General features: G+C 61.5%; 40 protein-coding genes and 2 tRNA genes. 38 read left to right on the top strand and 4 right to left on the bottom strand.

The features are described from left to right. Nucleotides 1-218: 218 nt before the first annotated feature. The 5 genes from Q0I65_RS04995 to Q0I65_RS04975 all read left to right on the top strand — a co-directional run bounded on the left by Q0I65_RS04995 (nt 219) and on the right by Q0I65_RS04975 (nt 5,598). Nucleotides 219-1,478, top strand: coding sequence for a sensor histidine kinase (locus tag Q0I65_RS04995; protein WP_296060635.1), 1,260 nt, complete (start codon nt 219-221; stop codon nt 1,476-1,478). Continuing rightward, a complete protein-coding gene (locus Q0I65_RS04990) occupies nt 1,465-2,253 on the top strand; it encodes a response regulator transcription factor (RefSeq protein WP_296060632.1) in 789 nt (262 codons plus the stop codon). The genes Q0I65_RS04995 and Q0I65_RS04990 overlap by 14 nt, the downstream gene beginning before the upstream one ends. 196 nt (nt 2,254-2,449) lie before the next feature. After that, complete coding sequence (locus tag Q0I65_RS04985) at nt 2,450-2,737, top strand: co-chaperone GroES (protein WP_158048796.1); 288 nt, start codon at nt 2,450-2,452, stop codon at nt 2,735-2,737. Nucleotides 2,738-2,901: 164 nt separating this feature from the next. After that, complete coding sequence (gene groL, locus Q0I65_RS04980) at nt 2,902-4,536, top strand: chaperonin GroEL (protein WP_158048636.1); 1,635 nt, start codon at nt 2,902-2,904, stop codon at nt 4,534-4,536. A 408-nt stretch (nt 4,537-4,944) separates the two neighbouring features. After that, complete coding sequence (locus tag Q0I65_RS04975; RefSeq protein WP_296060628.1) at nt 4,945-5,598, top strand: DUF1847 domain-containing protein; 654 nt, start codon at nt 4,945-4,947, stop codon at nt 5,596-5,598. Between the two features lie 55 nt (nt 5,599-5,653). On the opposite strand, the gene Q0I65_RS04970 is transcribed toward Q0I65_RS04975, so the two are convergent. Beyond that, complete coding sequence (locus Q0I65_RS04970; RefSeq protein WP_296060626.1) at nt 5,654-6,364, bottom strand: DUF554 domain-containing protein; 711 nt, start codon at nt 6,362-6,364, stop codon at nt 5,654-5,656. Nucleotides 6,365-6,458: 94 nt separating this feature from the next. Between Q0I65_RS04970 and Q0I65_RS04965 the strand changes: the two genes are divergently transcribed. The 21 genes from Q0I65_RS04965 (at nt 6,459) to Q0I65_RS04865 (ending at nt 22,997) form a co-directional block, all read left to right on the top strand. Beyond that, entirely contained in the window at nt 6,459-7,415 is a 957-nt protein-coding gene (locus Q0I65_RS04965; RefSeq protein WP_296060623.1) for a putative manganese transporter, read from the top strand. 59 nt (nt 7,416-7,474) lie between these two features. Beyond that, a complete protein-coding gene (locus Q0I65_RS04960) occupies nt 7,475-8,062 on the top strand; it encodes a xanthine phosphoribosyltransferase (protein ID WP_296060620.1) in 588 nt (195 codons plus the stop codon). A 105-nt stretch (nt 8,063-8,167) separates the two neighbouring features. Beyond that, nucleotides 8,168-8,243: transfer RNA gene (locus Q0I65_RS04955), tRNA-Lys, on the top strand. 44 nt (nt 8,244-8,287) lie between these two features. Continuing rightward, nucleotides 8,288-8,361: transfer RNA gene (locus tag Q0I65_RS04950), tRNA-Gln, on the top strand. A 292-nt stretch (nt 8,362-8,653) separates the two neighbouring features. After that, on the top strand, nt 8,654-8,872 hold the full coding sequence (gene infA, locus Q0I65_RS04945; RefSeq protein ID WP_158048641.1) for a translation initiation factor IF-1: 219 nt from the start codon (nt 8,654-8,656) through the stop codon (nt 8,870-8,872). A gap of 96 nt (nt 8,873-8,968) precedes the next feature. After that, nucleotides 8,969-9,082, top strand: a complete 114-nt coding sequence (gene rpmJ, locus Q0I65_RS04940; protein ID WP_006363204.1) for a 50S ribosomal protein L36 — start codon at nt 8,969-8,971, stop codon at nt 9,080-9,082. A 23-nt stretch (nt 9,083-9,105) separates the two neighbouring features. Further along, the gene (rpsM, locus tag Q0I65_RS04935; RefSeq protein ID WP_296060609.1) at nt 9,106-9,474 is read left to right on the top strand and encodes a 30S ribosomal protein S13; all 369 of its coding nucleotides are present in this window, start codon (nt 9,106-9,108) and stop codon (nt 9,472-9,474) included. Nucleotides 9,475-9,486: 12 nt separating this feature from the next. Beyond that, complete coding sequence (rpsK, locus tag Q0I65_RS04930; RefSeq protein WP_158048643.1) at nt 9,487-9,885, top strand: 30S ribosomal protein S11; 399 nt, start codon at nt 9,487-9,489, stop codon at nt 9,883-9,885. Between the two features lie 19 nt (nt 9,886-9,904). Continuing rightward, on the top strand, nt 9,905-10,501 hold the full coding sequence (gene rpsD, locus Q0I65_RS04925; protein WP_158048644.1) for a 30S ribosomal protein S4: 597 nt from the start codon (nt 9,905-9,907) through the stop codon (nt 10,499-10,501). A 29-nt stretch (nt 10,502-10,530) separates the two neighbouring features. Beyond that, the gene (locus tag Q0I65_RS04920; RefSeq protein WP_158048645.1) at nt 10,531-11,481 is read left to right on the top strand and encodes a DNA-directed RNA polymerase subunit alpha; all 951 of its coding nucleotides are present in this window, start codon (nt 10,531-10,533) and stop codon (nt 11,479-11,481) included. 12 nt (nt 11,482-11,493) lie between these two features. Continuing rightward, nucleotides 11,494-12,039, top strand: coding sequence for a 50S ribosomal protein L17 (rplQ, locus tag Q0I65_RS04915; RefSeq protein WP_158048646.1), 546 nt, complete (start codon nt 11,494-11,496; stop codon nt 12,037-12,039). 109 nt (nt 12,040-12,148) lie between these two features. Then, a complete protein-coding gene (locus Q0I65_RS04910; RefSeq protein WP_296060601.1) occupies nt 12,149-13,003 on the top strand; it encodes an energy-coupling factor transporter transmembrane component T in 855 nt (284 codons plus the stop codon). A 159-nt stretch (nt 13,004-13,162) separates the two neighbouring features. Next, on the top strand, nt 13,163-14,464 hold the full coding sequence (gene eno, locus Q0I65_RS04905) for a phosphopyruvate hydratase (protein WP_276997933.1): 1,302 nt from the start codon (nt 13,163-13,165) through the stop codon (nt 14,462-14,464). A gap of 109 nt (nt 14,465-14,573) precedes the next feature. Continuing rightward, the gene (gene glp, locus Q0I65_RS04900; RefSeq protein WP_296060598.1) at nt 14,574-15,827 is read left to right on the top strand and encodes a gephyrin-like molybdotransferase Glp; all 1,254 of its coding nucleotides are present in this window, start codon (nt 14,574-14,576) and stop codon (nt 15,825-15,827) included. 57 nt (nt 15,828-15,884) lie between these two features. Beyond that, on the top strand, nt 15,885-16,367 hold the full coding sequence (locus Q0I65_RS04895) for a MogA/MoaB family molybdenum cofactor biosynthesis protein (protein ID WP_296060595.1): 483 nt from the start codon (nt 15,885-15,887) through the stop codon (nt 16,365-16,367). Nucleotides 16,368-16,576: 209 nt separating this feature from the next. Beyond that, complete coding sequence (gene alr / locus Q0I65_RS04890) at nt 16,577-17,806, top strand: alanine racemase (RefSeq protein ID WP_296060639.1); 1,230 nt, start codon at nt 16,577-16,579, stop codon at nt 17,804-17,806. Beyond that, nucleotides 17,807-18,529, top strand: coding sequence for a uracil-DNA glycosylase (locus tag Q0I65_RS04885; RefSeq protein WP_296060592.1), 723 nt, complete (start codon nt 17,807-17,809; stop codon nt 18,527-18,529). 12 nt (nt 18,530-18,541) lie between these two features. Continuing rightward, complete coding sequence (locus Q0I65_RS04880) at nt 18,542-20,146, top strand: folylpolyglutamate synthase/dihydrofolate synthase family protein (RefSeq protein WP_296060589.1); 1,605 nt, start codon at nt 18,542-18,544, stop codon at nt 20,144-20,146. Nucleotides 20,147-20,351: 205 nt separating this feature from the next. Beyond that, nucleotides 20,352-21,791: a cytochrome ubiquinol oxidase subunit I gene (locus Q0I65_RS04875; RefSeq protein WP_296060587.1), complete on the top strand. Its 1,440-nt coding sequence runs from the start codon at nt 20,352-20,354 to the stop codon at nt 21,789-21,791. After that, complete coding sequence (cydB, locus tag Q0I65_RS04870; protein ID WP_296060585.1) at nt 21,791-22,816, top strand: cytochrome d ubiquinol oxidase subunit II; 1,026 nt, start codon at nt 21,791-21,793, stop codon at nt 22,814-22,816. Before Q0I65_RS04875 ends, cydB begins: the two co-directional genes overlap by 1 nt. Before the next feature lies 1 nt (nt 22,817). Further along, the gene (locus Q0I65_RS04865; protein WP_296060582.1) at nt 22,818-22,997 is read left to right on the top strand and encodes a preprotein translocase subunit SecE; all 180 of its coding nucleotides are present in this window, start codon (nt 22,818-22,820) and stop codon (nt 22,995-22,997) included. 192 nt (nt 22,998-23,189) lie between these two features. Here Q0I65_RS04865 and Q0I65_RS04860 read toward each other — a convergent pair whose 3' ends face one another. Beyond that, on the bottom strand, nt 23,190-23,408 hold the full coding sequence (locus Q0I65_RS04860) for an acyl carrier protein (protein ID WP_296060580.1): 219 nt from the start codon (nt 23,406-23,408) through the stop codon (nt 23,190-23,192). 50 nt (nt 23,409-23,458) lie between these two features. Next, on the bottom strand, nt 23,459-24,037 hold the full coding sequence (gene raiA, locus Q0I65_RS04855; protein ID WP_296060577.1) for a ribosome-associated translation inhibitor RaiA: 579 nt from the start codon (nt 24,035-24,037) through the stop codon (nt 23,459-23,461). A gap of 308 nt (nt 24,038-24,345) precedes the next feature. On the opposite strand from raiA, the gene nhaA reads away from it, so the two are divergent. From nhaA to Q0I65_RS04810, 9 genes are all read left to right on the top strand, one after another. Further along, complete coding sequence (nhaA, locus tag Q0I65_RS04850; protein WP_296060574.1) at nt 24,346-25,986, top strand: Na+/H+ antiporter NhaA; 1,641 nt, start codon at nt 24,346-24,348, stop codon at nt 25,984-25,986. A 487-nt stretch (nt 25,987-26,473) separates the two neighbouring features. After that, nucleotides 26,474-27,841, top strand: a complete 1,368-nt coding sequence (glmU, locus tag Q0I65_RS04845) for a bifunctional UDP-N-acetylglucosamine diphosphorylase/glucosamine-1-phosphate N-acetyltransferase GlmU (RefSeq protein ID WP_296060571.1) — start codon at nt 26,474-26,476, stop codon at nt 27,839-27,841. A gap of 214 nt (nt 27,842-28,055) precedes the next feature. Continuing rightward, on the top strand, nt 28,056-30,005 hold the full coding sequence (locus Q0I65_RS04840) for an FAD-dependent oxidoreductase (protein WP_296060568.1): 1,950 nt from the start codon (nt 28,056-28,058) through the stop codon (nt 30,003-30,005). Nucleotides 30,006-30,705: 700 nt separating this feature from the next. Beyond that, nucleotides 30,706-31,545 carry a TipAS antibiotic-recognition domain-containing protein gene (locus tag Q0I65_RS04835; protein ID WP_296060565.1) on the top strand — a complete coding sequence of 280 codons (840 nt, stop codon included), beginning with the start codon at nt 30,706-30,708 and terminating at the stop codon, nt 31,543-31,545. A gap of 339 nt (nt 31,546-31,884) precedes the next feature. Next, complete coding sequence (locus Q0I65_RS04830; RefSeq protein ID WP_158048661.1) at nt 31,885-32,856, top strand: ribose-phosphate pyrophosphokinase; 972 nt, start codon at nt 31,885-31,887, stop codon at nt 32,854-32,856. A 12-nt stretch (nt 32,857-32,868) separates the two neighbouring features. Next, a complete protein-coding gene (gene pth, locus Q0I65_RS04825; RefSeq protein ID WP_296060561.1) occupies nt 32,869-33,426 on the top strand; it encodes an aminoacyl-tRNA hydrolase in 558 nt (185 codons plus the stop codon). 306 nt (nt 33,427-33,732) lie between these two features. Then, on the top strand, nt 33,733-35,106 hold the full coding sequence (locus Q0I65_RS04820) for a DHA2 family efflux MFS transporter permease subunit (protein WP_296060558.1): 1,374 nt from the start codon (nt 33,733-33,735) through the stop codon (nt 35,104-35,106). 270 nt (nt 35,107-35,376) lie between these two features. Beyond that, nucleotides 35,377-36,129: a hypothetical protein gene (locus Q0I65_RS04815; protein ID WP_296060555.1), complete on the top strand. Its 753-nt coding sequence runs from the start codon at nt 35,377-35,379 to the stop codon at nt 36,127-36,129. A gap of 191 nt (nt 36,130-36,320) precedes the next feature. Further along, nucleotides 36,321-38,156, top strand: a complete 1,836-nt coding sequence (locus Q0I65_RS04810; RefSeq protein WP_296060552.1) for an ABC-F family ATP-binding cassette domain-containing protein — start codon at nt 36,321-36,323, stop codon at nt 38,154-38,156. A 9-nt stretch (nt 38,157-38,165) separates the two neighbouring features. Here the strand turns inward: Q0I65_RS04810 and Q0I65_RS04805 are convergent, their stop codons facing one another. Continuing rightward, nucleotides 38,166-39,059, bottom strand: a complete 894-nt coding sequence (locus Q0I65_RS04805) for a ChbG/HpnK family deacetylase (protein ID WP_296060550.1) — start codon at nt 39,057-39,059, stop codon at nt 38,166-38,168. Nucleotides 39,060-39,190: 131 nt separating this feature from the next. Between Q0I65_RS04805 and Q0I65_RS04800 the strand changes: the two genes are divergently transcribed. The 3 genes from Q0I65_RS04800 to Q0I65_RS04790 all read left to right on the top strand — a co-directional run bounded on the left by Q0I65_RS04800 (nt 39,191) and on the right by Q0I65_RS04790 (nt 43,842). Continuing rightward, complete coding sequence (locus tag Q0I65_RS04800; RefSeq protein WP_296060548.1) at nt 39,191-41,083, top strand: hypothetical protein; 1,893 nt, start codon at nt 39,191-39,193, stop codon at nt 41,081-41,083. 323 nt (nt 41,084-41,406) lie between these two features. Further along, nucleotides 41,407-42,726: an NCS2 family permease gene (locus Q0I65_RS04795; RefSeq protein ID WP_296060547.1), complete on the top strand. Its 1,320-nt coding sequence runs from the start codon at nt 41,407-41,409 to the stop codon at nt 42,724-42,726. A 321-nt stretch (nt 42,727-43,047) separates the two neighbouring features. Then, on the top strand, nt 43,048-43,842 hold the full coding sequence (locus Q0I65_RS04790; RefSeq protein WP_296060545.1) for an SDR family oxidoreductase: 795 nt from the start codon (nt 43,048-43,050) through the stop codon (nt 43,840-43,842). Nucleotides 43,843-43,911: the final 69 nt, after the last annotated feature.

Below are 43,911 nucleotides of genomic sequence, written 5' to 3'. Positions count from 1 at the left end.
ACCCGGTCCCGCCGTTCGCCGCGCAGCAGGCGCAGTAGAATGGGCTCGGGCAGGTACAAGATTCCTGCCGCAGTCCCCAGCTCGCTCAAGTGACCACGAACCCATGGTTCTGCTCGTTTCGCCTCCTGATTCCAACTCTGATTTTGCTCAGATACCCCGTATGGCGTATGGCGCGCCGTGCGGGGTTTGCGCATAATGGGGACATGGACAGCGTACTCATGCATAATAAGGAAATGACCCCGCGCGATTGGGCGATCGATGTCGCGGTGGCGGTGGTCGCCTTCGCTTTCGGCGCCGTGCAGCTCATGGTCTCCGCGAGCCTCATCCTCCCTGATGAGACCTTGCGCCGCATGCTCGGTATCGAGGCGGTCGTTCCCGCAATCTCGTCCTTCATCGCGCTTGCGCTCACGACGTTTCCCCTCGTGGCGCGCAGGAAATCCCCTTGGCTCGTCTTCGTGTTCACTCTCGTGGTGTTCGTCGGGCTGCAAAACACCTTCCATGGCTCCACGCTCGCCGTTTTCGGGCCGATGGTCGCTCTGTTCACTATCGTCGTGGAATGTTCGCGCGTCGAGATGGCCATCGCCTGCGTCGCGAGTGCCTTAGGGCTCGCCGCGGCGACGTACGGCGGAACTTCGGCTGCGCTGTGGTTCTGGGCGTACGTGCAAAACCTCGTGCTCATGGCCGCCTCGGCGCTCGGTGGGTTGGCCGTGTGCGCCCATCGCGATTCCGTGCGGGCCACCGAGCAGCGAGCCGAGGAGGCTGAGCGCACGCGCGAGGAAGTGGCTGCCCGCCGCGTCGAGGAGGAACGCGTTCGCATCGCCCGTGAGGTCCACGACATCACGGCCCACTCGCTTTCGGCGGTCAGCATTCAAACTGCGGCGGCCGAGCGCCTGATCGAGCGCGATCCCGCCGCCGCGAAGGAAGCGGTGTCGCTCGCTCACAAGACCGCGAAAGAGGCGCTCGAGGAAATCCGCGCGATGATCGGCGTGCTCAGGACGGGGGATTCATCTGCCGAGACCACGCCGACCGAGGGCACGGCGCGCCTTGTGGATTTGGCGGACTACCTTCGAGAAGCAGGGGTTGCCGCAACGCTCGACGTGTCGGGCTACGACCGGGAAGCGACGCCGGCGTTCATCGATATCGCGCTGTTCGGCATTGCCCGCGAGGCCACGACCAACATCGTCCGCCACGCCCACGCGAGAAACGCGTCGATCGTCCTCGAAAGCGACGGCGTGAAGGCGACGCTTACCGTGCAAGATGACGGCGACGGCTCGCTAGGTGCTGCGAAAGGGGCGCCTTCGACGGGCGGTCACGGCATCGACGGCATGAAGGAGCGCGCGAAGCTGCTCGGCGGCACCCTCGACGCGGGTCCGCTTCCCGGCGGCGGCTTTCGCATTCGCGCGTCCATCCCCGTCGGCGACGCACCCTCGGGCTTCGGTACCTCGCGCGGGGAAGGGGAGTCCCATGAACGAAGATAGGCGGAAGACGGCGGGCTTTCCCGTGGATTCCAGGTTCGGTGCTCGCGATGCCAGCAGCGCCCGTGCTGCAAGTGACCAGGCCTCATCTAGGGAGGCGCTGCGCATCCTCGTCGCCGATGACCAGGACCTCGTGAGAAGCGGATTCCGCATGATCCTCAACTCCTACGACGGACTTTCGGTTGCGGGCGAAGCGCGCAACGGCGAAGAGGCGGTCTACCTCGCCCAGAAGATCCGCCCCGACGTGGTGCTCATGGACATCCGCATGCCAGTGCGAAACGGCATCGACGCCACGCGCGACATCACATCAAACCCGCTGCTCACGGGGACGCACGTCCTTGTTCTCACCACGTTCGACATCGACGAGTACGTCTACGACGCGCTCGCCGCGGGGGCGAGCGGCTTTCTGCTGAAAGACGCCGAGCCCGACGACATCGTCGAGGCCATCCACATCGTCGCACGCGGCGATGCCCTCATCCAGCCCTCGGTCATGCGCCGTCTGGTGGAGACGTTTGTGGCGTCGCGCCCACGAGCGGGCATGCCGCAGGGCTCGCACGCGCGGGAGGCCATACGGTTGCTCACCGAGCGCGAGCGAGAGATTCTCATGCTCGTCGCGCGGGGGCTTACCAATGAGGAAATCGCAGGTGAATTAATAATTTCTCCTGCAACGGTGAAAACGCACGTCGCCCGCATCATGGGAAAGCTCGATGCGCACGATCGGGCGCAGCTCGTGGTATGCGCCTATGAGAGCGGGCTCGTCTCCCCGCGTGCGAAGTGAATTATGAACGCAGTGTGGCGATTCGATAAAACCTAAGTCCCTATCGCTCAAGTTTTCTGCAAAATGCTTGCATTCGCCTTCCCAAATGCTATAGTAACCCAATGTTGTTAGCACTCACGTTCGAAGAGTGCTAGCACTCGAAAGCTCGGTATTAACAACCATCGATTCAAGGTTGATGAGAGGAAGGCAAGCAATGATGAACCTGAAGCCGCTCGGCGATCGCGTCATCGTGAAGCAGGACGAAGCAGAGGAAACCACCGCAGGTGGCCTCATCCTCGCGCACGACGCAAAGGAAAAGCCCCAGACGGGCGTCGTCCTCAAGGTGGGCGAGGGCAAGCTCGACAAGGACGGCAACCTCGTTCCGGTGCCCGTGAAGGAAGGCGACCGCGTGCTCTATGGCAAGTACGGCGGAACCGAAGTCAAGGTCAACGGCGAAGAGGTCATGATCCTTCGCTCCGAGGACATCTACGCGGTCTTCGAATAGCTTTCCCGACGGCTTTCCGCGGCAGCCCCGAAAGCGCTCTGCGTCGCTTTCTCGCCTGGCCACAAGGCCATACGGCACGAGCGCGCAGCGATTCCGCTTCCAGGATCTACCCCAAAGCCCGTCCTTTACGTTGTTGAGTTCTTTCTAGGAAAGGAAGCCTAAAAATGGCTAAGGATATCAAGTTCGAATCTGACGCCCGCTCCGCTCTCGCGGCCGGCGTTTCCAAGCTCGCCGATGCCGTGAAGGTCACGCTTGGCCCCAAGGGTCGCTACGTCGCCCTCGAGAAGTCCTACGGCGCGCCGGTCGTCACCAACGACGGCGTCACCGTTGCGAAGGAAGTCGAGCTGGAAGATCCCGTTGAGAACATGGGCGCCCAGCTCATCCGCGAGGCTGCCGTGAAGACCAACGACGACGCGGGCGATGGCACCACGACTGCAACCCTGCTCGCCGACGTCATCGTCAACGAGGGCCTGCGCAACGTCACCGCTGGCGCTGACGCGCTCGGCATCCGCCGCGGCATCCAGAAGGCGACCAACGCCGTCGTCGAGGCCATCAAGGCGAACGCCCAGACCATCGACACCAAGGAGCAGATCGCCAACGTCGGTACCATCTCCGCGGGCGACCCCGAGATCGGCGAGAAGATCGCCGAGGCTATGGAAGCTGTCGGCAAGGACGGCGCCATCTCCGTCGAGGATTCCCAGACGTTCGGCATGGACGTGAACATCGTCGAGGGAATGCAGTACGATCGCGGCTACATCTCTCCGTACATGGCGACCGACGCCGAGAAGATGGAAGCGAACCTGAAGGATCCGTTCATCCTGCTCACCGACCAGAAGGTCACCAACATCCAGGACATGGTCTCGCTGCTCGAGTCGATTATCAAGACTGGCCGTCCGCTGTTCCTCGTCGCTGAGGATGTCGAAGGCGAAGCGCTTGCCACCATCCTGCTCAACAAGCTGCGCGGCACCTTCAACTGCGTTGCCATCAAGGCCCCCGGCTTCGGCGATCGCCGCAAGCGCATCCTCGAGGACATGGCCGCCGTCACCGGCGCGACTGTCGTCTCGAAGGATCTCGGCATGACGCTCGCCGACGTCACCATCGACATGCTCGGCACCGCGAAGACCGTCAAGGTCACCAAGGAGAACTCGCTTATCGTCGACGGTGCGGGCGATAAGAAGGACATCGAGGACCGCATCGCCCAGATCAAGGCCGAGCTCGATCGCACCGAGTCCGACTTCGACCGCGAGAAGCTCCAGGAGCGCCTCGCCAAGCTCTCCGGCGGCGTGGCCGTGCTCAAGGTCGGTGCTGCAACCGAGTCCGAGCTCAAGGAGAAGAAGTCTCGCATCGAGGACGCGCTGCAGGCTACGCGCGCAGCTGTCGAAGAGGGCATCGTTCCTGGTGGCGGCGTCGCTCTGCTCGACGTTGTCTCCGAGCTCGACAAGATCGAGACCACCGATAAGGACGAACTCGTCGGCATTGACATCATCCGCAAGGCACTCGAGGCCCCGATTCGCGCAATCGCCCAGAACGCTGGCTTCGAAGGCTCCGTTGTGGTCGAGAAGATCAAGGGCCTGCCCACCGGTGAAGGCCTGAACTGCGCAACCGGCGAGTACGGCAACATGATCGAGATGGGCGTGAACGATCCGGTCAAGGTTACCCGCACGGCGCTGCAGTCCGCAGCCTCCGTCGCCGGTCTCATCCTCATCACCGAGGCCACGATCAACGAGATTCCCAAGGACGGCCCCGACCTCTCCGCTCTCGCTGCAGCAGGCCAGGGCGGCGGCATGGGCATGATGTAATAGGTTTCGCTGGCTTTACAGCCAGCGAAACTGCTCGACGCTGCGAAGGCCCCTGGCGGCGCGGATGCGTGCTCCAAGGATTTCTCGCGTACCGAAGTACGCGTCGAAATCCTTTCGCACGCCCCGCATCCGCCAGGGGCCTTCTCGCTGTCTTCGGGGCGAAAGTGCGTCAATCCCTCGCGTACCGAAGTTCGCGTCCTCAACCTTTCGCGCCATCTGAACTCGCCAGGCGGGCCCTCGCTGTCTTTGGTGGCGAAAGCGCGTTTCGCGGTTGCTCTTTGCGCAAGGTGCCCTGGTCGGAGCGCTTGTCAAGAATTGTCTTTCCTTTTGCCGGGTGTTATTTTGTGCTGTATTGCGACACTGGACGGAGCCTCATCACGCTCTACGAATTGAAAGGCGTTGAAGACGATGAGCGGTATTGCTTGCGAGAGTTGCCGGGTAGCAGCTTGCGAACATCTGGACAAGACGGCGCCTGATTTCTGCGTTCAGGCATCAATCACCAAAGAGATGCATGATGAAGCGCTGCGTCTCTACAACGAGCCCGAGAACCATCTCATAATGGAATCCGCCGCGATAGTCAGCGCTGAGACGGTTAACTCGACACGCGTTCAGGACACGATCAAGTTTGCGTCCTGCATGGGGGCATCGCTTGTCGGCATAGCAACATGCACGGCCATGCTAAGGGAAACGCGCATTCTCGCAGACCTTCTTCGGAAGGTCGGATTTGAAGTGCGGGCAGTTGGCTGCAAGCTGGAAAGCAACATGAAAGCCGATCTGAACATCGACGCACCTTCTTTGGCTGAGGATTGCGTTATCTGCAATCCGATTATGCAGGCTTTGCTGCTCAACGATGCCAAGACGGATCTGAATATCCTGATGGGAATTTGCGTCGGGCACGATGCGCTTTTCTGCAAATATTCAGATGCGCCCGCAGTGACTTTGGTCGCAAAGGATTTCGTAACGGTTCATAACCCCTGCTCAGTGCTCTATTCCGCCGATTCGGTTTACAGGGGCAAGCTGGAAAAAACCATTGGGAAAATCGCGTCTGACAAAGGGGAATGAGACGCCTGAGGCCCCCGCAGGACGCGAGCGATATATGCTAGAGGGCGAATATCGCTCACCCAAGGGGCAAAAGCGGCAGGATGGCAAACCAAACGGGTGGCACCAAAAGCGCGGGCAGGAGATTCATGACCGAAATCTCCTTGATCTTCAAGATGGACAGGCCCGATGCGAGAATCAGAAATCCGCCGACGATGGTGATCTCGCACATCAGGTTCGCGGTCATAAGCGGCTCGAGCCACTGCGCCAAAAGGAAGATCGAACCCTGCCAGCAAAAGAGCACCACGCCCGCGAGCGCCATGCCGACGCCGAATGACGACGCTAAGACCATCGAGGTCACGAAGTCGAGTGTCGCGTTGGTAAGCAGGAAGGTCTCGTCGCCGTAAAGCGCGCTGTTGATCGGCCCCAAGATGGAAAGCGTGCCGAAGCAGAAGAGCACGATGCCAGTCGAAAGACCACGTGAGAGGTTGGCTTTGCCGCTTTCGTCCACCTTCGATTTCGACAGGCGCTCGGTCAGGCGGTCGAAGCGTCCCTCGATGTCGATCGCTGTGCCCACGACGCCTCCGATGGCGAGGCTCGCGATGAACAGCACGGGATAGACGCTTCCGCTCATGCCCTCGACCACGGAATGAAGACCAAGGCCCGTCGCCGCAAGACCCATCGCGCAGAATAGGATGTTCTGGTATTTCTCGCCAAGTCCGCGTTTCGCAAGGCTTCCGATGGCGCTCCCTACGACGATTGCGGCGGTGTTGACTACGGTTCCGATCATGGCCGTGTTTGCTCCTTCTGTTTTTCTTGTCACTTGGCGAAACTGCGCGCACGTTGCTGCCCGCGCGAAAGTCACTGCGCTAGAATACCTCGCTATGGAAGAAATCATGCATATCGCGGGGCATGTCCTCGAACACTCAATCGAAGATACACTCTACCTTATCCCGTTTCTGTTCGTCACCTATCTGGCGATGGAATGGCTCGAGCACAAGGCGGGCGACAAGGCGCAAAACGCCATCAAGCGCGCGGGGAAGGCGGGCCCCGTCATTGGCGCGGTGCTCGGTGTTGTGCCCCAATGCGGCTTCTCTGCCGCGGCCTCGACGCTCTACGCGGGCCGCGTCATCACGGTCGGCACGCTCATCGCCGTGCTCCTGTCCACCTCCGATGAGATGATCCCCATCTTTCTCGCGGCTCAGGTGCCCCTTTCCATCATGGGCGCTATCCTGGGTGCGAAGGTGGTCGTGGGTATCGTCGCGGGCCTTGCGCTCGACGGTGTGCTCCGCTTGCTCCATCGTCCCGAAGAGCATCTACGCATCCACGAGCTCTGCCAGCGCGATCACTGCCACTGCAACGGTGAGTGTCACGCCTGCGAGGAGAATCCCGAGCTTGCCTACGAGGCTGAAAAAGACGAGGAACACCATCACGATCATGCGGGTGCTTCCATCGTGAAGAGCGCGCTCAAACACACTGCCCAGGTCACAGTCTTCATTTTCATCGTCACGCTGCTTTTGAACGTGATGCTCGAAACGGTGGGCGAGGACGCACTGGCGCAGATTCTCGGCTCGAACAGCGCGCTTTCGGTCGTTGTGGCGGCCATCGTGGGCCTCATCCCGAACTGCGCGGCGAGCGTCGTTATCGCCGACTTGTATGTGGAAGGCGTGCTCGGCGCGGGAGCCATGTTCGCGGGCCTGCTCGTCTCGGCGGGCGTCGGTCTGCTTGTTCTTTTCCGCGCGAACCGTCGTCCGAAGCAAAACCTCATCATCGTGGCGATACTCCTCGTCGTCGGCATTGTGGCAGGAGCGATTGTCTCTGCTGCGGGTATCGTGTTCTGATTCTGCTACACTGATTTGCATATGATTCATTGGTTCGGAAGCGCACGAAAGGGCACGGAATGAAGCTTTTGGAAGAACGCATCAAGCGTGATGGCGTCGTCAAGTCGGAAGGCGTGCTGAAGGTCGATAGCTTCCTCAACCACCAGATCGATGTTAACCTGATCGACGAGATGGGCGCGGAGTTCGCCCGACTGTTCGCGGATGCGCCTGTGAACAAGATCCTCACGATCGAGGCGTCGGGCATCGGCATCGCATGTCTGGTCGCGCGCCATTTCGGCAACGCGCCCGTCGTGTTCGCGAAGAAGGCCCAGTCCATCAACCTCGACGGCGAGATGTACTCCACCAAGATCCAGTCGTTCACCCACGGCCGCATCTTTGACGTCATCGTTTCGAAGAAGTTCCTAAGCCCTGAAGACCACGTGCTCATCATCGACGATTTCCTGGCCAACGGTTGCGCTTTGAACGGCCTTATCGAGCTGGTGGAGGAGTCGGGCGCCACGGTTGAAGGCATCGGCATCGCGGTGGAGAAGGGCTTCCAACACGGGGGCGACAAGCTGCGCGAGCAGGGCTATCACCTGGAGTCGCTCGCAATCCTCGAGTCGATGGACCCCAACACCGGCGAGGTCATCTTCCGCGAAAACGCGTAGGACGACTCGAGCAGTCGCAAGTTCCCGTGCTGCGGAATCGCGAACTTTTTCCTTGACGCGGCACCGAAGCACCGCTAGCATATACAGTTGCGCTATTGGATAAGAGGGCCGTTAGCTCAGTTGGCAGAGCAGGGGACTTTTAATCCCAAGGCCCGGGGTTCGAATCCCCGACGGCCCACCATTCCGATTGCGTAAGACCTGCTTTAGGTCTGCACCAATCCAGACTGGGGTATCGTCCAACGGCAGGACTCTGGTTTTTGGTACCAGCTATCTAGGTTCGAATCCTGGTACCCCAGCCATCTTGGATGCAGCAAAGCAGCATCGACTGGGGCCATTGGAAGAAGCTGGCATCAGTCAAAAAAGCCGACAAGGCGGCTGCGCTTCTCGAAAGCGCGAATACCTGGCGATTCCACTCCGGATAAAGCGGAGCGACAATCGCGCGGCATGACCGCGGGCCTGGCAAGCAGGTATTTCGAAAACCACAGGTTTGTTGGTTTTGTGTGCTTTTACGCTCAAATCTCCCACACAACTTCATATGTTTGATATCATCTCGTGTTGCTGTCTTAAGTCCACATTAAGAGGAGAGCACAGTTGGCGAAACAAGATGTCATCGAGCTTGAGGGCACGGTCCTTGAAGCGTTGCCGAACGCGATGTTCAAGGTCGAGCTCGAGAACGGCCACGAGATCCTGGCCCACATTTCGGGGAAGATGCGCATGCACTACATCAAGATCCTCCCTGGCGACAAGGTCACGGTCGAGTTGTCCGTCTACGACTTGAATCGCGGGCGCATCACGTACCGCTTCAAGTAGGGAACCCGCGGGTTTTCCTCGCCGAATCTCGGCAATAACGTCTGCGGCTGGACGTTTGTATATAGAAGAGAACGCATAACCGAAAGGAATTGAGAAATGAAGGTACGTCCTTCGGTCAAGAAAATGTGCGACAAGTGCAAAATCATCCGACGCCATGGCAAGGTCCTCGTCATCTGCGAGAACCCTCGTCATAAGCAGCGTCAGGGCTAGGAAGAAAGAAGGGGAATTAACCTATGGCACGTCTCGTTGGTGTCGACCTTCCTCGCGATAAGCGCATTGAAGTCGGCTTGACCTACATCTACGGCATTGGCCTCACGACCTCCAAGAAGATCCTCGCGGAAACCGGCGTGAACCCGGACATCCGCGTGAAGGACCTCTCCGAAGAGGATCTCGGCAAGCTCCGCGATTACATCCAGGAGAACCTCACGGTTGAGGGCGACCTGCACCGCGAAGTTTCCCAGAACGTGAAGCGCCTCATGGAAATCGGCTGCTACCGTGGCCTTCGTCACCGCAAGGGTCTGCCCGTTCGCGGTCAGCGTACCCACACCAATGCACGCACCCGCAAGGGCCCGCGTAAGCAAATCGGCGGCAAGAAGAAGTAAGGGAGCAGATAAGTGGCAGCTAAGAAACAAGTGCGTGCGCGCATCAAGCGCTCCGAGCGCAAGAACATTGCCGTTGGCGCCGCACATATCAAATCCACGTTCAACAACACCATTGTGAGCATCACCGATCCTCAGGGCAATGTGATCTCCTGGCAGTCCGCCGGCACCGTCGGCTTCAAGGGCTCCCGCAAGTCCACGCCGTTCGCGGCGCAGATGGCTGCGGAAGCTGCTGCCAAGACCGCGATGGAGCACGGCCTCAAGAAGGTTGCCGTTTACGTGAAGGGCCCCGGTTCCGGTCGCGAGACCGCAATCCGCTCTTTGCAGGCAGCTGGCCTCGAAATCGCGAGCATCCAGGATTGCACCCCCATCCCGCACAACGGTTGCCGTCCGTGCAAGCGTCGTCGCGTGTAGTTGAAAGGATCATATAACCATGGCAATTAACAGAACTCCGGTTCTTAAGCGCTGCCGCCAGCTGGGCCTTGATCCCGTTGTGCTGGGGTACAGCAGCTCTAAAACCTCCAAGCGCGAGCCCAAGCGTCGTCGTAAGGAATCCGAGTACGGCATGCAGCTGCGCGAGAAGCAGAAGGTGAAGTTCATCTACGGCGTTCTCGAGAAGCAGTTCCATGGCTACTTCGAGAAGGCAAAGGCCATGCCGGGCATCACCGGCGAGAACCTGATGCGCATCCTCGAGTCCCGCCTCGACAGCGTCATCTTCCGTCTCGGCTTCGCCCGCACCCGCAAGGAGGCTCGTCAGATCGTCACCCACGGCCACATCATGGTCAACGGCCGTCGTGTTGACGTTCCTTCCTACCGCGTGAAGGCCGGCGACGTCGTCTCCGTGGCTCCGAAATCCAAGGAGCTCCTCGTCATCAAGAGCGCTCTCGTTTCCAACGCTCGTTTCGAGGTTCCTGCTTGGCTCGAGGTTGACATCGAGAAACTCCAGGGCAACGTGTTGGCCCTTCCGCAGCGCGATCAAATCGATTTGGACATTAACGAACAGCTTATTGTCGAACTTTACTCGAAGTAATCGCAGCATAGTAAGGAGGCTTTTAAAACATGACAGAGTTCATGAGGCCTACTGTAACAACGGAAGAAGTCAACGACACGGTGGCTCGTTACATCGTCGAGCCTCTCGAGCGCGGTTATGGCCACACTCTTGGCAACAGCCTGCGTCGCGTGCTGCTCTCCTCCCTTGACGGCGCGAAAGCGACCGCCATCCAGATCGAGGGCGTGCAGCATGAGTTCACCACGGCTGAGGGCGTCATCGAGGACATCACCGACATCGTGCTGAACGTGAAGGGCCTTGTTTTCTCGGCTCTGAACGACGACGTCACCGAGGCGACCGCTCACGTGCTCGCTGAGGGTCCGTGCACGGTTACCGGTGCCGACCTCGACGTCCCGACCGAGTTCACGCTCGTGAACCCCGAGCACGTCATCGCGACGGTCGCCGACGGCGGCACGCTCGACATGACGATTCGCATCGGCGTCGGCCGCGGCTACGTCTCCGCCGAGCGCAACAAGCGCACGGAGGATCCCATCGGGGTCATCCATGTCGACTCGCTGTTCTCGCCGGTTCGCCGTTGCACGCTGAACGTGTCCGACACGCGCGTTGGTCAGCGTACCGACTACGACAAGCTCGTCCTCGAAGTCGAGACCGACGGTAGCATCGCCCCGACTGAGGCCGTGTGCCGTGCTGCGAACATCGTGAACCAGTACATGGGCGCGTTCCTGAGCCTTTCGAATACCGACGAGGAAGAAGGGGAGGAAGCTCCCTCCATCTTCGCGCCCGAGGGTCAGGAGTCCAATGCCGAGCTCGACAAGCAGATCGAGGATCTGGACCTTTCCGTCCGCTCCTACAACTGCCTGAAGCGCGCTGGCATTCATTCCGTCCGTCAGCTCGTCGAGTTCTCCGAGAACGACCTGCTGAACATCAGGAACTTTGGTGCGAAGTCCATCGAGGAAGTGAAGGACAAACTCATTTCCATGGACCTCAATTTGAAGCAATAGGAGACCGAGATCATGAGACACAACAAGAAGGGGCGCAAGCTCGGCACCGACTGGAGCCACACTAAGGCTATGAAGCGCAGCCTTGTCAAAGCCCTTTTCCTGAACGACCGCATCAAGACGGTCGAGTCGCGCGCCAAGGAGATTCGTCCTGACGTCGACAAAATCATCACCTGGGCGAAGAAGGGCGACCTGCATTCCCGTCGTCTCGCTATCGCAGCTCTTGGCAACGACAAAGAGCTCGTTCGCGAGATCTTCGAGAAGGTTGAGCAGGGCCTGTTCGCTGACCGCCAGGGCGGCTACACCCGCATTATGAAGCTGGGTTTCCGCAAGGGCGACAATGCTCCTATGGTCATCATGGAGCTGTGCACTGAGCCTGTTTCCAAGAAGACCAAGACCGAGGAGAAGCCGGCTGCCAAGAAGGTTGCTCCGAAGAAGGTCGAGGCTGCTGAGGAAGCCAAGGCCGAGGAAGTTGCCGAAGAGGCTGCTCCCGCCGAGGAAGCTGCAGCTGAGGAAGCTGCTCCTGCCGAGGAGGCCGCAACCGAGGAGAAGGCCGAATAGCCTTTCCCCTATGGGATGTACGAGAGAGCCGAGGCATTGCCTCGGCTCTCTTTTTGCATTTGGGCCGACTTGACGCGGTCCTGCACGCTTTGGTCGGTATACTGCTTGCGTGCATTTAGCTGTGAAGACATATCATTTCGGGACATCCCCTCTCCATCGGGCTGATCCGCGCGTGAAGATCGCGCTGCTCCTCGCGTACTCGATTACCCTGTTTCTCCTTGAGACGTGGACGGGACTCGCAATTGCCGCGGCGCTGTACGCGCTTGCTCACGCGATAAGCCGCGTCCCCTTCAGAAGCGTCTTCATGCTTGCGGCACCGACGTACGTTTTGGTCGCCGTTGCCATTGCATTCTGTTCCTTCACCTGGGATGTTTCGCTGCCGATATACCTTTCTGACGCCGAGGTGTCCATGGCCGCCCCCTTCGCGGCATTCGACCCCATTGCCCTTGCGGGGTCGTTCGGCTTCGTTCCCGCTGGTTTTGCTAAGGGGGCGTTCAACGCGATTCGCGTCGTGATCTTGGTGTATGCAAGCCTGCTTGTGAGCTTCACGACGACCTCGACGGAGATGATGAGCGCGGCATCGAGCTTTATGGCTCCGCTCAAGCGCACACCGATTCCCGTCGACGATGCCGCATGCGCCCTCTCGATCGCGCTTCGCTTCATTCCCGTGACGGCTGAGGAGTTGTGCCAGGTTCACGATGCGCAGTGGTCGCGATGCGCCCGCTTTTCGGGGTCGGGTGTCGTCGAGACGCTGCGCGCATGGGGGCGCGTGTTCGTTGCACTCTTCGTTGCCCTCTTTCGGCGCGCGGATCGCCTGGCGGCAGCCATGGACGCACGCTGCTACGGCGCTTCGACGAAGGATGGGCGTCGAAGCGCCCTTGAGGAATCGCATCTCGGCATTCGGGGGGCGGCGGCAATCGTCGTTGGCATTGCGGCCTTTGTGCTTCTCGCCCTCTTCTTCTAGAACGCCGCTCCCTCTGCGCGCTTTCCCGCAAACGTGCTAAGGCAGGCGCCTCGGGTGCGGGTGCGAAGCTATGCGCGGTTGTAGTGGTATAGTTTCCCTGTTGGGTTTCGGCCGCGTTTGCGTCGGCCGGACGAAAAAAATCCTTCAGGGAGGTTTTGCATGGGCATGATCATCGACGTATTCGGGCGTGAGGTTCTCGACTCTCGCGGAAACCCGACGGTTGAGGTTGAAGTGGCGCTTGACGACGGCTCGTTCGGTCGCGCTGCGGTTCCCTCCGGCGCGTCGACGGGCGCATTCGAGGCTGTCGAACTGCGCGATTGCGACACGCATCGCTATATGGGCAAGGGCGTTCTGGACGCGGTGACCCATGTCAACGAGGAAATCGCCGAGGCCCTTATCGGCTTCGAGGCCGAGGATCAGCGCGCTATCGACGCGACGATGCTCGAGATCGACGGCACTGACAACAAGGGTGCGCTCGGCGCAAACGCCATTCTGGGCGCATCGCTTGCCTGCGCTAAGGCGGCAGCCGAATCTGCGCAGCTTCCCCTGTACAAGTACGTCGGCGGCATCGGGGCGCATGTACTGCCCACGCCGATGATGAACATCTTAAACGGCGGCGTGCACGCTGACAACAACGTCGACTTCCAGGAATTCATGATCATGCCGGTTGGCGCGCCCACGTTCGCCGAGGCGCTGCGCTGGTGCGCGGAGATCTACCACACGCTCAAGAAGGTCCTGCATGAGGCCGGCCTTGGCGGTGGCGTGGGTGACGAGGGCGGCTTCGCGCCGAACTTCACCACCAACGAGGAGCCGCTTGAGTACATTGTCCGCGCATGCGAGGCCGCGGGCTACAAGCCGGGCGTCGACATCATGTTCGCGATGGACCCGGCTTCCACCGAGTTCTACAACGCCGAGACGGGCAAGTACGAGCTTAAGGGCGAAGGCCGCGAGCTTTCCAGCGCTGAAATGGTTGACTACTGGGCCGCGCTCGTTGAGAAGTACCCCATCATCTCCATCGAAGATGGCATGGCCGAGGAGGACTGGGACGGCTGGAAGGCGCTGACCGATCGCATCGGCGACAAGGTGCAGCTCGTCGGCGACGACCTGTTCGTAACGAACTCCAAGCGCCTTGCGAAGGGCATTCAGCTTGGCTGCGCAAACGCGATCCTCATCAAGGTGAACCAGATCGGCAGCCTCACCGAGACTCTCGAGGCGATTGAGATGGCGAAGCGCGCGGGCTATGCGTGCGTCATGAGCCATCGCTCGGGCGAGACGGAGGACACGACCATCGCCGACTTGGCCGTTGCCTGCAACACCGGCCAGATCAAGACTGGCGCGCCGTGCCGAAGCGATCGCGTCGCGAAGTACAACCAGCTTCTCCGTATCGAGGAAGAGCTGGGCGATCAGGCCGAATACGCAGGTCTTTCCGCGTTCTATAACATCAAGGTGCCGCAAGCGTAAGAAGAAATCGCTCGGTGGCCTTTCGAGTCGAAACGCTATAATAGATGCCATCGAACGTGTGCGCGCCGTCGCTTTCGCGGCGGCGCGTTTTTCTATGAAAGGGGATTCGATGGCAGAGATGATTTCTCTGGAAGAGGCGCAAGCGCTCGTTCTCGCGAACGTGGCGCCGCTTTCGACGGAGGTGGTCGAGGTTCTCGACGCCGTGGGCCGCGTGTCGGCCGCCGATTTGGCGAGCGACATCGATATCGCGCCATTTGCCCACTCGGCGATGGACGGCTTCGCGGTGCATGCGGCAGAGCTCGAGAGTGCGAGCGAGGACAAGCCGGTGGAGCTCGACGTCATTGCCGAGATCGGTGCAGGCGAGGTGTACGACGGGCCGATCGAGGCGGGCCAGTGCGTGCGCATCATGACGGGCGCGCCCGTTCCCGACGCCGCGGATGCAGTGGTGAAATACGAGATCGTCGGCATCGTGTCGGGCGACGGCAAGCCGGGCAGCCGCGTTTCCTTCACCGCCCCGACCAAGCTGCGCAACAACATCCGCGAAGCGGGCGAAGAGGCCCATGCGGGCGAGGTCATCGTCCATGCGGGCGAGGTCATCACCTCCGCCGGCGTCGGCTTCCTTGCCGGGTGCGGCGTGTTGCAGGTGCCGGTCTATCGACGTCCGAAGGTCGCCATCGCGGCAACGGGGTCAGAGCTCATCGACCCCTCCGAGGTCCCCTCTGCTGGCAAGATCCGCAATTCGAACAGCCTTGCCATCGCGGCATGCGCAAAGGCGGCCGGCTGCATTCCTACTATCCTGCCCATCGTGGAGGACACCTACGAGGCGCTTGAGAAGACGGTGCTCGACGCGGTGGAAACCTATGATTTCGTGATCACGACCGGCGGTGCCGCAAACGGCGACTTCGACTTCATCAAGCCGGTGGTTGAGGGAACGGGCGAGCTGCTCATGACCACCGTGAACATGCGTCCCGGCAAAGCCCAGACGTTCGGCCTGGTGAAGGGTACGCCCGTCTTCGGCCTTCCCGGCAATCCCGCCGCGGCGTACTGCGGTTTCGAGATGATCGTCCGCCAGGCGCTGCGCAAGATGCAGGGTTATAGCCACTTCAACCGCCCTGTTGTTCGCGCGCGTTTGTCCCAGGACACCAAGAAGAAGGATCCGCGCCGCATTTTCCTGCGCGCGACGCTCACGAAAGACGATGAAGGCTATCTGGTCACCCCTGCGCAGAATCAGAGCTCGGGGCTTTTCGGGCCGATCCAGCGCAGCAACTGCATGGCGATCATGCCCGAGGGGCTGGAGTCTCGTGCGGCAGGTTCGATGATCGACTGCATGCTGCTCGACGTCTCCGAGGAAGTGTTGATCTAAAAGAACCCTACAATTTCGCGCCGCAGAGGCGCCGATGGAAGAAGAAAGGATAAAACCATGAGTGTCGAGAAGCCGGTATTCGCCATCATTACCTGTTCCGATACGCGCGGCCCTGAGTGCGATACCGCAGGTGACTCGCTTGAATCGTTGATCGAGGAGCAAGGCTGGGCCTGCCGTACGCACATGATCGTGAAGGACGATCGCGCCGGAATCGCCGCCGCCATCAAGCGCTGCACCGACGACCTGAAAGTTGACATCGTGCTCACCTGCGGTGGAAGCGGCTTGTCCCCGCGCGACAACACCCCCGAGGCGACGCGCGACGTGTGCGAGCGCGAGGTTCCCGGTATCGCCGAGGCTATGCGCTACCACAGCCTGCAGATCACTCCCTACGCGATGCTCTCGCGCGCAATCTGCATGCAGCGCGGCAACTCCATCGTTATCAACCTGCCGGGAAGCGAGAAGGCCGCCCGCGAGAATTGGGACGGCATCGTCGCTGCGCTTCCCCATGCGGTGAAGATGATGGCCGGCGGCGGGCACTAATTTCTCTGCCGCTTTATTTCCGCTTTGTTTCGAAACGCGCCCGAACAGCTTGATTGCTCGGGCGCGTTTTTCATGAGTGCTATACTTTGCTACCGATAACAGGTTACGAGAAAGGCTTGGAAGCGGTGGAGGAGCTCATCAACGGCTTCACGGGGTTCGCTCGCAAAGCTCAACAGCAGCAACAACAATCTGCACGGAGGTCTGGCGCGATGGCCCCCGATGAGACAAGCGCGGCTGGCGCCAAGGATGAGCAGGCGAAAAAGCCCACGTTCGACCCTGACCAGCTTGCCCTGATTCCTGAAACCGATCGTCGTTGGTCGTGGGTGGAAATCGACCTTTCGGCCATTCGCCACAACGTCGGTGTCGCACGGTCGCTCATCAAGCCGAACACGCGCCTTCTCGCTGTGGTGAAGTCCGACGCGTACGGTCACGGCGCCGTGCGTGTTGCGAAGACCGCGTTGCAATCGGGCGCGAACTACCTGGCAGTCGCTACGATCGACGAGGGCATCAAGCTGCGCGAGGGCATGGTAGGAGCGCCGATTGTGCTTCTGTCCGAGCCCCCTGCTACGGCGGCGCCCCTGCTGCTCGCCTACAAGATCATGCCGTCCATCTACACGCCCGAGTTCGCCATTGCCTACGCCGAGAAGGCCGACGAGTACGGCATCCGCGCGCCGTTCCACCTGGCGGTGAACACGGGTATGAACCGCATCGGCGTACGCTACGACGACGTGGTCGATTTCATGCGGAAGGTGAGCTTCCATCGCGCGCTCGATCTGGTGGGCACGTTCACGCACTTCGCGACAGCGGACTGCGAGGGGACGCTCGACTTCGGTATCCAGGTGAAGCGCTTCACGGAGGCGATTTCCGTACTGCGCGAGGTGGGCATCGACCCCGGCATCGTGCACTGCGCGAACTCCGCCGCGACGGTTCGCTATCCGCAGGTCCACTTCGACATGGTGCGGTGGGGCGTGTCGCTCTACGGCTTGCACACCTGCCAGGAGACGCGCTCGATGATCAACCTCAAGCCCGCGATGAGCGTTCATGCGCGCATCACCGACACGCGCACGCTTCCCATGAGCGAGGGCGTGAGCTATGGGTTGAATTACCGCAGCCCCGGCAGCGTGAAGATTTGCACGGTGCCTGTCGGCTATGCGGACGGCTTGAACCGCGGTCTTTCCGGCCGCACCGACTTCATCGTCGACGGCACGCGCGTGCGCCAGGTTGGCAACATCTGCATGGACCAGTGCATGTTCGAGGTCGACTTGCGCACGTACGGTACCCGTCGCCGCCTCGACCCGCAGATCGGCGACGAGGTGGTCATCGTCGGCCGTCAGGGCGATTCCGTGGTGACGCTCGACGACATGGCGAACAAGCTCGGCACGATCCACTACGAGCTGGCCTGCGCCTTTGGAATGCGCCTGCCGAAGGTGTACGTATAGATGGGCAAGCCGCACATACCCCTTCCCAAGATTCGCGCCGCGGTGGAAGCTTGTCATCGCTGTCCGCTTTCGCAGGGGCGCACGCAAACGGTGTTCGGGGTGGGAAACCCTCGCGCCCGCGTGCTTTTCGTAGGGGAAGCGCCTGGTCGTAATGAGGATTTGCAGGGCGAGCCATTCGTTGGCGCCGCTGGGCACATGCTCAACGACCTGCTTGCGATCGCGGGGCTTTCCCGCGACGACGTCTACATCGCGAACGTGCTGAAATGCCGCCCTCCTGGAAATCGCGACCCCAGGCCTGAGGAAATCGAGCTGTGCGCGCCTTTCCTGCGCGAACAGACGCGAACCATCATGCCCGACTTCATCGTGACGCTCGGCAAGTTTGCCACGCAGTTCATCCTGAAGACCGAGGTGGGAATCACGCGGCTGCATGGGACCTTGCAGCATGCGGGCCGCTTCAGCGTCTTCCCGATCTACCATCCCGCGGCCGCGCTCTACGATGGCAGCAAGCGCGAGGCGTTGGAGAACGATTTTGCGACACTCGGTGAGCTTTTGCGACAGGCGGGCATCGTTGCCGCCGCTCCCGATGGTTCGCAGCCAGGCGGGGAAGACGGGGTGCAGCAAGTGCGCTCGGTCGCTCTTGTTTTCCCTGATGAGTCGGGGGATGCGCCGCAGCCTTCTCCAGTGAAAGAGAATGAATCGTTCTCGCAGCAAAAACTTCTCTAAAAAGGTGGAAGCATGCCTTTCGACGCAATCGAATACATCAACACGCCTCGTTGGCTGACGTCCCGACTCGGCCTTGAGCGCATCCGCGAGCTTCTCGATCGGCTGGGGCGCCCTCAAGACCGCTTGAAGTTCGTCCATGTCGCCGGCACGAACGGCAAGGGGTCGACCTGCGCCTTCACGGCGTCGATCCTTGCGGAGGCGGGTTTCAAGACGGGGCTTTTCACGAGCCCCTACGTGGAGACATTCCATGAGCGCATCCGTGTGAACGGACGCAACATCTCGGATGAGGACCTCACGGCTGCGACGCTTCGTGTGCGCGAGTGCGCCGAGGCGATGGAGGCGGAAGGTGGCGAGCACCCCACTGAGTTCGAGCTGATGACCGCCGTGGCGCTTGTGCATTTCGCGCACGTTGGCTGCGATATCGTGGTGCTCGAGGTGGGGCTTGGAGGCCGGCTCGATTCCACCAACGTCATCGCTGCGCCCGAGGTTGCGGCAATCGTGTCGATTGCGCTCGACCACACGAACCTGCTCGGCAACACGCTTGCCGAGATTGCCCACGAGAAGGCGGGCATTGTGAAAGAGGGTTCAACCGTGGTGTCGTGGCCGCAGGAGCCCTCCGCCATGGAAGTGGTGGAAGATGTCGCACGGCGCGCGGGCGACAAGCTCGTCGTGCCTGATTTCTCGATGCTTTCGGTGGGGAAGGTGACGAGGGGCGCTGCGCTGCTGACTCGCGGCACCGCTCTTGAGCATGAGGGGCATACTCCGTGCTCAGACAGTCCTCGCTGCGCTGCGGAACTGCGCGCGGAGCACGTTGCCCCCGCCCAGAAGCTCCAAGTAAGTTCGTCAATCGATGTCGGGTTCGGTGGGCGTATGCCACGCGCAGTTCCGCACGAGCCGAACGTGCCCTCTGGCACGTTCGTGCGAGCTCAGGACTGTTTGAGCATGGCATATGCCCACCGAACCCTTATGTCGCAGGTTGAGGGAACTCTTCCCATGCGCCAGTTCTCGTATCGCGGGCGGGAGTATGCGACGCGGCTTTTGGGGTCTTATCAGCCTTCGAACGCGGCGATGGCTATCGAAATCGCTGGTGCGCTGCGCGAGCGCGGCTGGGAGATTCCTGATGAGGCTATCGCTCGTGGAATTGCCGAGACGCGGTGGCCTGCGCGCTTTGAAGTGCTTGATCAACCAGCGGGTATGCCGACCGTGGTGATCGATGGCGGCCACAACCCGCAGGGCGCGGGCGTGCTCGCCGATTCGCTGCGCGACGTTTTCCCCGATAAAAGGCCAGTATTCCTTGTTGGTATCCTTGCCGATAAAGACTATCGCTCGATGCTTCGCGCTGTCGCGCCGCTGGCGAGCACCTTCGTGTGCGTGACGCCGCCCAATCCGCGCGCCCTTGATGCGGCCGATCTCGCTGAGGCGATTCGCGAGACATGTGACGAGCTCGGCGTTTCTGCGACGGTTGAGGTTGCGGGCGATTTCGGAGATGCTGTCTCTGCTGCACGCAGAATCGCCGGCTCCGAAGGTCTCATCTGCGCATTCGGCAGCCTCTACTCGATTGCCGATGTCAAGGCCGCGTTTCTTCGCGCTGCGGATAGCAACTCTCTGCAGTCGTAGGGTTTCCTGACAACATTTCGCATATACGGCGCTTGGCTATCGCGTGCGGCGGGGCTAGGCTGTTGCTGTCCGCTTGCAGAGGGATTTCCTGCAAGTGGCATTATCGAAAATAGTTCCCAATAATAATGAGAATAGTTATCGATAATGTGCTATCCTGACATCCAATAATCAACCATCGCATATGCGAAGAGGAGGGGGTTGCGTTATGGATATCTTGACCGACGTTGCTTTGCTCTCACGTATCCAGTTTGCGCTCACCGTTGCGTACCACTTCATATTCGTCCCGCTCTCGATTGGGCTGGGCCTGATCACGGCGATTTTCGCGACGAAGTACTACCGCTCGCGCGACGAGAAGGACGGCGCGGCGGTGCGTCTCTGGGTAAAGATCTTCACCGCGACATTCGCCATCGGTGTGGCGACGGGCATCACAATGGAATTCTCCTTCGGTACGAACTGGGCAGATTATTCGCGCTTCGTAGGCGACATCTTCGGCGCCCCGCTTGCCGCAGAGGCGCTGTTCGCCTTCTTCCTGGAGTCGGTGTTCTTGGGCGTGCTGCTGTTCGGCCGTAACAAGGTTTCGCCCAAGTTCTACACCGTGTCGGCGTGGCTTGTGTGGGCAGGCTCCCTTTTAAGCGCGCTCTGGATCCTCATCGCTAACTCGTGGATGCAGACGCCCGCCGGCGCCGAGCTTGCAGCCGATGGGAAGAAGGCCATCATCACTGACTTCCTCGCAGCAGCCATGAACCCCTCGATTGCCCCGCGCTACTTCCACGTGATCGTTGCGCTGCTGATCATCGGTGCGTTCACGTCGCTCGCCTTGGGTGGGTGGTACCTGCTCAAGAACAAGCACACCGACTTCGCCATGAAGACGGTGCGCATCGGTGCTGTTGTCGGCATCGTCGCCTCGTGCGCCATGATCGTGACCGCGCACGCGTCCGCCGTTCAGGTGTCCGAAGAGCAGCCCACCAAGCTCGCCATGATGGAGGGCATGTACAACGACGAGGTGCCGCCGCTCTACGCATTCGGTTGGGTGGACGAGGAAAACGAGAAAGTGATCACCCCGTTCGCGATTCCCGGCGGGACGAGCTTTCTTGCAACCGGCACGTGGGATACCGAGTACAAGGGCCTGCATTCGCTCGCGCAGGAGGAGAAGTACTCCGACATGAACGTCGCCGATCAGCCCGCGAACCTCGTGTTCCAAACATATCACCTGATGGTTGCCATGTATGGGCTCATCATGGTGACGGCGATTCTTGCGATTGTCTTCACCATGCGCGGCGGGCGCGTCCGCTCGATGCGCTGGCTGCAGAAGCTGTTCGTCATTTCGCCGCTGTTCCCGTTCGTGGCCATTCAAGTTGGTTGGATCACGGCGGAGGTGGGCCGTCAGCCGTGGGTTGTCTATCCTTCGACGACCGGTCCCGACGGCGTGGCTCTTCTGACGAACGACGCGATCTCCCAATCCGTGTCGGCGCCTGAGCTTTTGATTACGCTGGGGCTGTTCCTTGCGGTCTACCTGTTCCTCCTCATCGGCTGGGTGCGCGTCATCTCCCATTTCGTGAAGCAGGGGCCCGATGAGGGTGCCGCCAAGGCGGCCGATGGGAATCTTGCGGTGGCCGGTGCAGGTGAAAAGGGTGGTGAGCAGTAATGACAATTCTTCAGATACTGTGGTTCTTCCTGATCTTCGTGCTGATCGCGGGCTATTTCGTGCTCGACGGATTCGACTTGGGCGCGGGCGTGCTCTACCCGGTCCTTGCGAAGAACGAGACTGAGCGCGCGTATATCCGCCGCAGCATCGGCCCTGTGTGGGATGGCAACGAGGTTTGGCTGCTCACGGCGGGCGGTGCGTTGTTCGCGGCGTTCCCCGCAGCATACGCCACGACGTTCTCGGGCTTCTACCTCGCGGTGATGCTTGTGCTCTTCGGGCTTATCGTGCGCGCCGTTTCGCTTGAGTTCCGTGCCCATGACGCCAGCTGGTCGCGCGTGTGGGACGTGTGCTTCATCGTGGGATCGTTCCTACCGGCGCTTCTGCTCGGGGTTGCCGTGGGCAATGCGTTCGCGGGTATTCCCATGGCGGCGAACGGGGATTACTCGGGTGTCCCGCTTCTGGGGCTCATCACCCCGTACACGCTGCTTGTCGGGCTTCTCGGTTTCGCGATGTGCCTGACGGCGGGATGCTTGTGGATCGCGCTTAAAACGCCCGAGGGAAGCGATCTTCGTGCGCGGGCGCGCAAACTCGGAGGCATTCTGCAGATTGTGACGCTCGTGCTGTTCGCGGTCTGCGGTGTTATGACGCTCGGGGTCATCCGTCCCGCTATTGAGCCCGCAATGTGGCCTGTGGCCTGCGTGTTTGCCGTACTCTTCGCAATCGCTCTCATCGTGTCGATATACCTGGGCCGCGCGAAGGGGAGCGACTTGGGTGCGTTTCTCGCCCAGTCCGCAGGCGCGGTCTGCCTTATCGGGCTTCTGGCGACGTCGATGTTCCCGACGCTCGTCGTTGCCGATCCCGCTGGCGTGGGCGCCTCGATCACCGCGGCGACCGCAGCATCCTCGGAGATTTCCCTTGCTTGGATGACGGGCATCGCGTGCATCGGCGTGCCGCTCGTGCTGGTGTACCACGTCATCGTCTACCGCACGTTCCGCGGCCGCTTGAGCGAGGAAGACGTGGCGTAGCATGGAGAGGAAACACTACCTGAAATGGCTCTCCGTCCTTTGCGTGGTCCTGGCGGCGTTCGGGGTAGGCATCTTCGCTGTGGGATACCAGCCTTTAAGCGTCGGACGCGTGGCGACGATCTGCCTGCTCGTCGCGGCTGCCGCCGTGCTCGCATGGCTTTCCCGCCGCGATCGCTCGTAAGCATGCCGCTGACGCGGGCGTGCGCGTCAGCGGCATCTTGTCGAAGTCACCGCGCGTGTCCTCGCGTTTCGCTGTGGCCACTGTGCGTGCCCTCGCGTTTTCCCGTTGCCGTACGCGTTTTCGCTCCGCCGCGCATTCCCCAAAAAGAAAAGAGCCCGCAGATGCGGGCTCTTTCGTTGCGATGGTGAAACCTTACAGGTTGTCGATGTACTCGACGAGGTCACCGACGGTGGTGAGGCCTTCCGGCTCGCCGAAGTCGACGCTGCACTTCTCCTCGAGATCGCAGATGAGCTCGACCATGTCCAGGGAGTCGATTCCCAGGTCCTCGAAGGTGGCGTCTTCGGTCACGTTCTCGGGGTCGATGTCGAGGTTCGATTCGAGAACTTCTTTAACGGTATCAAGCGTAGCCATTGAAGGCATCCTTTCTCACAGTGAACTAGCGAAGGTATTGTACCCTATCGCTACTCCTTCTGCTTCAAAAGGCCGTAACCTCCATTGTCGCGACGGTAAAGAACATTCACCAAGTTCGTGTCGCGATCGGTGTAAGCGAAGAAATCGTGGCCCAGAAGGTCGATTTGCACGAGTGCTTCTTCCTCGGTGAGCGGCGCGAACTCGATTTCCTTCACGCGCACGACCTCGTCGTCGGACAGCTCGCTCATAAGCCCGTCGAGGTCGAGTTCTCCTTCGGAGACGGGAATGGGCGAGGCGTCAACGGTTTTCTCGCTGTTGCGGGTTTTGCGATCGATGACACGCGTCTTGTACTTGCGCAGCTGGCGCAGCACCTTCGCCGCGGCGACGTCGATGGCCGCGTACATATCGTCTTCGTGCTCTTCCACGCGGATGATGTGGCCCTTCGTGCGCAGCGTGACTTCGCAGGTGTCGGGGCAGGGGTTCGCCGGGTTCTTCTCTTTGCTCAGGACGACTTCGGCGTTGAGGGGGTCGATATCCATGACCTTCATCGAGTTGCCGATTTTCTCCTCGGCATAGGCGCGCAGCGCGTCGGTTACAGGCATTTTGCGGCCGGATACGGTAATGCTCATAGTTACCACCTCACAATCGTGGCGAATAAAAAACAGCCTGGGAGGATGCCCCTGTCCATGCGGGTTTATCTGCGATTTCGATACCCGTCTGCATGGAACATGTTGGCTCCTTACCTCGAAGCTGATAGGAACAGCATAGCGCAAAACGGCGTCGGGGGAGATGAGTATTTGCGACCGTTTTGGCAACGCTTCGCTTACATTCGCAGGTGAAAGGGGGTTTTGCAAGTTAAGAACCCGTTATTTGAGGGATAATGCAGCAAACGCCCGACCCCGTGGTATGCGCTATTCGCGCATAGATTGGATTCCCCATGACCGAACATTGCGCCTCATCTGCGCACAAAGAAGAGCGCTCTGCGGAAGGCGTGGCTCTCGATGCGCCTGCAGCACCCGAGCACCCCAGCGCGCAAAACCCCGATCCGGGGCGCATCTACATCAGCGAGGTTCAGCGCCATCAGGCCCGCTATCGCAAGCTCATCCAGTTCACGAGCTCGTCCACGAAGGCTGCGGGTGCGATGCTCCTCGCGGCGATCGCGGCGCTTGTGGTGGCGAACTCTCCCGTCGCCGACGCCTTCTCCCATTTCTGGCACACCGACGTCGGCTTCGTGTTCGGGCAGACGCAGGCGACGATGCCGCTCTCGCATGTTATCAACGACGTGCTCATGGCAGTGTTTTTCCTGCTCGTGGGCTTGGAAATCAAATACGAGATGACGGTGGGCGAGCTGACGAACATCCGCCAGGCGATTCTTCCCATCGTCGCTGCGGTGGGCGGTGTGCTCGTGCCCGTTGCCGTCTACTCTGCGCTCAACGTGGGCAATCCCGACACGGCGGGCGGTTGGGGCGTCCCGACGGCAACCGACATCGCGTTCGCGCTGGGAATCTTGGCGCTTCTCGGCAACCGCGTGCCGAACGGGGTGCGCGTGTTCCTGAGCACCTTGGCCGTCGCCGACGACATCATCGCGATCATCGTCATCGCGGTGTTCTACGGGCAGGCGCCGTCTTTGCCGTGGCTTGGCTGCGCGACGGTCGTCTTTTGCGCGCTTTTGCTCATGAACAAGCGCCACGTGTTCTCGTTGTATGCGTATCTGCTGGTGGGGGCCGTGTTGTGGTACTGCATGTTCATGTCGGGAGTGCACTCGACCATCGCCGGCGTACTGCTTGCGTTTGCGATTCCCTCCGGGTCACGCGTGAACGTGAAGAGCTTCATCCGCTGGTCGGGCGAGCGCGTCGTCGAGGCGAAGAGCGCCTTCAACGCGCAGGAACCCGTCATCGGGCAGGAGGATTACCTGAAGACGGTCTCCTCGCTGGCGCGCGTATCGAAGCAGGTCGTGCCCCCGGCGACGCGTTTGGAGCACCTGCTCTATCCCTGGGTGTATTTCGCGATTCTGCCCCTGTTCGCGCTCACGAACGCGAGCGTCGGGCTTGCGGGCAGCGATTTGGGCGCCCTGTTCTCGAACCCGGCGCTGCTCGGTGCGTTCTTCGGCCTGGTGGTGGGCAAGCCGCTTGGCATTATGGCAGCGAGCTTCCTTGTGGTGAAGCTGAGGGCGGCGAGCCTGCCTGAGAACGTGACCTGGATGCATATGCTCGGCGCGGCGGTTTTGGGCGGCGTCGGCTTCACGATGGCAATCTTTGTGGCGAACCTGGCCTACGTCGATGCGGCCACAATCGCCGCGGCGAAGCTCGGCATCCTTTTAGCCTCGCTCGTCGCGGGCGTTGCGGGCTTCTCGCTGCTCGCGGTGCAGGCGAAGTCGGCACAGAAGCAGGGCGTGGCCTTCATGTCTCTCGGCCCGAGCGAGATGCATCGCCAGACTGCGGGCGAGGAAGCCAACGCCGCATCCGAGAGGCTCCTTCGCGAAATCGACGATCCCGAGGTTATTCGCGAGGTGGAGCAGGCTCTTACAGGGTGCGAGGGCATTGCGGAAGTGGCGGTCTCCCTCAAGGAGAAGCGCTAGCGCCGCCGCGAAGCGACGCGAAGTATTCCCCCAGCTCCCCTTGGACGGTGGGCGCGAGGTTCGCCGCCTGCGCCAAGCACTCGGCAGAGGGCTTTTTCGCGAGGAGCGCGGAGAAGAGGCGATAGATCGAGGCGCGCTCGCGGGGCTGTGCGCTCTGGTCGGAATCCGAATATGCGTCTGTGCTATGGCGTTCTCGTCTTGATGATCCTTTGCAAGCAGAATTCCGCGCCCTCGCGCGTTGCAAAGCAGAAATGGGAAGGGCGGCAGAAGGGGGCGTGCGTCCCCAGCCCTTCGAGGGATATGTTGCCATCTCGGGCGCCTTCGCGGTCAAGGGGGTTGTGCGCGAAGGCGTGCAAGCGGCCGCTGTGCTCGATGAGCGATTATCTTTGATGGTATACCAGTGAGCCTGCAGCCTGCGGGAACGCGTCAGTTTCGGGTTGCGCTATACTTTTCCTGGCATTTTTCAACCAATCGGAAGGTCGTTTCAATGAATACTGCCGCCATCGTGCTCGCCGCAGGTGCGGGAACTCGTATGAAGTCGAAAAAACCCAAGGTCGCGCACGAGATTCTCGGCAAGCCGCTCGTTCGCTGGGTCGTTGACGCCGCGCGCGAAGCCGGCGCCGATCGCATCGTGTCGGTGGTGGGGCACGCTCGCGAGATCGTGGAGCCTTTGGTGTCCGACACCGAGGTCGTCGTGCAGAAGGCGCAACGCGGCACGGCCGACGCGGTGCTCACCTGCAAGGATGCGCTTGCCGGCTTCGACGGCTCGCTGCTCGTGCTGTCGGGCGACTGCCCGCTCATCACGCCCGATACCATTCGCGAGCTCGCCGACATGCGCGCCCGCTCGAACGCGGCGGTCGTGGTGCTCACCATGGAGCTCGACGACCCGTTCGGCTACGGGCGCATCATCCGCGACGGCGAAGGGCGCGTCGAGCGTATCGTCGAGCAGAAGGATGCGAACGCCGCCGAGGCCGCCGTCACCGAATGCAACTCCGGCTTCTACTGCTTCGACGCGCAGGCGCTTTTCGAGGCGCTCGAGCAGGTGGGAAGCGACAACGCGCAGGGCGAGTTCTACCTGACCGACGTGCTCGAGATTTGCCGCAGCGCCGGGCGCGACGTGCTTGCGCTTCCCGCAAGCGACGTCTCCGAGTGCCTCGGCGTGAACTCGCGTGTCCAGCTGGCCGCGGCGACGTGCGCCCTGCAGTCGCGCATCAACAAGGAGCACATGGCGGCGGGCGTCACCATGTGGGATCCGTCCTCGGTGTGGATCGGCCCCGACGTGGAGATCGCGCCCGATGTTGAGCTTCTCCCGCAGACCTTCCTCTTGGGAAAAACCCAGGTAGGGGAGGATTCCGTCATCGGCCCGAACACGCGCCTGACCGACACCGTCGTCGGCTCGGGCTGCACGATCGACGAGACGGTCGCGATCGAGGCGCGCATCGACGATGAGGCCACGTGCGGTCCGCGCGCGTACCTGCGCCCCGGCGCGCACCTGTGCGAGGGTGCGAAAGCCGGCACTCATGTGGAAATCAAGAAGTCTACGATCGGCCGCGGTAGCAAGGTTCCTCACCTGAGCTACATCGGCGACGCGACGCTCGGCGAGGGCGTGAACGTCGGCGCTGGCTCGATCACCTGCAACTACGATGGCGCTAAGAAGTGGCCGACCACCATTGGCGACGGTGCCTTCATCGGCAGCGACACCATGATGGTGGCTCCCGTGAACGTGGGCGCTAACACGCTCGTTGCTGCGGGCTCCGTCATCACGAAGGACGTGCCCGACGGCGCGCTCGCTATCGCCCGTGGTCGTCAGGAAAACCACGAAGGCTGGGTTGAAAAGCACCATCCGTCGAACTAGACTGCGCAGTGCTTGGAAGGCGGCGCCCGAAAGGGGAGGGGCGCCGCACCCGCTCGTCGCGCTTGCCGGGTGCAATCGTGTGGGATCCGGTGACCAGCGCGATACGGCCCGCGAGATGCAACTCGTGGGCGCGACTGGCGGCCAGCCTGGTCCGCGCGATGCAAGCGCTCGGTCAGCGCGGCGGAGAGAGATTTTCGATAAGAAGGGGAGTTCGATGAAGCGAGATTATCCGCATCTGTGTGCGCCGCTTACGGTGGGGCGCCTGACGCTTCGAAACCGCATGTTATCTGCGCCGATGGGCGCGACCGACATTACGGCGGAGGGCACGCCCGGGCCGCGCACCCAGGGATTCTACGAGCTGCGCGCAAAGGGCGGTGCTGCTGTCGTTACCGTGAGCGAGCTGGTGGTCCATCCCGAAACCGACGGCTCGCAAATGTTGCGGCTGTCGCTGAAGACGCCCGGTCAGCTCGGCGCCTTCACCTACCTTGCCGACGCGATCAAACGTCACGGCGCGGTCGCATCCATCGAGCTTTCGCATTCGGGGCAGTATGCCGGCACCTATATGGTCGACAAGGAGAAGAAGGGCGATCTGTGCCAGTGGGGGCCCTCCGATGGCGTGCGCCCCGACGGCATGCCCGTGCGCGCGCTTTCCCATGAGCAGATTGCGAGCATCGTTGCAGCATATGGTGAGGCGGCTGCGCTCGCGAAGCGTGCCGGCTTCCAGATGGTCATGGTGCATGCGGGGCACGGCTGGCTGATCAACCAGTTCCTCTCCCCCTACTTCAATAAGCGTGAGGACGAATACGGCGGGCCGCTTGAGAACCGCATCCGCTTCGCGCGCGAGGTGCTCGCTTCGGTGCGCAGCGCCGTTGGCCCCGGATTCCCCATTGAGCTGCGCATAAGCGGAGCCGAGCTTTTCGAGGGCGGCTACGATGTGGCCGAGGGCGCCCGCATCGCCCATGCGCTCGAGGATCTGGTCGACCTCATGCATGTATCGGCAGGGTCCTATCAATTTGGCTTCTCGATCACGCACCCGTCGATGTTCCGCGACCACGGTTGCAACGTGCATCTCGCGGCCGAGATCAAGAAGCACGTGAGCATTCCTGTCGTGGCGATCGGCGGGCTTTCCGACCCCGCGCAGATGGAGGAAATCATCGCGAGCGGTCAGGCCGACGCCGTCGCCATGGCGCGCGGGCTTCTGGCCGACCCCGAGCTCCCCGCGAAGGTGATGGCGAATCGCGGCGACGATGTGGTGAAATGCCTTCGCTGCTACGTGTGCATGGCCGAGCGTGCCGTGACGCAAACGCGCCGCTGCGCGGTGAACCCGCTCATCGGACGCGAATTCGAGGGGATGGACATCGCGCGCTCGCCCCGTTCGCGCAAGGTGCTCGTCGTGGGCGGCGGCATTGCTGGCATGGCCGCCGCGGCAACGGCGGCCCGTCGCGGGCACGACGTCGTCCTGTGCGAGCGCGAGGGCGAGCTCGGTGGCATCCTGCGCACTGAGGCGGCACTGCCCTTCAAGCGCGACATGTATGGGCTGGGGCGCACCTACGCGCACCTGCTCGATCGCCTTGGGGTGGATATCCGCCTGAACACCGAGGTCGACGCGGCATTCGCGGAGAGGATTGCGGCCGATGCGGTGATTGTCGCCGTAGGGTCGGCTCCGATTCCGATGCCGCTTCCCGTCGAAGAGGGTGCGCGCGTGCTCTCGATCGACGACCTGTACCTGGAAGGCGAGCAACCGGGGGATGAGGTTGTCGTTCTTGGCGGTGGGCTGACGGGCTGCGAATGCGCGATCAACCAGGTGCGACTTGGCAGGCGTGCGCACATCGTCGAGATGTGCGACGGGCTTGCCATCGACGCCAATATCCGGCATAGGCCCATCTTGCTTGCGGAAGTCGAGCGCGCGGGCATTGACGTCAACCTGAACGCCCGCGGTGTGCGCGTGGAGCGTGGTGGCCTTGTCGTTGCGGACGGGGAGGGGAAGGAGCACCTTGTTCCTGGTGACACGGTGATTTGCGCCATCGGCCAGCGCTCGCGCAGCGATGTCGCGGACGCCCTGCGGGATGCGGCGCCGTTCGTGCGCATCGTCGGTGATGCAGTGCGTCCTTCCAACATCACGACTGCGGTGTACGAGGCTTACCACGCGGCGCTCGACATCTAAGGCGGCGTTGGCAGTGCGGCGCTGGCCAGCTGAGGTGGCTCCTACCACGCGGCGCTCGACATCTAGCTAAAACGCTGGAGCTGGCCAATTTCGCCAGCTGCTGGTTAATCTCGCCACCTTCTCAAACGCGCGGCGGCTCGCAAGGCCGCCGCGCGCATCATTCGGCGCGCAGGGACGCCGCCGCGTATGGCTGCCGCCTTGCCCCCGCCGCCCTGCAGGGCCGCCCCGCATCTTGCGGTGCCCAGAGTCCGCTGCGCTCGCCGCTCTCGAGCCTTCGCTCCGCCCCTACCGCCCCGCAGTGACACCGTGCAGGGTCGCGGTGCACTTTGCAGCGCCCAGGCCGTCCCGCCCCCGCCGACGCGCAGGGACGCCGCCCCGCCCCTTCCGCCGCGCCCCCGCACCTTCCGATGCGCTGCCGATGAAGAAAAATGCCCGATGTGCGTAGGCTTTGGCGTAGGGCATTTCGCAGCAGGCGCTTCGGAATCAGAAAAGCCCAGGTCACGCATATGGCAACTAATCGGCATCCGAGCTCGCTCCGCGAAGACCTACGCACATCGAGCAATTTTTTGAATTCCTCGGTGCATAAAGGCTGAAATGGAGTAGGCGATTCATGCCGATTGGACTCGCAACTGAAGGTTGCTAGGAATTCGCGCTTGGTTGGGATAGAGTTTTGCCAACAGAATCGAGAGAGGAGCTTTCGGTGGATTTCGCAACGAAACTGATTGAGCTGCGCAAACGCAAGGGCCTGACGCAGGAAGGGCTTGCGGCGAAGCTGTACGTGACGCGGCAGGCGGTGTCGCGCTGGGAGCGCGGCGAGGTTGTGCCGGGCATCGACATGATGAAGCTCATCGCGAACGTGCTCGACGAGCCCATTATGCATCTGCTCGATTTGCCCGAGCGCTATTGCGAGAGCTGCGGCATGATTTTGACGCCGGCCGATTACGGCTCCGACGCCGACGGCTCCAAAGATGAGCATTATTGTAAATGGTGCTATGAACAGGGAAAATATACCTACGAAACCACGATGGACGCCATGATCGAGGATTGCGCGCCGCGCTTGGCCGAAAACACAGGCATGTCTCGCGACGAAGCGGTGTCGCTTATGGGCGCGGTGCTGCCGCATTTGAAGCGCTGGAGTGCTGTTCATGCCAACGAGATGAGGCACGGGAAAGAAGCGCGCGAGCGTTACGGCGATGCTGCCGTCGATGCCGCGAATGAAAGGCTGCTCGGCATGAGCGAGGCTGAATGGGGCGCGAAAGAAACGCTTGAACAGGCGATTATCGAGCAGCTGAAAGCGGCGGTGGCTGCCGGAAACGCAAAGGGGCCCGAGGCGGCGAAGCTCGCGCAGATGCATGCCCGATGGATTCGCATGCAATGGGGCGAAGGGGCATATTCGACGGATGCACATGTTGCGCTCGCGCAAAGCTATCTCGAAGACGAGCGGTTCGTCGATTACTACGACTCGCGGGCGGGCGAGGGTGCGACGGCGGTTTTGGTTGCGGCGATCGAGGCCGCAATCGGGGAAAGCGGGATTGATTAGGGCTGCAGCTCCTGATTGGACATGCGGCGGTGGCAGCAGGGCCGAAGTGCGCTAACGGGGCCGAAACACGTTGAATATAGGATAATAACAGGCTCGCGAATATAGCTTGAAGCCCGTTTACCCACGTCGGTAGGCATGTTCGGTCTTGGCACCGCCATGCCGCGCTCGCTGTTTGCGACCTATGCAGCCCCTCTGCACGCTCGCGGGATTTCGCGTCCCTCTGCGAAGATACCGCGAACTTCTCGCGCAGCGGCGCGGGGCTTGGATACAATGGACGGTACGGGTCTTGCCCTCTGGGCAGGAAGAAGATGAGTCGACTGGCACAAGAAGGAGCGCCGCATGGAATTCGAGAAGATGAAGAGAATCGCTGTATTTTCGGGATCTTCCAACCCGAGGCTGTCTGACGAAATCGCTCACGAGCTGGGCATTTCCTTGGGCAATGTGAAGCTTGAAAAGTTCGCGAACGGTGAAATCTACGCGCGCTATCTCGAAAGCGTGCGCGGCGCGGACGTGTTCATCGTGCAGTCCGTGTGCTCGAGCCCCAACGGCCTCGACGTCAACGACAACCTGATGGAACTGCTCATCATGATCGACGCCGCCAAGCGCGCGAGCGCCCACAGCGTGAGCGCCGTCATCACACACTACGGCTACGCTCGCCAGGATCGCAAGGCCGCTCCGCGCGAGCCGATCACGGCGAAGCTCGTCGCCGACCTGCTCACCACCGCCGGCGCTGACAATATTATCGCGATTGACCTGCACCAGGATGCCATCCAGGGCTTCTTCGACAAGCCGGTGAACCACATGACGGCGATGCCCATCTTCGTGGACTACTACAAGGCCATGGGCTTCGACCCCGAGGAGCTTTGCGTGGTGTCCCCCGATGTGGGCCGCGCGAAGGCCGCGAAGAAGTTCTCCACGCTGCTCGATTGCGACATCGCGATCATGCACAAGGACCGTCCCAAGCACAACCAGGCCGAGATCACGGCGCTTATCGGCAACGTCGAGGGCAAGGTCTGCATCCTGAACGACGACATGATCGACACTGCCGGCTCCCTCGTTGCCGCGGCGACCACGCTGAAGGCGAAGGGTGCGAAGAAGGTGTTCGCCTGCGCAACGCACGGCCTGTTCAGCGGCCCGGCATACGATCGCATCGAGAACAGCTGCATCGAGGAAGTCGTCGTGACCGACGCTGTCCCCGTGCCGCTCGAGCGCCAGACCGGCAAGATCAAGGTCCTCACGCTTGCCCCGCTGTTCGCTCAGACCATCAAAAACGTCTACAGCAACGGCTCGGTGGCTTCGCTGTTCGAATAGGGTACGAAGTATATGTTTCTCATTGTTGGCCTGGGGAACCCCGGGGAGGAGTACGAGCATACGCGCCATAATGCTGGGTTCGATACGGTCGATAAGATCGCAGCGGAAATCGGCGTGCGCTACTGGAAGAACGAGTGCGGCGCGCTGACCGGCAAAGGGGCTTACCGCGACATCGACGTGGTGCTCGCAAAGCCGCAAAGCTACATGAACACATCGGGCGGTCCGGTGAAGCAGCTCATGAACGCCTACGGCGTGTCGCCCGATCACCTCGTCGTCATCCACGACGAGCTCGATATCGATCCGGGCACGATTCGCGTGAAGTTCGGCGGCGGGCATGCGGGCCACAACGGCCTGCGCTCGATCTGCGACAAGCTGGGTACGCGCGACTGGTTCCGCGTGCGCTGCGGAATCGGGCGCCCGCCGGGACGCATGCCAGTGGCCGACTACGTGCTGTCCCTTCCCAAGAAGGACGCGGCGGACGACTTTGCGCAGGCGACTGACTTGGGATGCGAGGCAGCGCTGTTCCTCATCGAGCACGGCCTGGAGAAGACGCAGCAGAAATTCAACTAGCGCGTTGCGACGGCGCTGGCCCGATAAGGTTGCCAGACATCGCTGAGCGTCTATCAGGCGCTCAAGATGCGGAATTCCGCTAGTGCCCAAATGTTATCTCGATTGGCCCGATTTCCAACCTTGGGAGTCGGGCCTTTTCTCGTCTCTCCTCCTGCCGACACAGAGACCGTGTTCTTTGCCCCCCTTCCTGATTGAAGGGTATAATGGGCGCTGCTTGCGCGTCGGGCGGGGCTCTGACGCGAAACGTTCCTACTTGAGCAGTGAGATAGGTGCGTAGCGCCCCGGAGCACAGGAAGTGGGGCCATCATGTCGTTGTCCGAAAAAGGGCGCACTTATGCACTCTTTGCGATTGTCGTTTTGGCGTGCGCGCTTGGATCGCTCACGCAAACGGTGATGAATTCCATGCTCGGCGGCGTGGAGGCTGACTTCGGTGTGAACGCGAGCGTCGGGCAGTGGCTCACGACGATCTACATGCTCGTGCTCGGCATCACCGTTCCGGCTGTGACGTTTTTGTCGCAGCGCCTTTCCCTTCGCAACGTCGTTTTCCTCGCATTGGGATTGTTCCTGGTCGGAGGCGTCTTCGATGTGTTCGCCCCGACGTTTGGGGTGCTCGTTTTCGGGCGCGTGCTGCAGGCCGTCGGCGCGGGCATTACGCTTCCCGTCCTGCAGTCGATCGCGATGACGCGTTTTCCCAAAGGGCAAAACGGCACGGCGATGGGCATCGCGGGCATCGCTATGGGGTTCGCCCCGAACATCGGCCCGCTTATCGGGGGCGCGCTCGTCGACTCGTGGGGGTGGCGCAGCTTCTTCTGGCTGTTCATCGCCATCGTCGTCCTTCTGATTCTTGCGGCGTCCTTGCTGGTAGCGCGCGAAGACGCTCCGATGCGCGATGCGCGCTTCGAAGGCGTGTCCTTCCTGTATTCTGCCCTCGGCTTCGGTGGGCTTCTGCTCGCCTTCTCCAACGCGGCAAGCCTGGGCGTGCAAAGCCCGCTCGTGTGGGTGCCTGCGGTCGTGGGCATTGCGTGCCTCGTGCTTTTCGTGGCGCGCCAAAAGCGAATCGAGTACCCGCTCATCAGCATGCGCATCTTCGAGTCGTCCCACTTCCGCATAAGCTTCATCGCGCAGAATTGCCTGTTCGCGTCGTTCATGGGAATCACGCTGATCGTGCCGTTGTACGTGCAGGGGCTCTGCGGGGGCAGCGCCGTTGAAGCTGGGATTGTGTTCATCCCCGCGACTATTCTCGCTGTGGTGGTGAATCCTCTTGCAGGCATCCTTTCCGACAAGGTGGGCGCGCGGCCAGTGGTGCTCGTCGCGGCGGTGCTTCTCACGGTGGGCGCCGTGTCCATGATGTTCATGGATGAGAACACGCCGCTTTGGACGACGACCCTCATGCAGACGGTTCGCGGCATGGGGGTGAGCGCGCTGATCGGGCCCTTGAACTCGTGGGGCATGAGTGGGCTTCCGCGGGGGATCATGATGGATGCGAGCGCGTTCTTCGCGGCGGTTCGCCAGGCGTGCGCGTCGCTTGGCACGGCGATTATGGTGCTTGTGATCACGTCGCTTTCTGCGACTGTGCAGTCAGGTGCGATGGACATGTCGTTCGCCTATCAGGCGGCGTTTGGCATCTCGGCTGTGCTCGCTGCCTGCGTGCTTGTCGTGGTGATCGCGAAGGTGCGCTAGGCGAGCGGGGGCTCGCTGGCCCCAGCGGGCGGTCGCGGCCTCATTCCCCTCGCTAGGCGATCGCGGGTCCGACGCCCGTCCTGCGTTGCCCTCCTCGCTTCTCGCCTTGCTCCGCCGGCGGCCGCATTCCCGCCCCGTGTGCCCGCTTTCCTGCGGCTTTGGACTTGCAGGGGAGGGACCTTCGCAAATTTGGGCCTTCGGGTGCTTTATGTCGCAGCTCTTTTCGCAGATGCTGTACGAGGAGGAATGGCCCCTGCGGAAAGGAACCTCATGAAAGTCACTCGACGACATATCGGTTGGCATGGATCGAAGGCCCTGACGGCTCTGCTCGTCGCGTGTTGCGCGGCGGTGCTCGCCTTTTCCCTTGCAGGCTGCGGCGGAAATGACGGCGGCGGCGCGGTGGTGAAGAAGGAGCCCGCTGCGAACGAGCATCCTCGAATGGTCGAGACGGGCGGCCCGAACGACTTTGGCGATCCGAGCGGCTCGAACGACATGTGGTACGTGGACGGCGATAAGTCGAAGGGCGGTCTGTACTTCGAGAACTTCTATTACCCCCAGGCCGTGTTCGTCGATGCCGACGGTACGATCACCGAGCCCGGCAGCTCGAAGGTCGAGGACAAGCACCTGCGCCCCGAAAGCACCGACGTCCGTGATTACGACATCGTGTTCAACGACGTGATGACCTGCTACGATTACGTGACCGAGACGTGGTACCTGCGCGGCGACGGCGACGTTGCCAAGTACGAGAAGTTGGTCGCGGACACTTCCTGGGCCGAGAAGGACGATCCCGACAATAACTACTTCACGCTGAACGCCGATGGTACGGTCGACGCTGGCCCTAAGTGCAGCAACTTCGAAAAATGGAAGGTGACGGCGGTCGATCGCATCACCATCTATTTCAAGTCTTACGATTACGAGACCGCTGACGGCGGCGACTTCATCTACAACTTCTATTACGACGGCGACAAGGTGGTCAAGCTCGACTGGGGCGACGGCATCGTGGGCTGCTACCTCAGGAAGTAGTGTGCCGTAGCTGCAGAAACACAAGAGAACTTCGTTCGAGGGCGCCTTACGCGGGCGCCCTCGTCATTTGGGAATCTCGCCCGCTTGCGGTATCCTCTCATGATGAAAAAACGCACGGCGGATGAAGCCGCGTGCAGGTTGAATGCGGCGGGGTGCCCGGTATGGTGCCCCGCGAACGAAGGACGAATGGTATGGCGTTTCTGCTTGGTTGTGAGAAGGCGCGGGTCGAGTTCCCCACGAAAACGGTGTTCGAGGATGTCTCCCTCGGGCTTGACGAGGGCGACCGCATCGGCGTCGTCGGCAAGAACGGCGATGGGAAATCCACGCTGCTCTCTTTACTTGCAGGCATTATCGAGCCTGATGAGGGCCGCGTAATCCGCACGCGCGGCGTTCGCGTGGGCGTGCTCGGGCAGGCGGACGCGCTCTCCGACGACGACACGGTGGAACATGCCGTGGTGGGCGATACCCCCGAATACGAATGGGCAGGAGATGCCCGCGTCCGCGACATCATCTCTGGGCTTGCAGCCGATATTCCCTGGCAGGGGCGTGTGGGCGACCTGTCGGGCGGACAGCGCCGCCGCGTTGACCTGGCGCGTTTGCTTATCGGCGACTGGGACGTGCTCATGCTCGACGAGCCCACCAACCATCTCGACATGCGCGCCATCACCTGGCTTGCGCATCATCTGAAGGCACGCTGGAAACATGGGACGGGCGCGCTTTTGGTGGTCACGCACGACCGCTGGTTCCTCGACGAGGTGTGCCTTTCGATGTGGGAAGTGCACGACCGCACGATCGACCCGTTCGAGGGCGGCTTCTCCGCCTATATCCAGCAGCGCGTCGAGCGCGACCGTCAGGCGCAGGTGGCCGAGCAGCGTCGTCAAAACCAGCTGCGCCGCGAGCTCGCCTGGCTTGCCCGTGGGGCGCAAGCGCGCTCGACCAAGCCGAAGTTCCGCATCGACGCTGCCCGCGAGCTGATCGCCGACGTGCCGCCACTGCGTAACACGCTCGAGCTCAAGCGGATGGCCGTCGCGCGCTTGGGCAAGCAGGTGGTCGACTTGACCGATGTGACTGTGCGCCTCGGCGGAAAGACCGTGCTCGACGACGTGTCGTGGATCATCGGCCCCGGCGATCGCTTCGGCATCGTCGGCGAGAACGGTGCGGGCAAGACCACGCTTCTGCGGGTGATCGAGGGTGCGCTCGCCCCGAGTGTGGGACGTGTGAAGATCGGCAAGACCGTGAAGTTCGCCGTGTTGTCGCAGCACCTCGATAACCTGGTGAAACTGGGAAGCGACCGCGTGCGCGAGGTCATCGGCCGCTATTCGCGCCGCGTGATGCTCGACGGCAAGGAGGCTACGCCCGCGCAGCTGCTCGAGCGCCTCGGCTTCACCCGCGATGACCTGAATGAGCCGGTGTGTGACCTATCGGGCGGGCAGAAGCGTCGTCTTGCGCTGATGCTCATCTTGCTTGACGAGCCGAACGTGCTCATCTTGGACGAGCCGGGCAACGATCTGGACACCGACATGCTCGCGCAGGTGGAAGACCTGCTCGACGGATGGCCCGGCACGCTGCTTTTGGTCACGCACGACCGCTATCTCATGGAGCGCGTGACCGACAACCAGTATGCGCTGATCAACGGCAAGATTCGCCATCTGCCGCGCGGCGTCGACGAGTATCTGGAACTTGTGGGGCGCACCACCGACGAGCGCGGCGGTGTGGTTGCCTCTTCAAGTGGGAAGGCCTCTGCCTCCAAACAGCCTTCAACGTCGGCGGGCGAGCAAGCGACGGGCGTGGCGTCGAAGCTTTCGGGCGGCGAGATTCGCGCACTTCGGAAGTCGATGGCGTCGGCCGAGCGCAAGATGGACACGCTACGCGGCAAGATTGAGGGCATTCACCAGGCCATGACCGAGGTCGATCCCTCCGATTACGTGAAGCTTGGCGATATGCAGAAGGAAATCAAGCAAATCGAAGCGCAGATCGAGGCGCTCGAGGAAGAGTGGATGGAAGCCGCGGAGGCGCTCGGCGAGTAGGTGCTTTCCCTATGCGCGCGTCGATAGGCTTGCTATCAGCTTCGCCTCAGCGTTGCGGTTAGGGGAGGCGCACGCTTGCGCGAACGGCAGGTTCTCGGGATCGAGGCACTGCTCGACGGGGACGCTGATCGGGTGGAAAAGCACCTCGAGATCGCGTCCTCGCTCGGCGGCGCGCGCCTCCATGTCGGCAATCAGGCTGGGCGTGGTTTTCTGCATGCATCCTGAGAGCACGATGCCGGAAAAGTCGGCGACGTGGCTTCCCCCTTCCAAATCCTTGCGGCAGTGCGGGGCGAGAAGGGCGAGCAGCGCGTCTTTCACGAGGTTGACAGGCGAAATTGCCGCGATGCGTCGCGGGCTCTTAAGGTGCGGGCCGATCGGCTCCACGGGAAGGCGTGCGGTCGTGACCAAGCAATCGGTGCGCCGGCACGCAGCCAGGAGCGCGTCGTGCACGAGGGGCACCATATGCGTGTGCTGATGCGTGTCGACACGGAGATTACGACGTTGGTCGGGGAAGGCCTCGAGATAGCGCTTGATCTGCTCGCTGAATTCGCGGGCAAGCTGCTCGCGAATGCCGTCACGGTCGCCGGTGCGCAGTGTCGATGCCATCAGGTATCCCATAAAGGAATGGGAGAAGGTTCCGCGCTCGTTCACCAGCAGCGGCACGTCGTCGGGGTTGGAGACAGGATGCCCTTCCACGATATTGAGGTGCAGGCCAAGCTTTATCTTTCCCGCGTCGACGAAGGGACGGACAAGCTCGGCGCATTCGTTAAACGCCGGGCTGTTCGCGAACATGCTCATGCTCGACAGGGCTCCATGGCCGCCGCATGCGTCCGAAAGCTCGAGGATGGCCTTCGATTGCTCGACGGTAATCCCAAAGTCGTCTGCGTGAATGATGAGCGCCACAAGCCTCCCTTTCATGTTCGTGCGCGGTGTTTGTCTTCAAAACGCTATCTTTTTGAAGACAAGCGAGACAAACGAAATAATAGTACTCTCATGCAGGTGCGTTATTGGGGATCGATTGCTCGGGAGGGTTTATGAAGCGTGCGAGCGGAGCAGGGGCGCAGGGGGTGCTTTCGTCTCGTTGGTTCCATCTTGCCGTTCTTGCATTGGGGTCGGCGTTTGTGCTTGTGGGGGCTTTCCATGGCTATATCTGGTTCGATGAGAGCTATTCGGTTGCCATAGCGAACCATTCCTTCTCCGAGATTTGGCGCATCGGCTCGGGCGATGTGCACCCCGTGCTCTTCTACTGGGCGCTGCATGTCCTCAACCTGGTTTTCGGGCAGAACATTCTTGTGTATCGCCTGTTCACGGTTTTGGGGTCGATCGCCCTTGCAAGCCTTGGATACACGCATGTCCGTCGCGATTTCGGCTGGAAGCCCGGCGTGCTGTTCACCGCATTCGTCCTGTTCATTCCCTATACCGCCATTATGTCGACCGAGATTCGCATGTACTCGTGGGCGACGTTTTCCGTCATGCTGTGCGCGCTCACCGCGTGGCGCATCGCGTGCGCTTTGCGCGGGCCGGCGTGCGAAGGCTCTGTGGCCTGCGTCCAGAAACGCGCGCAGGGGAAGAGACTTCTTGCGGGTGCGCCGCTTTCGTGGTGGGTTGTCTTCGCTGTGTCAAGCCTGTTCAGCGCATACCTGCACTACTTTGGCGCCATGTCCGCCTTTATGGTGAACCTGCTGCTGCTCATCTTCTGCATCAATCGAGCCGCCCGTCGACGTGGCGCGGCGGCTTTGGGAGTACTCGTTGCGAGCGCCGTCATTCAGGTTGCGCTCTATGCGCCGTGGCTTATGGTGCTCGTGCATCAGATGGGCGTTGTGTCGAACACGTACTGGGCGAACATGGTGTTTCCCGTCACCTACATTGAGTTCGCGATGTACCCGGTGCGAACGAGCTTCGTGCATTTCGCGTTGGAGGGGAACTACGGCGCCGTGCCCCAGGTGGTGGGGCGGGTTCTTCTGGCAGCGACGCTCGTGTGGCTTTGCGCGTGGGCCATCTGGTCTCTCGTGCGCCTGGCGAAGTCGCATGTTCTTGCGGGCGAACGTGCGGAAGGCGGCTCGCGCGCTGCGACGGGGAAGGCTGCGGGAGGCGAGGACTTCGGGGAGCGGGCTGCCGTGGGCTTTGCGGACGAAGGCAGCTCGTGTTCCTCGAATGCGCCCGCCGAGGATGGTGAGCTTCCTGCGAATTTTGCCCCCGAGTCCGAAAGCCCCCGCGCCCAGCGCGATTCGCTTTCTCGGCGCCTTGCCGTTTGGGCCTCGCGCGACTCGGTTGCCCCCGTGCTCTGTGCGCTCGCGATCTACCTGGGCGTTTTCGCGATTTCCTTCTCGGCCTCCATTCTGATGGACTCGCTTATCGTGTACTACCGCTACCTCGGGGTGGCAATCGGTCCGCTCCTTTTCGCGGCGGTGATGCTTCTTTCCCGCATTCGCTCGCGCGTACTCGTCGGTGCGGCATGCGCTATCCTTCTTTCCGTGTCCGTCCTCAATATGACGCTGCTCGTTGGCGACTTCTACAGCTCCGACAACCAGGAGGCGCTCGACGAGGTGCGCCAGACGGTCGATCGCGTGACGCAGGAAAACGACGGGAAGGCTCCGCTTGTCGTCTCGTCCGACATCGGGTACATCAGCCTGACCGCGCTTGCCTATCCCGACATTTCCCAAACGTACATGGATTGGCAAAAAGGCAACTGGAACTTGGCGTATGAGGCATATTCTCCGACTCTCACCTGCAAAAACTCCTGGGAAGAGATTCTTGATGGCTATCATGGCCCGATTGTCGTTTTGGGGCAGACCCAAAACGGCGTCATGTCGCGCGACGTTGAGGACCTCTCAAAGCGCGACGGGTTCGAGCTGCGGGAGTCGGGCACTCGCTACCGTCCCTACGAACGCGCCTGGTTTACCGTTGCGGTGATCGATAAAGATTAGAGTGCTTGCAGGGGGCTTCCAAGGGGCCGATAAATGGCATTTTGCGAATGAGCTTGTATCAGGAGATGTGCGCAGCTGATAAGCTGAGGGAGGGGGTAGGCGACCGCTGGTGTGACCTCGTTTTCCGCACTGTGCGACGTAGTCGCCATTGAAGGCGCTTTCCATTTATGTGCGTCTTGTGTGCGCTTTAGCATGCTAGAATCCTTCCGTTGAGAAAATGTTTTCACGCGAAAGTGCCCAGTTTGGGTTCACCTCGGCAGCTGAGTCTTCAGGTGCGGGCTTGCCTGATCGCTTTCGCGCGGGCGCAAGGGAAAGGGAGGAAAGTGGACTCGTTTTTTAAGATTTCGGAGCGCAAGAGCACGATCGGAAACGAGATCATCGGCGGCTTGACGACGTTTCTCGCGATGGCGTACATCATCGCAGTGAACCCGAATATGCTGGTGGTCGCAGGTGTTCCGTTTGATGCGGCGCTCACGGCGACGTGCTTCGGCGCGGCGATCATGACTATCGCGATGGGTCTTATCGCGAACCGGCCGATCGCGCTTGCGTCTGGCATGGGCATCAACGCAATCGTGGCGTACACGCTCTGCCTTGGCGGCGCTGCCGTCGACTGGCGCGTGGCGATGGCCATCGTCTTTCTGGAAGGTATCGTAATCCTTGTCCTGGTTGTCTGCGGTTTGCGCAAGGCAGTCATGGACGCGATTCCCGTGAGCTTGCGCCATGCAATCGGTATTGGCATCGGTTTGTTCATCGCATTCATCGGTCTTAAGGGCGGCGACATCATCGTCGCCAACGAGTCGACCATCTTGGGGCTTGGCGACCTGTCGGCGCCGGTTGCGATCGTGTCGCTGATCGCGATTGCGGTTGCTGTGGTGCTCCAGGTCCTCAATGTGAAGGGTGGCCTGCTCATTTCCATTATCGTCGCCACCATCGCAGGCATTCCCCTGGGTGTCACCCCGCTTCCCTCGTCGTGGAGCTTCGGGCTCGATTTCTCGGCCTTCGCGGCACCGTTCCAGACGATTCCCGGCACTGACACGATGGCCATCGCGCAGGTCTTCCTGCAGCCCGCGCTGCTGCTGTTCGTGTTCTCGCTGCTCATGAGCGACTTCTTCGACACCATGGGCACGGTCGTCGCCGTTGGCGAGCAGGCTGATTTCGTTGACGAGAACGGCGATGTGAAGGATATCCAGCCGATTCTCATGGTCGACTCCGCTGCGGCCGCCGTCGGCGGTTTCGTGGGCGCGAGCTCGGTCACGAGCTTCGTTGAGTCCACTTCGGGCGCTGCCGCCGGTGCGCGCACGGGCCTCTCGAACCTGGTGGTCGGCATCCTGTTCGTGATCTTCGCGTTCGCGTCGCCCATCATCGGTATGGTGTCGAGCTCCGCGACCTGCGGCGCGCTCGTCGTCGTTGGCTATCTCATGCTCTCCGACGTCATCAACATCGACTGGACGCGCATTGAGTTCGCATTCCCGGCGTTTGCGACCATCATGGGCATCCCGATGACCTACTCGATCACTAACGGCATCGGCTTTGGCTTCATCTCCTACTGCGTGATTATGCTGGTCACCGGCAAGGCGCGCGAGGTCAAGCCCCTCATGTGGGTGGCCGCCATCGCATTTTTGGCCATGTTCATCTTAAGCTAGCCGTTTCGCTTGCTACGCTCGAAGGGCCTCGCTTGTCGAATCGTCCCCTCTCTCGGAGACCGTTCGACGGCGGGGCCCTTCGCTTTCTGGCGCCCGACCGCGATGACGTGATATCCAAGGTAGCTTAAGGAGCTGCGTCGCTTGGCGTCTGCAGCGGTTCGGTCGACTCCTTGCAGCCTTTCCCTCGATGCTGGTCATATTGCCCAAGAGGAATTATTCCTCAGATGTGGTGAAGCCTATTCTCGCATTCGCTTCACGCGTCATACAATGATGCTACATTGCCGACGGCCGTAAACGCGACGGACTGAAAGGTTGTGAGCTATGGGAACCAAGGATTGGAAAACGGCGCTCGTCACAGGGGGCGCAGGCGGTTTGGGGTTCGAGCTTGCGCGGCAGTGCGCGGCGCGAGGGATGGACGTGGTGCTCGTCGGCCGCAACGAGGAGCGTCTCGTCGACGCGGCGGCGCAACTGGAATTCGAGCACAACATAAAGGCCCACGTCATCGTGTGCGACCTCGCGAAGGTGGGCGCGGCGGCGAAGGTTTCCGCCCGCGTGCGCGAGATGGGACTTGTCGTCGATGTGCTCGTGAACAACGCAGGCTTCGGCTACGACGCGCGCTTCGTGGAAAGCGACATGGCCCGCCAACGAGAGCTTATCCTGACAAACGACCTCGCGCTCGTCGAGCTTGTGGGCGAGTTCGCCCCTGACATGGCTGAGCGCAAATGTGGCGGCGTCCTCAATGTCGCGTCCGTGGCGGGCTTCATGCCCGGCCCGGGAATGGCGACCTATTACGCCTCGAAAGCCTTCGTCCAGTCGTTTTCCCAGGCCATCCATGTCGAGTTGCGTCGCGCCGGCGTGCACGTGAGCGCCCTGTGCCCCGGCCCCGTGCGCACGGCGTTTTGGGAAAATGCCGATGCGGCACACACCCCGATTTCGCGCGTCGCGCTCGATGCCCCCTTCGTTGCGAGTGAGGGCTTCAACGCGCTTTGCCGCAACAAGGCTCTCTGCGTGCCCGGTGCGCTCGCAAAGACGATCGTCTTCGCAACGCGCCTTGCCCCGCGCGGTTTCGTGGCGAGGACGGCGGCAGCACTCCAACGCCCGCGCAAGAAGAATTAGAAACGCGGACCCGGCGCCTCTTCCCCACAAGGCGAAGGGAGCGGCTCGCCCGCCCGAAACGCCGAAGGG

It is taken from the genome of uncultured Ellagibacter sp. (assembly GCF_934643285.1).
Taxonomy (GTDB): Bacteria; Actinomycetota; Coriobacteriia; order Coriobacteriales; family Eggerthellaceae; genus Ellagibacter.
Note: the sequence above shows the minus strand (reverse complement) of the source record. Positions and strands in the feature narration are given on the sequence as shown.

Coding starts and splice junctions, on each gene's coding strand:
- Q0I65_RS04875 (WP_296060587.1), top strand. CDS start 20,352: ATGGATATCTTGACCGACGTTGCTTTGCTCTCACGTATCCAGTTTGCG.
- Q0I65_RS04975 (WP_296060628.1), top strand. CDS start 4,945: ATGAGCGGTATTGCTTGCGAGAGTTGCCGGGTAGCAGCTTGCGAACAT.
- glmU (WP_296060571.1), top strand. CDS start 26,474: ATGAATACTGCCGCCATCGTGCTCGCCGCAGGTGCGGGAACTCGTATG.
- raiA (WP_296060577.1), bottom strand. CDS start 24,037: ATGAGCATTACCGTATCCGGCCGCAAAATGCCTGTAACCGACGCGCTG.
- groL (WP_158048636.1), top strand. CDS start 2,902: ATGGCTAAGGATATCAAGTTCGAATCTGACGCCCGCTCCGCTCTCGCG.
- nhaA (WP_296060574.1), top strand. CDS start 24,346: ATGACCGAACATTGCGCCTCATCTGCGCACAAAGAAGAGCGCTCTGCG.
- Q0I65_RS04970 (WP_296060626.1), bottom strand. CDS start 6,364: ATGATCGGAACCGTAGTCAACACCGCCGCAATCGTCGTAGGGAGCGCC.
- rpmJ (WP_006363204.1), top strand. CDS start 8,969: ATGAAGGTACGTCCTTCGGTCAAGAAAATGTGCGACAAGTGCAAAATC.
- Q0I65_RS04990 (WP_296060632.1), top strand. CDS start 1,465: ATGAACGAAGATAGGCGGAAGACGGCGGGCTTTCCCGTGGATTCCAGG.
- Q0I65_RS04860 (WP_296060580.1), bottom strand. CDS start 23,408: ATGGCTACGCTTGATACCGTTAAAGAAGTTCTCGAATCGAACCTCGAC.
- cydB (WP_296060585.1), top strand. CDS start 21,791: ATGACAATTCTTCAGATACTGTGGTTCTTCCTGATCTTCGTGCTGATC.
- Q0I65_RS04800 (WP_296060548.1), top strand. CDS start 39,191: ATGAAGCGTGCGAGCGGAGCAGGGGCGCAGGGGGTGCTTTCGTCTCGT.
- Q0I65_RS04995 (WP_296060635.1), top strand. CDS start 219: ATGCATAATAAGGAAATGACCCCGCGCGATTGGGCGATCGATGTCGCG.
- Q0I65_RS04830 (WP_158048661.1), top strand. CDS start 31,885: ATGGAATTCGAGAAGATGAAGAGAATCGCTGTATTTTCGGGATCTTCC.
- Q0I65_RS04865 (WP_296060582.1), top strand. CDS start 22,818: ATGGAGAGGAAACACTACCTGAAATGGCTCTCCGTCCTTTGCGTGGTC.
- rpsM (WP_296060609.1), top strand. CDS start 9,106: ATGGCACGTCTCGTTGGTGTCGACCTTCCTCGCGATAAGCGCATTGAA.
- rplQ (WP_158048646.1), top strand. CDS start 11,494: ATGAGACACAACAAGAAGGGGCGCAAGCTCGGCACCGACTGGAGCCAC.
- rpsD (WP_158048644.1), top strand. CDS start 9,905: ATGGCAATTAACAGAACTCCGGTTCTTAAGCGCTGCCGCCAGCTGGGC.
- Q0I65_RS04920 (WP_158048645.1), top strand. CDS start 10,531: ATGACAGAGTTCATGAGGCCTACTGTAACAACGGAAGAAGTCAACGAC.
- pth (WP_296060561.1), top strand. CDS start 32,869: ATGTTTCTCATTGTTGGCCTGGGGAACCCCGGGGAGGAGTACGAGCAT.
- Q0I65_RS04985 (WP_158048796.1), top strand. CDS start 2,450: ATGAACCTGAAGCCGCTCGGCGATCGCGTCATCGTGAAGCAGGACGAA.
- Q0I65_RS04880 (WP_296060589.1), top strand. CDS start 18,542: ATGCCTTTCGACGCAATCGAATACATCAACACGCCTCGTTGGCTGACG.
- Q0I65_RS04885 (WP_296060592.1), top strand. CDS start 17,807: ATGGGCAAGCCGCACATACCCCTTCCCAAGATTCGCGCCGCGGTGGAA.
- Q0I65_RS04815 (WP_296060555.1), top strand. CDS start 35,377: ATGAAAGTCACTCGACGACATATCGGTTGGCATGGATCGAAGGCCCTG.
- Q0I65_RS04895 (WP_296060595.1), top strand. CDS start 15,885: ATGAGTGTCGAGAAGCCGGTATTCGCCATCATTACCTGTTCCGATACG.
- glp (WP_296060598.1), top strand. CDS start 14,574: ATGGCAGAGATGATTTCTCTGGAAGAGGCGCAAGCGCTCGTTCTCGCG.
- Q0I65_RS04965 (WP_296060623.1), top strand. CDS start 6,459: ATGGAAGAAATCATGCATATCGCGGGGCATGTCCTCGAACACTCAATC.
- Q0I65_RS04960 (WP_296060620.1), top strand. CDS start 7,475: ATGAAGCTTTTGGAAGAACGCATCAAGCGTGATGGCGTCGTCAAGTCG.
- Q0I65_RS04790 (WP_296060545.1), top strand. CDS start 43,048: ATGGGAACCAAGGATTGGAAAACGGCGCTCGTCACAGGGGGCGCAGGC.
- Q0I65_RS04840 (WP_296060568.1), top strand. CDS start 28,056: ATGAAGCGAGATTATCCGCATCTGTGTGCGCCGCTTACGGTGGGGCGC.
- alr (WP_296060639.1), top strand. CDS start 16,577: ATGGCCCCCGATGAGACAAGCGCGGCTGGCGCCAAGGATGAGCAGGCG.
- eno (WP_276997933.1), top strand. CDS start 13,163: ATGGGCATGATCATCGACGTATTCGGGCGTGAGGTTCTCGACTCTCGC.
- Q0I65_RS04820 (WP_296060558.1), top strand. CDS start 33,733: ATGTCGTTGTCCGAAAAAGGGCGCACTTATGCACTCTTTGCGATTGTC.
- Q0I65_RS04810 (WP_296060552.1), top strand. CDS start 36,321: ATGGCGTTTCTGCTTGGTTGTGAGAAGGCGCGGGTCGAGTTCCCCACG.